At 61.2% G+C, this 44,920-nt stretch carries 41 protein-coding genes and 3 tRNA genes (1 of these 44 only partly in view); 21 read left to right on the top strand and 23 right to left on the bottom strand.

Translation table 11 applies throughout. The features are described 5' to 3' along the window. Window positions 1-136: 136 nt before the first annotated feature. Together M5J06_RS09125 and M5J06_RS09120 are read left to right on the top strand one after the other, a co-directional pair. A complete protein-coding gene (locus M5J06_RS09125; protein ID WP_250224471.1) occupies window positions 137-976 on the top strand; it encodes a histidine kinase in 840 nt (279 codons plus the stop codon). Next, window positions 973-1,611, top strand: a complete 639-nt coding sequence (locus tag M5J06_RS09120; RefSeq protein WP_071406946.1) for a response regulator — start codon at window positions 973-975, stop codon at window positions 1,609-1,611. The genes M5J06_RS09125 and M5J06_RS09120 overlap by 4 nt, the downstream gene beginning before the upstream one ends. A 310-nt stretch (window positions 1,612-1,921) precedes the next feature. Here M5J06_RS09120 and M5J06_RS09115 read toward each other — a convergent pair whose 3' ends face one another. Then, entirely contained in the window at window positions 1,922-2,566 is a 645-nt protein-coding gene (locus M5J06_RS09115; protein WP_070684516.1) for a rhomboid family intramembrane serine protease, read from the bottom strand. Between the two features lie 71 nt (window positions 2,567-2,637). Then, window positions 2,638-3,168 (bottom strand): peptidylprolyl isomerase, encoded by a 531-nt coding sequence (locus M5J06_RS09110; protein ID WP_039672975.1) that lies wholly within the window; start codon window positions 3,166-3,168, stop codon window positions 2,638-2,640. A 69-nt stretch (window positions 3,169-3,237) separates the two neighbouring features. Here M5J06_RS09110 and M5J06_RS09105 point away from each other — a divergent pair, with 69 nt between their 5' ends. After that, window positions 3,238-3,876, top strand: a complete 639-nt coding sequence (locus M5J06_RS09105; protein WP_250224470.1) for an HAD family hydrolase — start codon at window positions 3,238-3,240, stop codon at window positions 3,874-3,876. A gap of 23 nt (window positions 3,877-3,899) precedes the next feature. Here M5J06_RS09105 and metE read toward each other — a convergent pair whose 3' ends face one another. Both metE and M5J06_RS09095 read right to left on the bottom strand, forming a co-directional pair. Beyond that, window positions 3,900-6,164 carry a 5-methyltetrahydropteroyltriglutamate--homocysteine S-methyltransferase gene (metE, locus tag M5J06_RS09100; RefSeq protein ID WP_250224469.1) on the bottom strand — a complete coding sequence of 755 codons (2,265 nt, stop codon included), beginning with the start codon at window positions 6,162-6,164 and terminating at the stop codon, window positions 3,900-3,902. Further along, window positions 6,161-7,084, bottom strand: a complete 924-nt coding sequence (locus tag M5J06_RS09095) for a methylenetetrahydrofolate reductase (RefSeq protein WP_070562153.1) — start codon at window positions 7,082-7,084, stop codon at window positions 6,161-6,163. Before M5J06_RS09095 ends, metE begins: the two co-directional genes overlap by 4 nt. Before the next feature lie 374 nt (window positions 7,085-7,458). On the opposite strand from M5J06_RS09095, the gene M5J06_RS09090 reads away from it, so the two are divergent. From M5J06_RS09090 to M5J06_RS09070, 5 genes are all read left to right on the top strand, one after another. Next, window positions 7,459-8,334 (top strand): hypothetical protein, encoded by an 876-nt coding sequence (locus M5J06_RS09090; RefSeq protein ID WP_070562156.1) that lies wholly within the window; start codon window positions 7,459-7,461, stop codon window positions 8,332-8,334. A 168-nt stretch (window positions 8,335-8,502) separates the two neighbouring features. Then, window positions 8,503-8,706 carry a hypothetical protein gene (locus tag M5J06_RS09085; protein WP_070533568.1) on the top strand — a complete coding sequence of 68 codons (204 nt, stop codon included), beginning with the start codon at window positions 8,503-8,505 and terminating at the stop codon, window positions 8,704-8,706. Window positions 8,707-8,778: 72 nt separating this feature from the next. Continuing rightward, window positions 8,779-10,353 carry an ABC transporter transmembrane domain-containing protein gene (locus M5J06_RS09080; RefSeq protein ID WP_250224468.1) on the top strand — a complete coding sequence of 525 codons (1,575 nt, stop codon included), beginning with the start codon at window positions 8,779-8,781 and terminating at the stop codon, window positions 10,351-10,353. Beyond that, complete coding sequence (locus M5J06_RS09075) at window positions 10,350-12,143, top strand: ABC transporter ATP-binding protein (protein ID WP_250224467.1); 1,794 nt, start codon at window positions 10,350-10,352, stop codon at window positions 12,141-12,143. Before M5J06_RS09080 ends, M5J06_RS09075 begins: the two co-directional genes overlap by 4 nt. A 22-nt stretch (window positions 12,144-12,165) precedes the next feature. Continuing rightward, window positions 12,166-12,657, top strand: a complete 492-nt coding sequence (locus M5J06_RS09070) for a GNAT family N-acetyltransferase (protein WP_250224466.1) — start codon at window positions 12,166-12,168, stop codon at window positions 12,655-12,657. Window positions 12,658-12,700: 43 nt separating this feature from the next. On the opposite strand, the gene M5J06_RS09065 is transcribed toward M5J06_RS09070, so the two are convergent. Continuing rightward, window positions 12,701-12,773, bottom strand: a tRNA-Ala gene (locus M5J06_RS09065). 171 nt (window positions 12,774-12,944) lie between these two features. On the opposite strand from M5J06_RS09065, the gene M5J06_RS09060 reads away from it, so the two are divergent. Next, a complete protein-coding gene (locus M5J06_RS09060) occupies window positions 12,945-13,823 on the top strand; it encodes a polysaccharide deacetylase family protein (RefSeq protein ID WP_070562169.1) in 879 nt (292 codons plus the stop codon). Between the two features lie 194 nt (window positions 13,824-14,017). Here the strand turns inward: M5J06_RS09060 and M5J06_RS09055 are convergent. The 4 genes from M5J06_RS09055 to gyrA all read right to left on the bottom strand — a co-directional run bounded on the left by M5J06_RS09055 (window position 14,018) and on the right by gyrA (window position 17,203). Beyond that, window positions 14,018-14,090, bottom strand: a tRNA-Ala gene (locus M5J06_RS09055). Between the two features lie 9 nt (window positions 14,091-14,099). Continuing rightward, window positions 14,100-14,176 (bottom strand) — tRNA-Ile (locus tag M5J06_RS09050). Window positions 14,177-14,263: 87 nt separating this feature from the next. Then, complete coding sequence (locus M5J06_RS09045) at window positions 14,264-14,611, bottom strand: DUF3566 domain-containing protein (RefSeq protein WP_070521969.1); 348 nt, start codon at window positions 14,609-14,611, stop codon at window positions 14,264-14,266. A 3-nt stretch (window positions 14,612-14,614) separates the two neighbouring features. Then, a complete protein-coding gene (gyrA, locus tag M5J06_RS09040; protein ID WP_250224465.1) occupies window positions 14,615-17,203 on the bottom strand; it encodes a DNA gyrase subunit A in 2,589 nt (862 codons plus the stop codon). 79 nt (window positions 17,204-17,282) lie between these two features. Between gyrA and M5J06_RS09035 the strand changes: the two genes are divergently transcribed. From M5J06_RS09035 to M5J06_RS09020, 4 genes are read left to right on the top strand one after another with little or no spacing between them, the layout of a single operon-like run. After that, on the top strand, window positions 17,283-17,504 hold the full coding sequence (locus tag M5J06_RS09035; protein WP_070533755.1) for a CopG family transcriptional regulator: 222 nt from the start codon (window positions 17,283-17,285) through the stop codon (window positions 17,502-17,504). Next, a complete protein-coding gene (locus M5J06_RS09030; protein ID WP_239249571.1) occupies window positions 17,501-17,761 on the top strand; it encodes a cell filamentation protein Fic in 261 nt (86 codons plus the stop codon). The genes M5J06_RS09035 and M5J06_RS09030 overlap by 4 nt, the downstream gene beginning before the upstream one ends. A gap of 50 nt (window positions 17,762-17,811) precedes the next feature. Further along, a complete protein-coding gene (locus tag M5J06_RS09025; RefSeq protein ID WP_239249572.1) occupies window positions 17,812-18,258 on the top strand; it encodes a hypothetical protein in 447 nt (148 codons plus the stop codon). Window positions 18,259-18,268: 10 nt separating this feature from the next. Beyond that, window positions 18,269-18,715 (top strand): DUF6918 family protein, encoded by a 447-nt coding sequence (locus M5J06_RS09020; RefSeq protein WP_070533582.1) that lies wholly within the window; start codon window positions 18,269-18,271, stop codon window positions 18,713-18,715. Between the two features lie 73 nt (window positions 18,716-18,788). Here the strand turns inward: M5J06_RS09020 and gyrB are convergent, their stop codons facing one another. From gyrB to dnaA, 5 genes are all read right to left on the bottom strand, one after another. Continuing rightward, entirely contained in the window at window positions 18,789-20,840 is a 2,052-nt protein-coding gene (gyrB, locus tag M5J06_RS09015) for a DNA topoisomerase (ATP-hydrolyzing) subunit B (protein ID WP_070521954.1), read from the bottom strand. 130 nt (window positions 20,841-20,970) lie between these two features. After that, entirely contained in the window at window positions 20,971-21,513 is a 543-nt protein-coding gene (locus M5J06_RS09010) for a DciA family protein (protein WP_070563706.1), read from the bottom strand. Then, window positions 21,506-22,684, bottom strand: coding sequence for a DNA replication/repair protein RecF (gene recF / locus M5J06_RS09005; protein WP_250224464.1), 1,179 nt, complete (start codon window positions 22,682-22,684; stop codon window positions 21,506-21,508). The genes M5J06_RS09010 and recF overlap by 8 nt, the downstream gene beginning before the upstream one ends. Window positions 22,685-22,689: 5 nt before the next feature. Next, a complete protein-coding gene (gene dnaN / locus M5J06_RS09000; RefSeq protein WP_070533586.1) occupies window positions 22,690-23,871 on the bottom strand; it encodes a DNA polymerase III subunit beta in 1,182 nt (393 codons plus the stop codon). 576 nt (window positions 23,872-24,447) lie between these two features. Further along, on the bottom strand, window positions 24,448-26,079 hold the full coding sequence (gene dnaA / locus M5J06_RS08995) for a chromosomal replication initiator protein DnaA (RefSeq protein WP_250224463.1): 1,632 nt from the start codon (window positions 26,077-26,079) through the stop codon (window positions 24,448-24,450). A gap of 799 nt (window positions 26,080-26,878) precedes the next feature. On the opposite strand from dnaA, the gene rpmH reads away from it, so the two are divergent. Genes rpmH through M5J06_RS08955 form a run of 8 tightly spaced genes read left to right on the top strand, consistent with a single transcriptional unit; the run spans window position 26,879 to window position 31,812 of the window. Then, window positions 26,879-27,022, top strand: a complete 144-nt coding sequence (rpmH, locus tag M5J06_RS08990) for a 50S ribosomal protein L34 (protein ID WP_003847033.1) — start codon at window positions 26,879-26,881, stop codon at window positions 27,020-27,022. A 3-nt stretch (window positions 27,023-27,025) separates the two neighbouring features. Next, complete coding sequence (gene rnpA / locus M5J06_RS08985) at window positions 27,026-27,394, top strand: ribonuclease P protein component (RefSeq protein ID WP_154736172.1); 369 nt, start codon at window positions 27,026-27,028, stop codon at window positions 27,392-27,394. After that, window positions 27,382-27,660, top strand: coding sequence for a membrane protein insertion efficiency factor YidD (gene yidD, locus M5J06_RS08980; RefSeq protein WP_070444526.1), 279 nt, complete (start codon window positions 27,382-27,384; stop codon window positions 27,658-27,660). Before rnpA ends, yidD begins: the two co-directional genes overlap by 13 nt. Before the next feature lie 9 nt (window positions 27,661-27,669). Further along, window positions 27,670-28,656 (top strand): membrane protein insertase YidC, encoded by a 987-nt coding sequence (gene yidC / locus M5J06_RS08975; RefSeq protein WP_250224462.1) that lies wholly within the window; start codon window positions 27,670-27,672, stop codon window positions 28,654-28,656. A gap of 23 nt (window positions 28,657-28,679) precedes the next feature. Further along, entirely contained in the window at window positions 28,680-29,309 is a 630-nt protein-coding gene (gene rsmG, locus M5J06_RS08970; protein WP_070524939.1) for a 16S rRNA (guanine(527)-N(7))-methyltransferase RsmG, read from the top strand. 10 nt (window positions 29,310-29,319) lie between these two features. Then, the gene (locus M5J06_RS08965; RefSeq protein ID WP_070521927.1) at window positions 29,320-30,168 is read left to right on the top strand and encodes a ParA family protein; all 849 of its coding nucleotides are present in this window, start codon (window positions 29,320-29,322) and stop codon (window positions 30,166-30,168) included. 6 nt (window positions 30,169-30,174) lie between these two features. Beyond that, complete coding sequence (locus tag M5J06_RS08960) at window positions 30,175-31,230, top strand: ParB/RepB/Spo0J family partition protein (RefSeq protein WP_070521924.1); 1,056 nt, start codon at window positions 30,175-30,177, stop codon at window positions 31,228-31,230. A gap of 6 nt (window positions 31,231-31,236) precedes the next feature. Further along, the gene (locus M5J06_RS08955; RefSeq protein ID WP_154736171.1) at window positions 31,237-31,812 is read left to right on the top strand and encodes a hypothetical protein; all 576 of its coding nucleotides are present in this window, start codon (window positions 31,237-31,239) and stop codon (window positions 31,810-31,812) included. Between the two features lie 5 nt (window positions 31,813-31,817). On the opposite strand, the gene M5J06_RS08950 is transcribed toward M5J06_RS08955, so the two are convergent. The 9 genes from M5J06_RS08950 to M5J06_RS08910 all read right to left on the bottom strand — a co-directional run. Beyond that, a complete protein-coding gene (locus M5J06_RS08950) occupies window positions 31,818-33,002 on the bottom strand; it encodes an N-acetylmuramoyl-L-alanine amidase (protein WP_250224461.1) in 1,185 nt (394 codons plus the stop codon). A 65-nt stretch (window positions 33,003-33,067) separates the two neighbouring features. Beyond that, window positions 33,068-33,391 (bottom strand): thioredoxin, encoded by a 324-nt coding sequence (gene trxA / locus M5J06_RS08945; RefSeq protein WP_070533604.1) that lies wholly within the window; start codon window positions 33,389-33,391, stop codon window positions 33,068-33,070. A 7-nt stretch (window positions 33,392-33,398) separates the two neighbouring features. Further along, complete coding sequence (gene trxB, locus M5J06_RS08940; protein ID WP_250224460.1) at window positions 33,399-34,325, bottom strand: thioredoxin-disulfide reductase; 927 nt, start codon at window positions 34,323-34,325, stop codon at window positions 33,399-33,401. 89 nt (window positions 34,326-34,414) lie between these two features. Beyond that, the gene (locus M5J06_RS08935; protein WP_070533756.1) at window positions 34,415-34,957 is read right to left on the bottom strand and encodes an RNA polymerase sigma factor; all 543 of its coding nucleotides are present in this window, start codon (window positions 34,955-34,957) and stop codon (window positions 34,415-34,417) included. A gap of 152 nt (window positions 34,958-35,109) precedes the next feature. After that, on the bottom strand, window positions 35,110-37,620 hold the full coding sequence (gene pepN / locus M5J06_RS08930) for an aminopeptidase N (protein WP_250224459.1): 2,511 nt from the start codon (window positions 37,618-37,620) through the stop codon (window positions 35,110-35,112). Window positions 37,621-37,663: 43 nt separating this feature from the next. Next, complete coding sequence (locus M5J06_RS08925; RefSeq protein WP_250224458.1) at window positions 37,664-39,376, bottom strand: ATP-binding protein; 1,713 nt, start codon at window positions 39,374-39,376, stop codon at window positions 37,664-37,666. Window positions 39,377-39,642: 266 nt separating this feature from the next. After that, window positions 39,643-40,176 carry a YceI family protein gene (locus M5J06_RS08920; RefSeq protein ID WP_070521904.1) on the bottom strand — a complete coding sequence of 178 codons (534 nt, stop codon included), beginning with the start codon at window positions 40,174-40,176 and terminating at the stop codon, window positions 39,643-39,645. A gap of 220 nt (window positions 40,177-40,396) precedes the next feature. After that, window positions 40,397-43,639, bottom strand: a complete 3,243-nt coding sequence (gene murJ / locus M5J06_RS08915; protein WP_250224457.1) for a murein biosynthesis integral membrane protein MurJ — start codon at window positions 43,637-43,639, stop codon at window positions 40,397-40,399. An 8-nt stretch (window positions 43,640-43,647) separates the two neighbouring features. Next, window positions 43,648-44,920 carry the 3' portion of a hypothetical protein gene (locus M5J06_RS08910; RefSeq protein ID WP_250224456.1) on the bottom strand. Its footprint extends 881 nt past the window's final position, so only the last 1,273 of its 2,154 coding nucleotides appear in the window; its start codon lies off the right edge, out of view — the gene reads right to left on this strand; the stop codon is at window positions 43,648-43,650.

The following is a 44,920-nucleotide window of genomic DNA, read 5'->3' as shown; positions in this document are numbered from 1 at the left end:
AACATGCGCCTCACCACCAACACATAACCACCAACAACGCCTGAGTAAGACACCGCTACCGGATACTCACTCAGGCGCTACCAGATACTCACCACACCGCTACCATTTCAGTCTTCTGAACAGTATCGCTGCCTCGGTGGCCGCGTTTTCGCTAGCGCTGCACACGAAGTCAAAAACTCGCGACTCTATTTCCCTCATTATCTCGGGTCTCATTGTCGGCGTCCTCCGCGCCATTGCCATGCCACCGCTGGGAGGAATCGAGCCTCCACTTTTTACTCTGCTCACAGCCTTGGGCTGGCTGCTCCCCCTCATAGTGTTCTTTGCTATTGGACTCGCTGTCCGCAATAGCCGTGAGCTCACCGCATCCCTCGCCCGCCAAGCAGAACTCGCTGAGGAAAACGCCATTGTCGAGGAACGCGCCCGCATTGCGCGAGAGCTTCACGACACCACCGCCCATCACCTCTCAGCCATCGCCATCCAAGCTCAAGCCGCACAGGCATGCATCGATGTCAACCCCACCGCTGCCAAAGAGCATCTCCAACACGTGACCTCGTCGACGACGAAAGCACTCCAGGATGTCCGCGCGACCGTTAGCAAGCTTTCGGTTTCCGATGCCGAAATACACCGCATCCCTCAGCCGACAAATATGTCTGCGCTAATTTCGGAGGTTCGCGCTCTAGGGCAGGCAGTAACGTTTTCGGACACCTCCCACTTGTCGGAGGGCGAGTTGATCGCGGCTTATCGAATCACCCAAGAAGCTCTGACAAATGCCCGCAAGCATGCAACAGGCGCGCCTGTTGATGTCATGCTGAGCGATGATGAACTGCGGATAATCACCCGCGGCACTTTCACACATAGCCCCGCGGGCCGTGGCACCATCAGCATCCAAGAGCGCGCCCGAGCTGTCGGTGCAACCGCTTTCAATGAACCTACCGAAGATGGTTGGCTGGTGCTCATTACCTGGAGGAAGCCATGATTCGAGTCTTGTTAGTTGATGACCAACCTCTGATCAGACAGGGATTAAAAGCAATCTTCGAGGCCACCGGTGAGATCAAAGTTGTGGCTGAGGCAGCTTCCGGGAATGAGGCGATAGCAGCTGCAAAGGCTCGCGACATTGACGTGGTGTGCCTCGATATCCGCATGCCTGACGGGGACGGGATCTACGCAACCACGGAGATTAACAAACAAGACAATCCCCCAGCAGTCATCGTGATCACCACCTTTGACCTAGACGAATACGTCTTTGGTGCCCTCGAAGCCGGTGCCTGTGGCGTCATGCTGAAAGACTCCCCAATGACCGACCTCATCCAAGGAGTCAAACACGCGGCCTCAGGTGAAGGCATGGTCGACGCTGCGGTTACTAAAAGGGTGATTGCAGAATTTGGTCGGCGGAAAGCGCGGGCCACGGTAGATTCAGCCCTACTCACGCCGCGCGAACTCGAGTGTGTACGGGCCCTGGGCAAAGGATTAACCAACATCGAAATCGGGCGCGAGCTGTATTTGGAGCCCTCTACGGTCAAGACTCATTTGTCATCTGCGATGGCCAAAGTGGGAGCTCGTTCGCGAGTACAGCTCGTGATCTGGGCCTTTCGCGCAGGAGTGGTGAGCTAACTAGGGGGCGCAGTTCCCAACACCACCTCGCAACCGGAGCACTGTTAACACCTTGGGTACAAAGTTATCCACAGGGTGGGGATAACTCTGTGGAGAACGAATTCCACAGCCTTTCTCCACACCCTGTGGATAAGTGTTTTCACGCTTCCCACAGCCCGCACAAAAACTTCGAACACAACCTAATACGCTGCTGATCTGCGGTTATCTTGGCCCACACGTTCGGTAAATTACAAAAATGTAGTTATCCACAATGTGGATAACTTATGTGGAATTCTTTCGCACAGAGGTTTCGGTGGATAACACGCCCGAGTTATCCCCAAAGCCCAGCTCGCAGCGCCGCTGCAACAGCAGCTATCACCCCGATAAGCCATATCCCCAGCCAACGCAGCCACGCACGTTGGCGAAAGAGGAATGGCGCCAACAGCAGTCCTGTGAGCAAACCGCCCAAGTGCCCCCACACGGAGACGTTCTCCGCCACAAAGCTGTAGGCAACGTTTGCTACGACCAAGACGATGGGCGCGCGCAGATCAAGACCGCGGCTGCGGTACACGCCGATGAGTAGTCCCATGAGCGCAAAGAGGGCACCGGAGGCGCCCACCGTGGGTGTGCCGAAATCCATCCACAGCACTGCGGCGGAAGAGCCCACAATGGAGATGAGATAGGCCGCCGCGTACAGCGCGCTGCCCAGGGCGCGTTCTACTTCCCTACCCACAAAGAACAGCATCACCATGTTGACCAAGAGGTGCCCGGCGTCGAGGTGCATAAAGCCCGCGGTAATGACAGTTGTGGGGTGCTCAGACACTTCAGGGCCCCACAACGTCCAGTCTTGGGCCAGCATGCTGCGATAGTAAGGCGTAGAGAGGGTCTTGGCCTGGATGGACGTGACCAACCATGCCCCAATGCACAACACCATGAGCACCACGGTGACTGGCGCCGAACGAAGATGATTTTTCACGCAGACTCCTAAAACAACGAGCCCGCCACCACATCACGTGGCAGCGGGCTCAGATGAAAAGCTAAGAACGCTTAGGCGATCTCGATGGACTCGATGACAACGTCCTCAGCCGGACGGTCCATGCGGTCGGTGGAGACCTTCGCAATCTTGGACACGACTTCCTGGGAAGCCGCATCGGTGACCTCACCGAAGATGGTGTGGTGGTTGTTCAGGTGCGGGGTCGGCGCCACGGTGATGAAGAACTGGGAGCCGTTGGTGCCCGGGCCGGCATTCGCCATGGCCAGCAGGAACGGGCGGTCAAACTGCAGCTCCGGGTGGAACTCATCCTGGAACTGGTAGCCGGGGCCGCCACGGCCGGTGCCGGTCGGGTCGCCGCCCTGGATCATGAACTGGTCGATGACGCGGTGGAAAATAGCGCCATCGTAGAACGGGCCGGACTGCTCGCCCTTGGCGTTCTGGGTGGTGTAGTCCTTCTCGCCCTTAGCCAGGCCGATGAAGTTCTCAACGGTTACCGGTGCGTGGTTACCGAACAGGTCGATAACAATGTCACCGTAGTTGGTGTGCATCGTTGCAGTTGCGGTCTTCTGAGTCATGCCAGCCATTGTATGGAAATTTCCACCATTTCGTTGTTCCGCCGCGACGCTGTCAGCGATCTGCGTAGGGTTGCAAGCATGATTCGCGCCGTTCTCTTCGATCTCGATGACACCCTCATGGACCACACCGCCGCGATGCATGCGGCCGTTGAGGAGTGGCTGCCGGGCGGTCATTACGAGCGCTTCGCGGAGATCGAGCGCAAGTGGTTCGCCGCCTACGAGCGCGGCGAGGTCACCCACCAGGGCCAGCGCGTGGAGCGCTGCCGCGAATTCCTGGGCCGCCCAGAGATGACGGAGCAGGAGGCACTGGCGGAATATGCCAAGTATTTGGCCGCGTACGAAAAGCACTGGCAGGCGCTTGGCGACGCCCGCCCCACCCTCCAGCACGTCCTGTCCCGCGGCCTCAAAGTGGGCATTTTGACGAACGGAGCTCGCCAGATGCAAGAGGGCAAGCTAAAGGCGGGCGGGCTCGACCTGCCAGGCGTTGAGCTCTTTCCCACCGTGGAAATGGCTAAGCCAAAACCTCACCGAGAGGCCTACCTCGAGGCTTGTCGGCGCCTAGAGGTAGAGCCTGGCTCCACACTCATGATTGGTGATTCGGTGGCCAATGATGTCGAAGGCGCCCGGGCCGCAGGGCTCAAGGCGCTGCACTTCGATAGGGCCGGAAACGGAGACATCGCCGCGCTCAGTGAGCTGACGGCGATGAACTTCGTTTAAATCTCTGTAGACGAGATTTAAACCTAGAGGCTAGAGCGGACCTCGTCGCGGGCGAGGACCAGGTTGCGCAGGGAGGCCTCGGTCTCCTCGTAGCCGCGAGTCTTCAGGCCGCAGTCCGGGTTGACCCACAGGCGCTCGACCGGCACGTTCTTGAGCGCCGCGCGGATGAGCTCGGCCATCTCCGCCACGGACGGGATGCGCGGGGAGTGGATGTCGTAGATGCCCGGGCCGATTTCGGAGTGGAACTTCTCATCGATATCCTCGAGCAGCTCCATGCGGGAGCGGGCGGCCTCGATGGAGGTGACATCGGCATCCAAGCCAGCGACGGCGTCGATGATCTGGCCAAACTCCGAGTAGCAGAGGTGCGTGTGGATCTGGGTTTCAGGCTTCGCCTGCAAGGAAACCACTCGGAAGGAGCGCACGGCCCAGTCGAGGTAAGCCTTGCGGTCCTTCTCGCGCAGCGGCAACAGCTCACGCAGGGCGGGCTCATCGATCTGGATGATGTCGATGCCGGCCTCTTCGAGGTCGCGGACTTCGTCGGCCAGCGCCACGCCGAGCTGGTCGGCGGAGACGGACTGGTGGACATCATCGCGCACGAAGGACCAGGCCAGGATGGTCACCGGGCCGGTGAGCATACCCTTGACGTGCTTCTCGGATAGGGACTGCGCGAACTTCGCCCACTCGGTGGTCATGGCCTTCGGGCGGGAGATGTCGCCGACGACGATCGGCGGACGGGTGCAGCGGGAGCCGTAGGACTGGACCCAGCCGTTCTCGGTGACGACGAAGCCGTCGAGAAGCTCGGCGAAGTACTGCACCATGTCGTTGCGCTCCGGCTCGCCGTGGACCAGAACGTCGAGGCCCAGGCGCTCCTGCAGCTCAATGACGGACTTCACCTCGTTGCGCAAGGCCTCGGTGTAGTCGGCGTCGGAGAGCTCGCCCTTGCGGTGCGCGGCGCGGGCGGCGCGGATCTCAGAGGTCTGCGGGAAGGAACCGATGGTGGTGGTCGGCAGCTGCGGCAGGCCGAGGGCCTCCTGTGCCTTGTTGCGCTCAGCGAACTCCGGCTGGCGCTGGACCTGGCCCTCCGGCAGCTGCGCGGTGCGCTCCTGCACGGCCTGGTTGTGGATGCGTGAGGACTCGGCGCGGGTGCGCACGGCGCGGTCGGCCTGCGCGTAGGCCTCCGGGGCGTCGAGCGGGCCGGCGGCGAGTGCTACGACCTCGCGGATCTTCTCGTCGGCGAAGGCGAACCAGGTGGCAACGTCGACCGGCAGGGAGGTCTCCGCCTCGACGGTGTGCGGGACGTGCTGCAGGGACACGGAGGTGGTTACAGAAACGCCTTCGCCGAGGGTCTCGAGCTTCTCGCGCAGGTCGCGGAGGTTGGCGGCCCAGACATTGCGGCCGTCGACCAGGCCGGCGGAGAGGTGGGTGGCTTCGGCAAGCTTGGCGACGCGCTCGAGGTAGGAGTTGTCCAGCGCCAAGGTGCCCACTGAGAGATCCACCTGGACAGCTTCCGGCTTGAGCTCAGCGATGACGTCAAGGCCAGCATTGAGGGAACCATAGGGCGTGGTCAGGTAGACCTGCGGGCGCTTCTCCGCGCTAAGGATGCGGCCATAAGCGCTCTTGAGCGCGGCGGCGAGGGTGGCGTCGTCAGCCGCGGCGAGGTCAGCGACCAGGGCCGGCTCAACGAGCTGGAGCCACTCCACGTTGGCGTCGGCAAGCTGCTCCAGCACGGTGAGGTAGGAGTCCACGAGCTCATCGAGGCGGTCGAGCGGCTGTTTGGTAGCGCCCTCGGCCTGCTTGGACAGGGCCAGCAGGGTCACGGGGCCAACGAGGACCGGGCGCACGGTGTGGCCGGCGGCGCGAGCCTCCTCGACGATCTTCAACACGCGCTGGGGGCGGGCACTAAAGGTCTGGTCATCGCTGATTTCAGGAACAATGTAGTGGTAGTTGGTGTCGAACCACTTGGTCATCTCCAGCGGCGCGGTGTCCTTGTTACCGCGGGCCAGGGTGAACTCATCATCGAGGCTCTCGCCCTGAGCAGCGCCCACGGTCAGCGCTGTCTCGAGGACATGGTCGTAGTAGGCAACGTCCGCGGGGATGGCGTAATCCTCAGTGAGCCCCAGCTCCTTGAGACGGGCGTAGGTATCGAGGCACAGGGAGTGCGCGGCCGATTCAAAGGTCTCGGCGTCGATCTTGCCGGACCAGTAGGACTCCAGCGCGCGCTTAAGCTCACGATGGGCACCTACGCGGGGATAGCCCTCAATCGTTGCCTTGGGAAATGGTGCGGTCATGGGGTAACTCCAATTCGATGTAGCAGGTCAGTCGTAATGTCTGGATTGTTATGCGTGTAGATGTGCAGCCCGTCGGCGCCGGCGTTCATCACCGATTTCGCCAGGGAGGCCGTAAGCTGCATCCCGATTTCTTTCTCTTCCTCAGGGGAGGTCGCTGCCGCGAGCTGATCGAGCACCTGCGGTGGCCCGTCCAGCCCGGACAGCTGGCACATTCGCTCCACCCGAGCACGGCTAGTCATCGGCATGATCCCGGGGATGAGCGGAATGCGCACGCCCGCCAGCCGGGCGCGTTGGGCGAAGCGGACGTAATCCTCCGCGTCAAAGAAGAGCTGGGTGATGGCGAAGTCAGCGCCGAGGCGTTGCTTGGCCAGGAGAACGTCGATGTCCTCGTCCGCCGTGGCGGACTCGGCGTGGCCGTTGGGGTAGCAAGCCACGCCCACGGCCAAGCGCCCAGCGGCCAAGCGCGCCACGCGGGCAGATTCCCAGCGGCGAATGAGCCGGACGAGGGAGTCGGCGTGCGGCAGGTGGCCTTCGGGCATGCCGCCCTCTGGCAGGTCGCCGCGGAGCGCGAGAAGGCCGCGCACGCCGGCGTCGACGAGCGTGTCGATCCAGCCAACGAGCTCTTCCTCCGTGCCGGCAGTGCAGGCCAGGTGCGCCAGGGGACGCATCGCGGTATCTCGCGAAATCTTCTCAATGAAGGCCGCGGTTCCCTCCAGCCACCCGGAGCGCTGGGAGCTGGTGACGGCGATGTAATCGGGGTTATATGCGGCAAGCGTGTCGAGCAAGCGGTCAATCTTTTTGGCGTCCGCATCGTGGCGCGGTGGGATCACCTCGAAGGAGAGAGCGGTGCGCTGTGGGCGCTTAGGCGTATCTTCGCTGATTTGGTCTAGTGGCGCGGATGCGGAGAGTCGCGGGGACATGCTCACCTCCTCTGCAGGTTATCGTGGTCGGTCATCTGTGCTGTTGGTGGAAAACGTACCAAGCTGTCCATTTTGAGCGAAAGCATTTAGGCAATGGTCATACCTTTCCAACCCGGCCAGCTGCACCGTTACCCAAACCTGTACTGAATAAAAAGGCCACTGTTCCGTACAAAGCTGTCTATTTTCTTTGAACCGCTCCCTCCTTGCGGCCCGTGGTGGCAGGACGTGGCTGCCGCCACTACGCTGAAAGGGAGTATCCAGCGCTAACGCGGACACACATGTGCAGTGTCCCGTCCGGCGCAGACAACCACTCCATAAACAGTTACCCACCGAGCAATCGCCTCAAGCATTGACGTAAAGGAGCATCTCTCCCGATGAACCCCACCGCACTGTCCACAGCAATTAGCGCCACCTCCGCCCTGGTGGAGCGCCTCAAGGAACGCCGCGATGAAAAGGCTCGCGAGGCCTACTCCGTCCTGGAGACCGCCGCCGCCCGCATGGAAGAGCGCGATGACGAGTGGTTCCCGGAGGCACGCCGCGAAGCCGGTGCCGTGACCAAGGCCGCGCATGCCCGCCTCGAGCGCACCCTCGAACAGCTCAAGGAGCGCAGCGAGGAAGCAACCGAGAAGCTCTCCGCTGCCGCCGCAGACGCCCAGGACAAGGCCACCAAGAAGTGGGAGAAGACCCAGAGGCAGGCTGAAAAGAAGGCCACCAAGGCCCGCAAGCAGGCCAAGAAGAAGGCTTCCAAGGCTGAGAAGAAGGCACAGAAGCAAAGCGCCCAGCTGCAGAAGAAGGCCCGCGCCATCAGCGGCAAGGATAAGAAGAAGGGCTCGAAGATCTGGCTGATCTCCGCGCTGGTTGCCGCCATTGCTGCCATCGGCGGTGGCATCTACTACTTCTTCACCCAGAAGAAGGAGAAGGAATCCGCCGTCCCGCCGCGCGTTGAGGACTTCTCTTCCCCGTCCGCACCGCAGGGTTCCACCTTGGTCTACACCTCCACCACCGAGGATGACGCCAAGAAGGAGTCCGACTTGGCCGAGGAAGGCGTCGTCGAGCGCGATGAAGAGCTGCTGGGTTCCCTCGATGAGCAGCTGGCCAAGCACCGCGAGGAAGAAACCGCCATCCAGGACGCCGTCGAGACCGAGATCGAGGTCAGCAACGCCGACAAGAAGGATGCCGACACCTCCCGCATCACCGATGATCACGAGTCCGAGGGCAAGCACCGCCTCCAGACCGAGGACGAGAACTAACCCCCCCAACCTTGGGGGTGCGCATTTCGTTGCCTTGATCTCACTGCGTTGCCCCCGCGCGCCCGACCTGCTTGAATTGAAGGCTAATCGGCATCGATCCTCAAAGATCGGTGCCCGCGCGCTGTTTTGCGCGGGAAGCCCTATCAACAGCAGGCAAGGAGATCAGGCATGAGCTTTGAGTCGCTCGTAGTCAAGCTCAAGAGCGGGGAGACCTTTTATTTCCCCGCAGGTGCCGTGAGCGGCGATCCGTCCACCCGCGTGGATAACCTGCGCTTTGCCATTGAAAACGGCACGCAGTTTAGCTCCGTCGATGATTATGGAGTCGACCGCGAGTTCAACGGCTATGACGTGGAAAATTACCACTTGGCTTAATTCCCCACAGTGAGTCACCGATCGTAATCTGAATCACTCATCCATCCTTTTTGCGCTATAGGATGAGTCTTTATGACTCACTATCCACGCATGCGGACGTGGTCGTGGTATCTCCCCGATGAGCCACCTTCCGGCGAGGTTTCCCTCACCGAGACCACCAACTTCTCCCGCCCAGCTAAAGCCACGTGGCGTCTGCTCGGCGCCCAGCGCACCGGCGTTATCGGCATCTTCGTTGCCACCCTCATCAACGCTCCGCTGGGTGCGTTGGTCTCCGTCATCATCGGCCAGACCACGCAGTATGCCTTCTCCGAGCCTTCCTGGCGCACCGTAGCGCTGCCGCTTGCGGCCACGGCGATCCTCCTCTTCATCGCCTATATCTGCGAGGCCACGGCGGATGCTTTCACAGACTTATCCCAAGCCCGCATCACCCATACGCTGCGCCTTAACCTGCTGGATAAGTTGCTGAGCGCTTCCACTGCAGGCATTAGCCCCGGCCGGCTGCTCAACACGATGGATGAGGATTCGCACTACATCGGCCAACTCAAGCAGATCCTCAACTTCCCACTGGTCATGGTGGGCTACCTCTTGGGCGCGGTGGTCAGCCTGGCCCCGATTTCCTGGCAGGTCTCAGCTGTGCTGCTGGTTGGCGCACTCGCCACCGCGCTGGCCTCCTGGGCCACCACGAAGCCGCTGACGAGGATCGCCGCGCGCCGCCGCCAGTTGGAGAACACCGCGCTTTCACTCGCCACGGACTTTGCTCAAGGCTCCCGGGTCATCAAAGGCCTCGGCGCCAAGGACATCGCGCGCCAACGTTTTTCTGACGCCGCCCAGAACTCCTTGGGTGCCATGCTCCGCGAGGCCAAGCTGTCCTCCCTCATGGCCTGGCTGCGCCAGATGGTTCCCGCGTCCTTTGCCGTGGGCATTCTTGCCTGGACCTCCTGGGAAACCTTCGAGGGCCGCATCGCCCCCGGCGGGATGATGGCGATCACCATGCTCGTCCCGCCCGCGCTCACCGCGCTGGGTGTGTCTCTCGGCCTGCTCACGGAGAACTGGGCGCGGGCGCGTGCCTCCGTGGAGCGCGTCGGCGAGCTGCTCGGACAGCTTTCTTCCAACACCACCGAGGCCGCCGGCACGCCGATTGACCTCTCCCCCGGCTTGCACGTGTGGATGCCTATCAGCACAGAGGGGCGCAGCACCGTGGACTCTTGGGTGCGCTACCTCCATGAGCACGGCGCCTTGTGCCCGCCACACCGCATCTCCGTGTTGGAGGGCACCCTGCTGGACAACGTCGATCCGCTCCGCAGTGCTAGCGCTACGCAGCTTCACGACGCCCTCCACGCCTCCGCCTGCGAGGATATTGTTATCCGCCTCGGTGGGCTTGGTCCCAACGGCGAGCTACCCACCGCGCCCATCGGTGAGGCCGGCCTCAACCTCTCCGGCGGCCAGCGCCAGCGCGTCGCGCTTGCCCGCGCGCTCGCCCTCGACCCCGATGTCCTCGTGCTGGACAACCCCACGACGGGACTGGATTCGTTGACCCTGGCGGACGTCGCCAAGCGCGTGCGTGAACTGCGCGCCGGCAAGACCACCGTGATCATTACATCCGCCTCCACGTGGGCCGCCAACGCCGATGAGGTGGTGGAGCTATGAGCCAGCAGGATCGCGCGGATGCCCTTGCACCTGCCTCCCCGCGGGAGTGTCTCCGTTTTCTGAAGACCCTGCCCAGTGCGCCCAGTCGGCTTGGCATCGCCCTTTTCTTCGGACTGTTTACCGTTACGGTCATCATGATGAACCTGGTCTCCCAGGTGCTTGGCCGCGTCGTGGACATCATCCAGGGCGTGGAGATCCCCATCCTTGGCACGGGGCGCGCAGCCATGGTGGGCGCGCTCGTTGTTATCGCGGTGGGCTTCCTCGTGGAGGTCACCGGCCGCACAGTGGGCCGCTTGTTGGTTACCTCCACTACCTGCCGTCTCTCGGTAGATCTGCGCACCTCAGCGCTGGATTCCACCCTCGGCGCCCCCGTGCCCGCCGTCATGGAATTGGGCACCGGCAACATCATCACGCGCCTGTCCAAGGACATCGACACCGTCGTCATGACCATCTCCATGATGGGTGACCGCCTCGTGCTCACGCTCTTCATGCTGCCGCTGACCGCGCTCATGATGATCTTCATCCACCCCGCTTATGCGCTGCTCTTCATAGCGGTGAGTTGTCTGCTCTACCCCTTCATCCGCGGCACCATGCGGGATATCCCCGCCGTGGCCAACGAGGTGTCCTCGGTGGAGGCCTACCGCAACAACGTGCTGCTGGACACCATTCGCGCCCTGGAGACCCTCCGCCAGTTCTCCCTGAAAGACTGGGCGCATGCACGCATGGAGCGCTATTCCTGGGACACGGTACAGGCCTGGGGTGACAAGGTTCCGCTCATCAACCGCATCTTGGGCCAAGGCGCCCTGGCCTTCGCGGTGTTGCTGCTGGGCTCCGTCCTTATGTCCGTGCCCATGGTGATGTGGGAATGGTTGACCCCCGGTGAGGCCACCGCCGCGGTGCTGCTGGTCATGCGGTTGGAGATCCACGTCTTCAACATCCTCTTCTTCGCCGGCGAGATCCAGCATTCCGTGACGTCTCTCGGCCGCGCGGTAGCGCTGGCGACCCTGGAGAACAACGCTGGTACGAAGGAGCCCAAGGACACGCCCCGGCTACACGACGCCCCCACCATCACCATCGAGCATCTTTCCTACGCCTACCCCGGCGGGGCACGCGTGCTTGACGACGTCTCCCTGACCCTCACCGCCGGCACCACCACCGCCCTGGTGGGTACCTCCGGTGCGGGTAAGTCCACGCTCGCCGCCCTCGTGGCGGGCCTGCAGTACCCTTCGGCGGGGAGCATTAGCCTCGATGGCATCGATACCGCCACCGTGCCGAACACGTGGATTACCGAGCACGTCGCGCTCATTACCCAAGAGGTCCATCTCTTCTCCGGCACCTTGCGCGAGGACCTGCTCCTGGCCAAACCCGACGCCAGCGATGAGGAGCTGTGGCATGCGCTCAACACGGTGGGCTTGGATGAGCAATCGCGGTGGCTGCCTCAAGGCCTGGATACGAAGATCGGCGCCGGCAACGAGGAGATCGGTGCGGAGGCCGAGCAACAGCTTTCCCTGGCTCGCATGATCCTGCGCCAGCCGCCGGTGCTCATTATGGATGAGGCCACCTCCGAAGCCGGCTCCGAGCACGCCAAGGTACTCGAAAGCGCCGCCAAGGCAGTCACCAAGGGGCGCACCGCGCTCGTCGTTGCCCACCGCCTGGACCAGGCCCGCGAGGCCGACCGCATCATCGTGATGGAACAGGGTCAGATCGTTGAGGATGGCACCCACGCCGAGCTGATGGACCTCGGCGGGCGCTATGCCTCGGCTTATTCCCAATGGGAGCACGGCTCATAGGTGGTGCACGCCGCGTCCTACCATGGAAGCTATGCATCTTCTTTCCCTCACCGAAGCTGACCGCACCTACCTCGCCCGTATTAACTTTCTTGCCGATACCTTCGGCGATGAGCACAAGGAACTCCCCGCGGGCTTCGAGGAAGGTTTTGATTATTACCTCGGCGGTTGGGAGCCTTCCCGCGGAGGTTTCATCGCCTGGGAGGGCCACGTCCCTGCCGGTGGCGTGTGGCTAAATTGGGGCACAGCTGAGCGCCATGGTTTCGGCCACGTTATTGAAGGCATCCCAGAGCTTGCTCTAGCTGTGGAACCTCGCTTCCGCAGCCAGGGAGTGGGCACCATGCTTATCGACGCCGCCACCGAACTCGCCCGCGAGATGGGCGCCCCAGGTATCTCGCTGTCAGTGGCTAAAGACAACGACCGCGCCCACCGCCTTTACCTGCACCTTGGCTTTGCGCCGGTGAGCGAGAGAAGCGGGCACATCGTCCTGGTCAAGCGCTTCAAGGATGTCGACTAAGTTAAGCGAAAAGCTAAAGGGCGCTCACTGTGTGAGCGCCCTGTGGAGCATAGGGGAATCGAACCCCTGACCTTTGCATTGCGAACGCAACGCTCTACCAACTGAGCTAATGCCCCAATACCTGTAGAGCGTACTCCTCTCGGTAAAAGCAACGAAATCACCCCTATTACGGGCCTAGCGAAACCTCAGGAGTTAACTTCTTTCACTCTAGTTGCGTGTCACTAGGGATAATCCACCTTCACCGGACAGACAATAAAGCGTCTTAAGAAAGTCTGTGGAAGGTTGTCATGCGCCGAAAAAGTGTTCTTGTCCGCTCCCTCATCGCCCTTGCAGCAGCCACGGCCCTGCCTGGCGCCGCTGCTGCCGTGGAGCTTCCCCAGCCGGTGATTCAACAGCCGACGTTGCCACAGCTCCCCGACGTCCAGAAGGACATCCAACAACTAGAGCACGACGCCTACGATGCTCTTCCCAAGGAGCTTCAAAATAGTCCTGTCTTTGCCGGCTCCTCGCGGCCGGCTGCGAAGCCCGCGCCGACCGGCAAACAGCAGTCGCAGTCGGTTGCTGATGCCACCTGCTCCAACTGCGTGGCCATCACCTATGACGATGGCCCCGGCGAGTTGACCGCTCAGCTCCTCGACACCCTGAAGGCCAAGGACGCCCACGCCAGCTTCATGGTCTTGGCTCCCAGTGCCACCGCGCACCCGGATCTGCTGCGCCGTATGAAGGCTGAGGGCCACACCGTGGGAAACCACACCGCATCCCACCGCGAGCTCAACAAGCTCTCCCCCAGCGACGTGGACGGCGAGATCAAGGCCGGGGCCGCGGCAATCAAGGCAGCAACGGGTGAGAACCCGCGGTGGATGCGTCCCCCGTACGGTGCCACCAACGGCACCGTGGACGCCGCTGCGAAGGCTAATGGCCAGGCACAGGCCCTGTGGTCCGTCGACACCGTGGATTGGAAGGACCGCAATTCCGAGCACGTCTGTGAGGCCGCAGTCAGCGGGGCGCAGCCCGGCTCCATCGTCCTCATGCACGACATTCACGCCACAACCGTAGGGGCCGCAGACTGCGTCATCGACGGCCTGCGCGCGAAGGGCCTGGAACCGGTGAGCCTCGACCGCCTCATCCCCAATCCGCAGGCGGGAAAGCAATACCTCACCCGCTAGCGCACAGCAGCCTGTTCTGGGACCAAACTAAAGGCACCTTATGCAGATTTCCGTATCCATCTACCTGGTGTTTTCGGGTCGGAGGTCTCCATATGGTGCCTTTAGTTTGGTCCTTTAACCCGCCCCTGTGTGACCAGTTTGGCCGAACGCGAAAAGCGCCCAGCGTTTCCGCCGGGCGCCTTCCACTTATGCTGTGGAGCATAGGAGAATCGAACTCCTGACCTTCTGCTTGCAAAGCAGATGCTCTACCAATTGAGCTAATGCCCCATTGTTCCGTGGTGGGCCTAGCTGGAATCGAACCAGCGACCTCATCGTTATCAGCGATGCGCTCTAACCGACTGAGCTATAGGCCCTTGACCGGAACGAGTAGTTACTCTACATAGGACCGGCGATCTATTACAAATCGCCTGGTCATATGTAGTTTTTCTCGGTGATATTCGCTAGTTATGCGGTTCGTCTTGGAGGCGAATCTTGAATCCACCGAAGACGTCCACGATGGCGTTGTAGATCACCGCCAGAAGCGGCGCCAGGATGGTCATCAGCACAGCGATGATGGCACCAAACAGTGCGGCCGCGGAGACGACCAACCCGAAAGAGACCTCAAAGCCGCCGCCAACACCGCCGACGAGGCTATTGAAGGAATCCCAGATGCCCGCCTGGTCAAGGCCGAGATACAACAGGCACACGGCGATGATCCAGGCGACGAGGCCGACGAGGGACATGGCCAAGCCAACGCGGAACGCCGACATGGGCGAAATCCGGGCTAGGTGAAGCTCTCGTCCAATCATGGGTTACTCCTCGTCCTTATCGGCATCCTTGCTGTCAGCTTCGTCCTGCTTGGAGTCTTCCCCAAGCTTGAGGTGCTCAGGCTTGACGTCCTCCACGGACTTCTCACCCTTGGCCACTGCCTGGGCATTCTCCTCGCCATCATCCTCCACATTGCGGTCGATGGCCAGCAGTTCGACGTCGTCAGCCAGGTTAACCAAACGCACGCCCATGGTGGCGCGGGAGCTCGGGCGAATCTGGTTGACCTCAGTGCGCACCACGCCGCCGGCGGAGGTGATGGCGAAGATCTCGTCGTCCTCGTCCACAGCGATAGCCGCAATGAGCTTGCCGCGCTTCGGGGTGTACTTGAAGGTCATCACGCCGAGGCCGCCGCGGCCCTGCGGGGTGTACTCTTCGATGGCCGTGCGCTTGCCGTAGCCGCCGGAGGTGGCAACCAGGAGGAACTGACCGTCGTTGACCACAGACATGGACAACAGCTGGTCGTCGCCGCGGAAGCGCATGCCCTTCACGCCGGCGGTAGCGCGGCCCATTGGGCGGAGCTGGTCGTCGTCGGCAGTAAAGCGGATGGCCTGGCCCTGCTCAGAGGTGAGCAGGATGTCATCGCCCTCGTTGACCAGCTGGGCACCGATCAGCGCATCGCCCTCGTTGAGGTTGATGGCGATGAGCCCAGCGGAGCGTGCGGATTCGTAGTCGGTGAGGCGGGACTTCTTCACGCGGCCCTGCTGGGTAGCAAGGACGAGGTAAGGAGCGTCCTCATAGGACTGAATCTGGATGACCTGGGCGATCTTCTCCTCCGGCTGGAACTCCAGCAGGTTGGCCACGTGCTGGCCGCGGGCGGTGCGGCCTGCCTCCGGAAGCTCGTAGGCCTTGAGGCGGTAGACGCGGCCGAAGTTGGTGAAGAACAGGATCCAGTCGTGCGTGGAGCAGACGAAGAAGTTCTTGACAATATCGTCCTGCTTGAGCTCCGCGCCGCGCACGCCCTTACCACCGCGCTTCTGTGCCTTGTAGGAATCCACTTTGGTGCGCTTGGCGTAACCGGTAGCGGTGATGGTGACAACGACATTCTCGCGGGCAATGAGGTCTTCATCGGACACGTCACCGGAAGCGGCGACGATCTGGGTACGGCGCTCATCGCCGTACTTTTCGACGATCTCCTCCAGCTCATCGTGGACGATCTGACGCTGGCGCTCCTCGCGGGCCAGGATGTCCTTGAGGTCCGCGATGATCTCCTCGATCTCCGCCAACTCATCAATGATCTTTTGACGTTCCAGGGCAGCCAGGCGGCGCAAACGCATGGCCAGGATGGCATCGGCCTGGATCTCGTCGACGCCGAGAAGCTGCATCAGGCCGTCACGTGCCTCCTCCACCGTCGGGGAACGGCGGATCAGCGCGATGACCTCATCGAGCATGTCGAGCGCCTTAACCAAGCCGCGCAAGATGTGGGCGCGCTTCTCCGCCTCATCCAGGCGGAACTGGGTACGGCGGACGATGACCTCGATCTGGTGAGCAACGTAGTAGCCCAGCATCTGATCGAGGCGCAGGGTGCGCGGCACGCCATCGACGATGGAGAGCATGTTCGCGCCGAAGGAGGTCTGCAGCTGAGAGTGCTTGTACAGGTTATTGAGCACCACGCGAGCCACGGCGTCACGCTTCAGGGTGACCACGATGCGCATACCCACGCGGTCAGAGGACTCGTCCTCGATCTTGGCAATACCGGCAATCTTGCCGTTGACCACGGACTCCGCGATGTTGGAGATCATGTTATCCGGGTTGACCTGGTAGGGCAGCTCAGTGATCACGATGGTCTGGCGGTTGCCCACCTCCTCAATGGAGGTCACACCACGCATACGGATGGAGCCGCGGCCGGTGGTGTAGGCATCCTTGATACCTTGGTCGCCCACAATGAGGCCCGCAGTCGGGAAATCTGGGCCCTTGACGCGCTCCATGCACGCAGCCAAGGCTTCTTCCTCAGAAGCATTCGGGTTATCCAGCAGCCAGTAGATGGCCTCCGCCAACTCGTTGAGGTTGTGCGGCGGGATATTGGTGGCCATACCGACGGCGATACCGCCGGAGCCGTTCATCAACAGGTTCGGAACGCGGGAGGGCAGGATAGTCGGTTCCTGCGTCTTGCCGTCATAGTTCGGCGCGAAGTCGACGGTATTCTCGCGAATATCGCGTACCATCTCCATCGCCAGCGGCGTCATACGGCACTCGGTATAACGCATAGCTGCCGGGCCGTCATTACCGCGGGAGCCGAAGTTACCTTGGCCGTCGACCAGCGGGTAGCGCATGTTCCACGGCTGGGCTAGGCGCACGAGGGTGTCGTAGATAGCGACGTCACCGTGCGGGTGGAACTGGCCCATCGTGTCCGAAACCGGGCGGGCGGACTTTACGTAGCCGCGATCCGGTCGGTAGCCGGAGTCATACATGGCGTAGAGGATGCGGCGGTGGACAGGCTTAAGACCGTCACGCACCTCTGGCAGGGCGCGGCCGACAATGACGGACATGGCGTAGTCGATGTAGCTCGACTCCATCTCCTCATTGATGTCAATTGGTTGGATGCGATCGAAAAGATCACCGTTATTGTCGCTCATAACGCCCTATCCTACCTTCTAGGGCCGTCTAAGGCCGTTTGTGGCACAGCTGTAGTATCACGGTGATACCATGTCCTCTATGGCTATGACGCTGCGCCTGACCCCGGACCAAGACCATGCGCTGACCTTGTTGGCTTCCGCGCAAGGAACCTCCAAGCACGAGGCGGTGGTCCGCGCCGTTGTTGCGGCGGCCGCGCGAACCCTCACCGATGCCGCCGTACAGGACACCGCGCGCCGGCTGCTGCCTGGGCGTTCAGAATTAGAAGCGGAGATCCGCCAGGCCCGAGGCGCACGCCAGTGAACGTAGAACAACTGCTCCTCGTCGCCCGTGAGTTTTGCCGGGCCCATCGGGTACGGATTAGTAATTTCGCCGCACTAGCCGCCGCGGCCGCCGCGAGTACAGCCACCATTGAGGGAATTGCCGTTCATGGCAACCGCGATGCGGCGGCGGAGTCACTGGAGACGGTCTTGCGTTCTGTCCCCGCGCTCAGCGGAAAGAATGAAGATTTCGCACGATTTTGCGCCGAGGTCTATCTTTCTGTTGCAGAAGTTATGTAAGTTAAACATGATAAAGAAGTCTCTATTCCCTTGTAGGAAGGAATCCCCCTATGCCCTCGAAGTCTTTGAAGAAGTTCCTCGCCGCCGGTGTCGTGGCCACCACCCTCGCCACCGCCGCAACGCCAGCTGCGAGCGCTAAGACCGCCGACAATGACTGGCAGAAAAACCTCAACCCCGACTTCGAGCAGGGCGAAGGCGGCTCTTCCCTCACCGGCTCCACGCCGATCGACATGACGCTCATCATCGGCGGTAGCATCGCCGCCGCAGCGGCACTGCTCAAGCTAGTAGTGGATAACGTCCCGGCACTGCGCGCCCAGGTAGACGAGTTTGCCGCCCAGATCGGGATGGCCGGCTCCTCCGGTTCTTCTGAGAACAGCCGCCTCTACGAAGGTGGCCTCGACTTCGACCTCGAGCGCCTGGCCCGCACCAATGGCTTCCCGGAGATTGCTGACCAGCTCGCCGCGCTCAAGGCGGGATCCACCGCACCGGCACAGTAAGCTCGCCTGTATGACAAACCTCACCCAGCTTCTCCAATCCCCTACCCGCAACGCCGTAGTGGCGGACTTGGCCACGGCCGCCGATGACACCGTCTCTTCGCTCTCCGGCATTTCCGGAATGGCCTTCAAAGGCGCTTTAGGCGCTGCCAAGAAGGCAGATTCTAAGGTCTTGTCCAAGGGAATCAACCACATGCTTCCGGAACTACTCAATAGCCTGGATTCCTACTGGAAGGAATTCGAAGGCTCTGAGCAGTCCGACTTCGGCACCTACCTGGAAGGGCGCAGCGCTGAGATTACCGCCGCCATCATGGCAACCGCGGACAAGGCCGCGGAGAATGTGAACGCGCCTGGCATCGCCCGCACCTACAAGTCCCTGCGTGGCAAGGCCTCCTCGATTCTGGAGCCCAACGTCGCGACCATCGGCAGCGTTCTGCAGCGCCATATGACTACTGTTTAAGCGCCTGCTTAACGACGAAATAAGACCAGCACCTCATATGAGGTGCTGGTCTTTGCGGGTTTTGACCTAGCGTTTAGACGTCGAGGAAGCGTACGTCCTTCGCGCGGCGGGTAATGAAGGAGCGGCGAGCAGACACGTCATCACCCATGAGGATGGAGAAGAGCTCGTCGGCGCGCTGGGCGTCCTCCAAATCCACACGGCGAAGCACGCGGGTGGTCGGATCCAGGGTGGTCTCCCACAACTCGGAGGCGTTCATCTCACCCAGACCCTTGTAGCGCTGGATGCCGTCATCCTTGTTGATCTTGCGTCCCTGCTCCAGGCCCTCAGCAAGCAGCTTGTCACGCTCGGCGTCGGAGAAGGCGTAGCCCGGCTGGCCCTTGCCCCACTTCAGCTTGTACAGCGGCGGGTTAGCCAGGAAGACGTGGCCATCCTCAACCAGCTGCGGCATGAAACGGAAGAGCAGGGTCAGCAGCAGCGTAGCGATGTGTTGGCCGTCCACGTCAGCATCGGCCATGAGCACGATCTTGTCATAGCGCAGCTTGGAAATGTCGAATTCTTCGTGGATGCCGGTGCCCAGGGCCGTGATGATGGCCTGAACCTCAGCGTTCTTGAGCACCTTGTCCATGCGGGCCTTTTCCACGTTGAGGATCTTGCCGCGCAGCGGCAGGATGGCCTGGAACATGGAATCGCGGCCGCCCTTGGCGGAACCACCTGCGGAGTCACCCTCCACGATGTAGAGCTCAGAAAGCTTCGAGTCCTTGGAACGGCAATCCGCCAACTTACCCGGAAGGCCACCGAGGTCACCGGCGGACTTGCGGCGTACCAATTCGCGCGCCTTTCGTGCCGCCACGCGGGCGTGCGCAGAGGACACGGCCTTGTTGATGATGACCTTGGCCTCAGCCGGGTTGGCATCGAACCAATCGTTGAGGTGCTCGTTAACGGAGCGCTGGACAAATCCTCGAATCTCCGAGTTACCCAGCTTCGTCTTGGTCTGGCCTTCGAACTGCGGATCACCAACCTTGACGGAAATGACGGCAGCAAGGCCTTCGCGGCAGTCTTCGCCGGAAAGGTTGCCATCCTTTTCCTTGAGGAGCTTGTGCTCCTTGGCATAGCGGTTCATCAGGGAGGTCAGCGCCGCGCGGAAGCCTTCCTCGTGCGTGCCGCCCTCGTGAGTGTTAATGGTGTTGGCGAAGGTGTGGACGGACTGCTTGTAGCCCTGGTTCCACTGCAGCGCGATTTCCACCTCATGGTCCTCACCCTTAACGTCGAAGGCAACGATGGTGGGGTGGATGGCGGTCTTGTTCTTGTTGAGGTGCTCAACATAGTCCTGCAGACCGTTTGGGTAGTGGTAGGTGACTTCCTTCTTCTTTTTCTTGGACGCCTGGTCTTCGTCACCGTCGGCAGCCTCAGTGGACTCCCCCTTCTCATCCAGGCTGCTCAGGCTCACTGGGGCATCGCCAGCCTCGGCGATCTCCTCTAGTTCGGCCTGCTCCTTAGAGATGGCGCGCTCATCGCGCAGCACGATGGTCAGGCCCTTGTTCAGGAAGGCCATCTCCTGCAGGCGGCGAGCGATCGTGTCGTAATTAAACTCGACGGTCTCAAAGATCTCCGGGTCCGGCCAGAAGCGGATGGTGGTTCCGGTACCGCGAGCATTATCGCCTTCCACGAGTTCATCCGGGATGGCATTGTTGAAGTTCTGGTACCAGTGCTTGCCGTCGCGCTTGATATCTGCCTCGACGCGGGTGGACAAAGCATTGACCACAGAGATACCCACGCCGTGGAGGCCGCCGGAAACGGCATAGGATTCGGAGTCGAACTTACCGCCGGCATGCAGCTGGGTCATGACCACCTGGACGGTGGGAACGCCAGAGGCGTGCATCTCCACCGGGATACCACGGCCGTTATCGATAACTTCGATGCCGCCGTCTTCGCGGAGGGTGACGATGACCTTGTCGGCAAAGCCCGCCATCGCCTCATCGACGGAGTTGTCAACGATCTCCCAGATCAGGTGGTGCAGGCCACGGGCACCGGTGGAACCGATGTACATGCCGGGGCGCTTACGGACGGCTTCGAGGCCCTCCAGAATTGTGATTGACCCCGCATCATATGCGTGTTGTTCAGCCACGGATTCGTGTTCTCCTTTTGGCTAGAGCTAAATCTAAGACTCTAGCCATTCTACACTGTGTCCCCCCACGCAAGGGCACTGCACGCCCGTGAGAGCCCCAAATTTGCGTGAATTTCGCGGTCGCCCAAAATCAGCCGTACGTATCTTGCGAACCTTGCGGCTTGACCCATTGACGGCCCTCATAGTTGCGGTGCTGCTTGGGGCCCTGAATGTGCAGCTTAACCACCACGTCCGGGCCGAGGCGATCTGCAATCTTCTGCAAAATGGGGCGCTGCAGGTAGCGCAACTCGGTGGCCCAGCTGGAAGAATCGCACGCCACGTAGACAACCTGGTCCTTGATGGTGAGCGGTTGCGTGTGCGCGGCGATGCGCTCGCCGACGAGGTTTTCCCAATTACCCATGACCCAACCATGAGCCAATTCGTGTTCCCAGCCGCGTTTGCCAATCTCTCGTTGAATCTGTGCGCCGAGGCTAGGGATCTCGAGGCTGCGGCGCCGGCGGCGGCCATCGGGTCCGCTCGGCCGGCCACGCCGATACGGCGTTGGCTGTTGCTCCGAAGGAGTCGGCGTCAGGTTCATCTTGGGAGCCGGCTTGTTGAGCTTCGGCGGGTTCTTGGAATTACTTCGCGTGCGCTCGAAAAGCGCCTTGACCGGATCGAAGTCCTGCTCAGTCATCCTCGTCACCGCCCGCCGTATACGGAGCGATCTCGGAGATTCGGCCCTCGTCGGTATCTCGCACTGTGACCGTAAAGCGTTCAATGGGCTGCAAGTTTCCGGGCAAATCCTCATCCACCGCCGCAGTAATGAGCACCTGCTCCGCACCCGCGGCGAGGTGAACGAGCTTTTCGCGCCTTTTCGCATCGAGCTCGGCGAAGACATCATCGAGGATGAGAATCGGATCAGTGCCGTCTTGGCGCAGCAGGTTGAACTCCGCCAGCCGCAAGGAGATGGCATAGGACCAGGTCTCGCCGTGGCTGGCAAAGCCCTTGGCGGGGCTCGTGCCAAGGTTAAGCACCAGATCGTCGCGGTGCGGGCCAACGAGCGAGATGCCGCGTTCGATCTCTCGTTCGCGCTTCGTGGCAAGCTCGGTGAGCATCATGGCCTCGATAACCTCGCGGTCTGAGATGTCCACGGTGGACTTGTAGTCAATGGCGGCCGGTCGCGACTCCGGGGCGAGCCCGGCATAAGCGGCGGGAATGTGCTCGCAGAGTTCGTCGACAAGCGCCAGGCGTGCCTGAATCACCTGCGCGCCGAGGGAAGACAGCTGCGTATCCCATACGTCGAGAGTGGCCAGCGCCGAGGCACCGTCACTGTCGCTGTAGCCCCGGCGCAAGCTTGGCGACGCCGACTTCAACAACGCATTGCGCTGCTTCAGGACCTTGTCATAATCAGCTTTCACTCCCGCCAAGCGTGGCGTGCGGGAGGCAATGATGTCATCCAAATACTGGCGGCGCGCTGCAGGTTCGCCGCGCACGAGGGACAAATCCTCCGGGGAAAACAACACGGTTTTCACCACTCCAAGTAGCTCGCGCGGGGACTTCAGGCGCGTGCGGTTGATCTGCGCCTGGTTGGCCGCGTGGGGTTTGATGAGCAAGTGCGCGGTGAGCTCTCTGCCCTGGTTCACCGCGGTGGCGGAGATGCGGGCATTGTGCGCGCCGTGGCGCACGAGGGGGGCATCGTGGGCCACACGGTGCGAAGAAAGATGCGCGGTATACCCGATGGCCTCGACGATATTGGTTTTCCCAAAACCATTGCGGCCGACGAATAGGGTAATCCCCGGCTTCAGCTGAAGGGTGAGCTCGGGCCAGGAACGGAAGTCCCTGACATCGAGATCGCGGATATACATACGGCCTAGCCTGGCAAGCGCACTGGCATCAGCAGGTAGGTGAAATGAGTCTCCGGAGTCGGGAACGAGCCGTCCTCGTTGGCCGCTGGTAGCTCCTCCGGCTCCGGAATCATGATCGCAGGCCGCGAAGGCTCGGTAAAGCCAAAGACCACGCGGTCCGTGTGAACCACAGCCAAACCATCCTTGAGGTAGGACGGGTTGAAGGCGATGACGAAGTCCTCACGGCCATTGAAAGCACAGGGCAGAGATTCGCTGGCGCGGCCAGAATCGGCGCCTGCTGCCAAGGTCACCTCGCCCTCGCGGAATTCCATGCGGATCTGCGCATTGCGATCCGTCAACAACGAGACGCGGCGAATGGCTTCCTGGAGCGGAGCAACCTCAATGCTGGCCATAGCGCTGTGGGTCTTGGGCAGCAAGGGTGCAACGTTGGGGAAATCCGCGTCCAGCATGCGGGTGGTGGTCTCGCGGTTATCCGCATGCAGGCCGAACAGGCCTTCCGCAGCGATGTTCTCACCAGTGCCCACGGCGATTTCAACCGGGATGTTGAGGTGCGTGTCCAAGGAACGGCCGGTCTCCTGCAACGTCTTGGCCGGGACGAGGAGCTTGGCCTGGACGTCAGGAGATACCGGCTCCCACTCGAAGGTGCGCATGGCCAGGCGGAAGCGGTCCGTTGCCGTCATTTCCACGTGAGAACCATTGATGTCAATGTGCACGCCGGTGAGCATCGGCAGCGTGTCATCCTTGCCGGCCGCGGCAACGACCTGGCTGATGGCTTCGACGAAGAGCTGCGGGTTAATGGTGCCGGTGACCTCCGGCAGGACAGGGAGTTGGGGGTAATCATCCAGCGGGATGAGCGGCAGCTCGAAGCGCGAAGAACCACAGGTCAACAGAACCTTGTTATCCTCCTGCGTCATCTCGATTTCCTTGTTGGGCAAGGAAGCAACGATGTCAGAGAGCAACTTACCGGCCACTGCGATGCGTCCCGGCTCATCCACCATGCCGGCGATGCGCACGCGGGTGGAAACCTCGTAGTCGAAGCCGGTGAATTCCAAACCATTGTCATCCGCGGTGATCAGCATGGCGCGCAGTACTGGTTGGGTGACCTTCGAAGGAAGGCTGCGCGCGACCCACGCTACGGCGTTAGCGAGATCATCTTTGGCAACGCGAAATGACACGGACTGCTCCATGATGGTGAGACGCTCCTCTAGTTGCGGATGGAAGATTCTTGCAAGCTCACTCCAACTTACAGGATCGGTGCCGAAGCACAGGATTTTGTCATTCACCTTCCGTGCTTTGCGATTCAAGCGCGCGACCGTGCAGGGCGCCGACGAATCACACACATCCTTTTTCTTCTTGGTTAGGGAGAAAACAAAATAGGAGTAGTAATAAGCGCTGTGGGATCTGTGGACAACCCGCTAAAAGCCAAGCTCTTCACGGTGAAACGATCTGTGAGTCAGGGTGTGGGATCACTGTGATCAAATGACAAGAAATGTGAGTAACTGGGTCGGGGTCAAAGTTATCCACAATTCATCCCCAGATCTGTCTGCGCTGATCACAGAGTTAATCACAAGGGCGATGACCCTTCTGATCTGCTGTGGAAGAAGAAAACGTGATAAGGATCTACAAATTACAACAATGAAATTACACAGCTGTGAATAACGGTGTGGATAACTTTTGGGTGGATAGCAAAGACGCCCCTACCCACGCCCGCGGGGAGGAAATTGCGGGAGGTGGGCAGGGGCGTCGCCAAGCGCTGCGTGGTGCTAGCGCTGGTTGTGGTTCTTCACGCGTTGGGTTAGGGCCTGGATCTCGTCGTACGTGTTGCGGTTCTCAGTCATCTCCTTACGGATCTTGCGGTCCGCATAGATGACGGTGGTGTGGTCCTTGCCGCCGAATTGATCACCAATCTTCGGCAGGGAAAGCTCTGTGAGCTCGCGGCACAGATACATGGCCAGCTGGCGGGCGTGGGCGACGGCGCGCTTCTTACCAGAACCGCGCAGGGTATCCACGTCGATGTCGAAGTAATCCGCTGTGACCTCGATGATGGCCGCCGCGGTGATCTGGCGATCCGCAGAGTCCGGGGCTAGATCATGCAGGGCAATCTCCGCCATCTCCAAACTGATCGGTTCATTGACCAGGGAAGAATACGCAGAAACACGGATGAGCGCGCCCTCCAGCTCGCGGATCGAGGATTCGAAGCGAGAGGCGATGAGCTCGAGGACCGAGCGATCGACGTCGGTGCCGTCCGCGGAGGCCTTCTTCATGAGGATGGCGATGCGCGTTTCCAGGTCTGGCGGCTGAATATCCGTAATCAGTCCTCCCTCGAAGCGTGTGCGCAGGCGATCCTCCAGCGTGGTCAGCTGTTTCGGAGGGCGATCGGAGGACAAAATGATCTGTTTATTGGCCTGGTGCAGCGCATTGAAGGTGTGGAAGAACTCCTCCTGCGTGGACTCCTTGCCCTCTAGAAACTGGATGTCATCGACCATGAGGATGTCCAGGTTGCGGTAGCGGCGCTTGAAGGATTCCTGGCGGTCATCACGCAGGGAATTGATGTAGTCGTTGGTAAATTCCTCCGAGGAAACGTACTTCACGCGCAGGCCCGGATGCAGGACCTGGGCGTAATTACCGGCCGCGTGCAGAAGGTGGGTTTTGCCCAAGCCGGAGCCGCCCCAAATGAAGAGAGGGTTATAGGCGCGGGCGGGGTTTTCGGCCACGGCCACGGCGGCGCCGTTGGCAAAACGGTTGGAGGACCCGATGACGAAGTTTTCAAAAGTGTGCTTCGGGTTGAGGGACTTTTCGCGGTTTGGGTTGTGCGCCGGTTCCTCGCGCGGGATGCGCGGCCCGGTTGCCTCGGGGTAGCCGCTCGGAACGCTGCTTTGCTGATCGCTGTAGTGCTGCGCCAACTCATCCAAGCTGGCCGGAGAATGCGCAGTGTCCCAGGAGCGCGGTTGATGGTGGCTTGGCGTCTCTGGCTGAGTAGGTGGCGTGGGCGGCATGGGCTGCTGGAAAGCCTGTGCCTGGTGCCCCATGCCGTGCTCGGGGGCCTCTGTTTGGATGGGGCGCTGGGGTGCGGGCGCTTCTGGCGCTTCTTCGTGAGCCGGCTGCGGCGGCGCCGCAATGGTCACGGCCAAAGAACAAGGGCGCCCCATATGCTGCGACAAGGTGCGGGTGATGTACTCCCCCAACTCGGCCTCGATGACATTCTTGGCGTTCTCGTGCGGAGCGGCGATCAGCGCATAGCCATCACCGATCATGATGGGCTCTACAAGTTGAAGATTGAGGCGCTGGCTATGGGAGAAATTAGGTACGTCCGAACTTGGTTGTTCGGACTGAGCCAGTAAATCACTGACCACAGCTTTCCAGCTGGCCCGGAGGGCTGCTTGCGGATCAGACAAAACGCCTACCTTCTGTGTAGTTACAGTTCACGCGGTGTCATCGGCCGGGGCCGGCCACACCTACTCGGTTCCCTGAAGAAGAGGCCTAGGGAGCTGAGTATTTACTGCGTGACTGTGGGTTGGGGATCGGGGATGGACGGATGGATGAGGAGAGATACAGGATGAGAAATCACATGAAGTTGTAATTTCCACCGAAGATTCCACACGATGTTTTGGTGCGTAACCTCGGAATCCACAAAGTTATCCACAAGTGTGGATAGGTGGTTTATCCACAGCCTATCTCATAGCTGTGGATAACTGTACATCGGCTCCTCAATGCAGTTAACCTGCATAAACAGCAAAAGTCTCAAGTCTTCATTGAGAGTTATCCACACCCTGTGGGTGACTGTGGAATTCGATTCCTCAGTTGTACCGCGTTATGGGGGCGCTGTCTAACGCACTTTTATGCGCGCTCGGCACGGTGGCGCCAAGCGCGGCGCAAGAACGGCGAGAGGGGGCGCTTGCCGCGCAGCATGTGGGCAAAAAGTGGCGTTCTAGCTGCGGATAAAAACATCTTTGTAATTTCGGGGACACCCAGTGTGTCGATTTGTTTCGCGCACTATCTGTCACGTAACCTGTGATGGTCTATCGCAACAGTGCATGGTGCACATGTTGCATGTGGGAATGCCTCGCCACGCCTCACGGCGCTTCACGTGCGAAGCCACATCCCCACGTACACCATTCATCAGTGGATGTTTATGCCCACCGCCCTCACCGGCGTGTGGCTGTGTCATCCACCAACAACTTCAAGGAGTTAATCGTGGCAAAGGGTAAGCGTACCTTCCAGCCGAACAACCGTCGTCGCGCTCGTAAGCACGGCTTCCGTACCCGCATGAGCACCCGCGCCGGCCGCGCCATCGTCGCCGCTCGTCGCAAGAAGGGTCGCGCTAAGCTCACCGCTTAATTCATGCTTCCAGCCCAGCACAAGCTCACGTCCCCGAGGCAATTTCGGAGGACCATCAAGGGCGGGCGCCGGGCGGGCACGCGCACTGTCGTCGTGCACTTGCGCTTTAACGACGGTGAAGACGACATCGCGGCCACTGGGCCGCGGTTCGGCCTCATCGTGTCGAAGGCCGTCGGGAATGCCGTGGTACGCCACCGCACCTCCCGGCGGCTTCGTCATGTGTGCATGTCCCTCATGCGCGAAGGCGTCAACGGGACAGTAGTGCCCGCCAATGTTGACATTGTTATCCGCGCCTTGCCCGCTAGCGGTAGTGCCACCAGTGAGCGCCTTGAGCGTGATATCTGCAAAGCGCTAAGCACATGGGATATCTGAACTCTCAAGGAGAGGAAATTCCTGAAGCCCGCGGGTTCGGGAGAGTTCTAGTTCACGGGGTGCGCTTCTACCAAAAGCACTTGTCAGGCCTTAAGATGGTCTCCACCTGTCGTTTTGAACCGACGTGCAGTGCCTATGCCCTCGAAGCCATTTCCATCCATGGAGCCTTCAAGGGGACGGGCATGGCCCTCGCCAGGTTATGCAAGTGCGGTCCCTGGCACCCGGGCGGGTTTGATCCGGTACCGACCAAACAACAACTGAGGTAAACAACTCTCGTGCTTAATTTCATTTATTGGCCAATTTCAGCCGTCCTGTGGTTCTGGCATTGGCTCTTGAGCTTCGTCCTTGATTCCGCATGGGGCGGAACTTGGATCATCGCCATCGTTCTTCTGACGTGGACGCTCAAGGCCATCATGGTCAAGCCGACGATCACGCAGCTGCGCTCTTCACGCAAGATGCAGGAGATCCAGCCGCAAATTCAGGAACTGCGCACCAAGTACGCCAATGACCAGACCAAGGCTGCCCAAGAGATGCAGCGCATCTACAAGGAAGCCGGCGTTCGTCCGGTGGCGGGCTGCCTGCCGATGTTCGCGCAGATCCCCATGTTCATTGGTCTGTTCCACGTGCTGCGCTCCTTTGACCGCACCGTAGCCGTCGCCGGTGGCATTGGGCACCCGGCGGGTGAAGCCATGTCAGAGGAGATGAACGCCTCCATTGCGAACTACATCTTCAAACCTGAGCTGGTGAAGCAGTTCGTAGACGCCAAGATCTTCGGTGTCCCGCTCGTGGCCAACCTGCGCCTCAACTCCGGTCTGGAGATTGTTAAGGAAATCACCACCGCACAGGCGGCCTTCATCATCGTGCCGCTCATCGCCATCATTGCGACGCTGACCCACTTCAACGCCCGCATGACGTTGAACCGCCAGGAGGCTCGCCGTGCCGCCGGCAAGACCGCTACCCCGCAGGGCCAAAATGCGGAGATGATGCAGCAGCAGATGGCCATGATGAACAAGATGATGCTGTGGTTTATGCCGGCAATGCTGGTGTTCTCCGGCTTCATCTGGCCCATCGGCCTGCTCTTCTACATGCTGGCCAACACCGTGTGGACCTTCTTCCAAACCCGCATTGTCTACGCCAAGATGGACCGGGAGGAAGAAGAAGAGGCAGCCGCCAAGGCTGAGCTCAAGCGCACTTCTGCCCCGAAGCCGGGCGCACGCAAGAAGGATCACCGCTCTAAGAAGCAGCGCCGCAAGAACAACTAGAACGTAACCCAGGAGTTTTCACAGTGACTGAATCTGTGTCCGACACTGTGCCACTGGACCCGTCTGACGTCTTCGGATCGCGTCTGCCGCTCGCGCAGAAATACCACGATTCGCTGGCTACGGACGGGTCCACCCGTGGTTTTATAGGCCCCCGCGAGGTCCCGCGCCTGTGGGAGCGCCACCTCATCAACTGCGCCGTGGTCGCGGAGGTAATGCCGCAGGGCGCCACGCTTATCGACGTCGGCAGTGGCGCAGGCTTGCCCGGCATCCCGCTCGCCATCGCGCGCCCTGACCTGAAGATCACTCTCATCGAGCCGCTACTGAAGCGCTCCACTTACCTCAACGAGGTCGTCGACCTGCTGGGCCTCGATAACGTCACCGTCATCCGCGGCCGCGCCGAGGAAGGCCCGGTGAAAAAGGCCGTTAAGGGTGCCGACATCGTGACCTCCCGCGCGGTGGCCCCGTTGGGCAAGCTGGCCAAGTGGTCCCTGCCGCTGGTTCGCAAGGGCGGAGAGATGATCGCTCTCAAGGGTTCCTCGGTGCACGAGGAGCTGGAGCGCGACGCTGCCGACATCAAGCGCGCCGGTGGCGGAAAAGCCGAGGTCATGACCATCCACGGCACCACCATTATCCGTGTCCCGCGCGTGAACTAAAGTAGACGGCATGACTCATCCTCGTCTTATCACCATCGCGAACCAGAAGGGTGGCGTGGGTAAAACCACCTCCGCCGTCAACCTTGCCGCCGCGCTCGCTGAGGCCGGCAAGAAGGTCCTGGTGATCGACTTGGACCCGCAGGGCAATGCCTCCACCGCGGTGGGCGCGGAGCACACCTCCGGCACCAAATCCAGCTATGAGGTTTTGTTGGGTGACTGCAGCGCGGAGGATGCGATGCAGCACTCCCCCGACGATGAAAACCTCTACTGCATCCCCGCCACCATCGACCTCGCCGGCGCGGAGATTGAAATGGTCTCCCTGGTTCGCCGCGAGTTTCGCCTGTATGACGCCCTGCACAACGGCTTCCTCGAAGAGCATGGCTTTGAGTACGTTTTTATTGACTGCCCACCGTCTCTAGGCTTGCTCACCATCAATGCGATGACGTGCGCAGAAGAGGTCATTATTCCCATCCAGTGTGAGTACTACGCCCTGGAGGGCGTGGGCCAGCTGCTGGGAAATATCTCCATGATCCGTGAGCACCTCAACGAGGATCTGCACATCTCCGGCGTGCTGCTCACCATGTTCGACGCCCGCACCAAGCTGGCAGAGCAGGTGGCCAATGAAGTGCGCGAGCAGTTCGGCGCCGTCGTCTTAGGCAACGTCATCCCGCGCTCCGTTCGCGTTTCGGAGGCGCCGGGTTATGGTAAGACGGTTATCGCTTATGACCCGTCGTCGACAGGCGCCCGCGCCTACGCCGCCGCCGCACGCGAGTTGGATAAGCGCGGGGACTACACGCCGCACCCCACCACGGGTGCCATTGGCGTGAGCCCAGAGATTTTCGCGGAATTGGAAGGATAGGACACCGTGGCAGATAAGAAGGCAGACCACAAGCCGGAGCAGCGCCAGGGCGGTTTGGGCAAGGGCTTGGCCGCGCTCATCCCGTCCGGCCCGGGTGCGCCCTCCCGCAAGCCACGCTTGGGAGATTCCGCCGCAGATATCATTCTCGGTGCGTCCACCGGCGCTCCTAAGGATGCCGGCACGAAAAGGGTGCAGGGTGCGCCCACTATCCAGCAATCCTCGGGTTCGAAGAAGCGTCAGGCCAAGCCTTCGGTGATTGGTGCGACTTACCGCGAGATTTCCGTCGGTGACATCATGCCCAACCCGAAGCAGCCGCGTACTGTCTTCGATGAGGATGACTTGGCCGAGCTGGTCCACTCCATCAAGGAATTCGGTCTGTTGCAGCCGGTCGTGGTCCGGCCTTCCGAGGAGGGCGGCTTCGAGCTCATCATGGGTGAGCGCCGCTGGCGCGCCTCCTCCAAGGCGGGCCTGGCCACCATCCCGGCTATCGTCCGCGATACCAAGGATGATGATCTGCTGCGGGACGCTCTGCTGGAGAATATCCACCGCGTGCAGCTCAACCCGTTGGAAGAAGCACACGCTTATCAGCAGCTTCTTGAAGAATTTGGGGTTACCCAAAACGAGTTGGCTGATCGCATCGGTCGCTCGCGCCCGCAGGTGACCAACATGATCCGCTTGCTCAAGCTGCCGGTGGACGTGCAGAAGCGCGTTGCCGCGGGCACGCTATCAGGCGGTCACGCCCGCGCGTTGCTGGGCCTGCCGGATGCAGAGGCCATGGAGCTCATTGCCAACCGCGTCGTGGCCGAGGGACTGTCTGTGCGAGCCACGGAGGAAGCCGTCACACTGTACAAGCGCGATGGCAAGCCAGCCGAGCCAACCAAGAAGCCCGCTGCCCCGCAGCCGCAGTTCTTTACGGACTCCGCCGAGCGCTTGGCTGATCGCTTCGACACCAAGGTCACCGTCACCATGGGCAAGCGCAAGGGCAAGATGGTCGTCGAATTCGGAGACCAAGAGGACTTCGAGCGCATCCTAGCGCTTATTGAGGGCAAAGAAGGAAGCTAGCTCGCCATGCTCGTTCAGGCTGTCAAGGAAGGTGTTGCTATCAACCCCTTGGCGGCCCGATCTATTTTTTGGGAGATGAAAACCACGGTCGCTGACCCTGCATTTGAAAAGGAAGCGTGGATCAGCGCCACCCTGCTGCGCTGCGGCGACTGCGGTTTTACCGTGGGCGATGAGGCCACGCTCCTCTTCTGTCCGCCTGAGCTTGCCCCCGGTGTGGCCAAGCTGCCCACTTCCCCCGTCTCGGAGGATGCGGTCCTGGTGACTTCGCTATTTGTAAAGCCGCACCGCGCGGCGAAGGGCTTGGAAGCAGTGCTTCTCGACGCCACCATCATGCACCTCACCTCCCGCGAGGCAAGCGCCGTTGAGGCCTTTGGCTTTCGTGATGCCCACCAGGCCGAAGAGCTCCTTCGCGAGAAACCCGCTCGCATTGGCCTGTTACCTGTGGAGACGCTGGAGTCCGCCGGTTTCATGGTGGTGCGCGATCATCCTATTACCCCGCGCCTGCGCCTCGAGCTTCCACCGGCTTTCGACCTGCTGACCGCAGCCGCGGTGGAGGACCTCCTCGCCCGCGCTTTGGCCTAAGCCCCTTAGGAAGAGCGCTCGGCGCGCAGCAGCTCGTCGAAGCGGTAGGTGCCGGTCACGGCGGTGTCATCGTCCAAGAGGTAGAGGCGCTTGACGGAGACGACGATGGCCTCGGCGATGTCATCGCGGCGGTCCGGGTTGGTAAGAATAGCCACGTCCTTGGGGCTGGTCAGGTAACCCAGCACGACCTGAACCACCGGCATCTGCGTCAGGCGCAACAACGCCCACGTGCGGCCGTGGTTGCGGCAGTTACCCAGCTCGGTACGGGCAACGATCTCACGCTGGATGAAGCCGGAGAGCGTCTCACCGATGAGGGAAGAGTTGCCGGATTCCGACCCAAAGTAGAAGGTGGCTACGCCGTTGGCCTTCTCCGTGGGGTATTCATCGCAGGCCAGTGAAATAACCAGGTCGGCGTCGAATGCATTGGCCATGTCTGCGCGGTCACGGATCGATGGGTCATCGTTGCGCGGGCGGGAGATGATGGTCTCCATGCCGGCGGCGATCATGCGCCCGGCAACACGCTCGGCCAAGTCCCAGAGGATCTCCTCTTCCGTGATGTTGCCGAAGCGTCCCCTGACCGTGCGGCCCTTGTTGAGGCCACCCAGGCTGGGGTCGATCACAACGCGCTTGCCGGCCAGCTTCGGCCCGGCATTGCGCACGCGTTCGCGTTCCTGGATATTGTGCGCCGAGCCGCCAGTGATACGCCGACCCAGCAGGTTGAGGGCGTTAATGGTGGCAGGGCCACAGATCCCGTCACTGCGCAGGCCAGAGTTGAGTTGGTATTCCGCCAGCGCCGCGTAGGTGCGGGCACCGAAATGGCCATCGATGCGTTCTTGGTAGAAGCCAAGCTCCTGCAATTGTTCTTGGAGCTGTGCTACGTCATCGCCCACCTGCACGTTGCCCGGTTCATAGGCCAGAACGCGGGCGCCCAGCGTGTAGGAAGCCTGGCGCAGCTCGCGCAGAGTGAGGTCATCAATATCGCCGCTAGGCACGATGCCGCGGGATTGCTGAAAGGCCTTGAGGACCTCGGCTAAATTGTTATCAAAGTGCTTATCGGCTTCGGAGTACTTTTGCTTCTTCCAGTCGGACAACGTCCCCTGGTAGTCAGTCATCAGGCCGAGGCGGGCAAGGGTTGCGCGTGCTTCGGCGACCCGAACGCTCTGGTCACCTACACGTAAAACGCGGTTCACACCTACCCCTTTCGTGATCAAGGAGGCGCACCGCAGTGCGCCATCAACGAGTTAAAGAATACCAGTTAGAGCTGTTTCTTTATCTGCGCCACGATGTCGGCCTTGGAACGCAGGCCGACGAACTCATCGACCTTCTCACCGTTCTTGAAAATCAGCACGGATGGGATGGACATGATCTGGAACATGGCACCCAGGGTGCGCTCCTCGTCCACGTTGACCTTGACTACGGAGACGTCGTCACCGAGTTCTTCGGCCACCTCTTCGAGAATCGGGGACAACTTCTTGCACGGCCCACACCATTCAGCCCAGAAATCCACGACGACGGGCTTGCCTGCCTCCACGACGTCCGCGCGGAAGGAATCAGTAGTGACGTTCTTAATGTTGCTCATGTGACTACTAACGGTTATCGGCGAGGAAATGTTCCGCATCAATGGCCGCGCGGCAGCCGGAGCCAGCCGCGGTGATGGCCTGCTGGTAGTGGTCATCCACCAAGTCGCCGCAGGCAAAGACACCGGGCAGCGAGGTCTTGGTCGAAGGCTGCTCCACTACGACGTAGCCAGCCTCATTAGTGTCCACCTGGCCTTCGAGGAAGCTGGAGCGCGGATCATGGCCAATCGCCACAAACATGGCGGTGACATCGAGTTCGCTGGTTTCGCCGGTTAGGGCGTTCTTGACCTCCAGGCCGCCAACCTTGCCGTCCTTATCCAGGACGCGCTCAACGGTGGTATTGGTCAGCCACTTGATCTGTGGGTTCTCCTTGGCGCGCTCCAGCATGATCTTGGAGGCACGGAAGTTCTCGGAGCGGTGGATGATCGTTACGGTTTCGGCGAACTTGGTGAGGAAGGTGGCCTCCTCCATGGCGGAATCGCCGCCGCCGACGACGGCAATGTTGTGGCCCTTGAAGAAGAAGCCATCGCAGGTGGCGCAGGCGGACACGCCGCGTCCAGCGAGCTCGGATTCACCCGGAATGCCCAGGTAGCGCGGCGCTGCACCGGTGGCGAGGACGACGGTGCGGGCCTCGAAGACCTCGTCACCGACGTGCAGCTTCTTTACCTCGCCCTCGAGTTCGACAGAATCGACAACCTCCATGCGCAGGTCCGCACCGAAGCGGATGGCCTGGGCGCGCATTTCTTCCATGAGCTCCGGGCCCATGATGCCCTTCTGGAAGCCCGGGTAGTTCTCCACCTCGGTGGTGTTCATGAGTTCGCCGCCGTATTCAAAGCCCTCGAAGACGATGGGATTGAGCTCGGCACGTGCTGCGTAGAGTGCTGCGGTGTAGCCGGCGGGGCCGGAGCCGACGATGGCGACATCGTGGATGGTCACAAAAAACTCCCTTGAGACGACAATTCTTGGACAGAATCTGATTCATGTTCGCGCACATCGCGCGAAAGATAGTGTGATTCTACTCGGCCTCAGTCTATCGCCGCACGCAACACTTGCCGAGCCCGGGCTCGGCGCGATTTCACCGTGCCTGGCGCAACGCCCTGCACTTTGGCCACCGCATCGATGGGATAGCCTGCTACGTCGGTCAGGTACAGCGCTTCTCGCTGGTCCTCGCGCAACGTCTCCATCGCTTGGGCCACCGTGATGCGTTCCGCCAAGTTCTCGCTGGGATTGTGCGCGAGTGCGTAGTTGCGGTCATCCTCAATGATCTCCGCATCCAGGGAGGCGTTCTCTCGATTGGAGCGATGGTTGAGGAAGTCATAGCCGGAGTTCATCACCAGCCTGTGCAGCCATGTGCTCAGCGTGGCATCGTGCCGGTAGGAGGCCATGTTGCAGCTGGCCTTGAGCAGTGCCTCCTGCACAATGTCCTGCGCATCATCATCGTTGCGCGTGTAGCGCCGTGCCATGGCCGTCAGGCGCGCACGGTGCTTCTCGACGATTGCCGAAAAGGCCTTAGTATCTCCGCCAATGAAGGCGTCGACGAGTTCACGATCGGTCGGCTGAGCTGACAAGAAGAATCCCCCCGGAAACTTGAGCAATGACACATGGGTCAACACAGTCCCTTGGCCGAAGCCGATGGTGTGTGATTGTCCCCCGTTAATGTGTCTGCGAGTTTACGGGAAGATTCTGCAGTCCGCTACGCGACGTGTCTAACGTGCCGCGCTCACTGCGCGGCACGCACGCGGTGCGCGCGACGCAGCGCATCCTGGCATTCCAGCAGCACGCGGCGAAGTGCGCGGGGACGTTCGCTGCTCAGGAATTCGCTGGTGGCGGCGTCGGCCATCGCGAGATCCGGGTAAAGCCCGCGCACGAGGCGGTTAGCAATCTCGATGGGGTGCTCCTCCCAGAGCTTCGCCAGAGAGTCGAAATACTCCTGGGCAAAGGCCTCGGTGAGGTGGGCCGAGCGCGGGGCATTAAACGCCGCGAGCAGGGAATCCACCTCCGCGTTGGAGTACTTACCCGGCGTGCGCACGAGATCGAAGACTTCGCGCTTGAGCTCGGCAGATGGGAAAGCGTGGGAGGCGCCCAGGTAGGCGGCGGCACCGGTGAGCGTGTTATCGTGCTCCTTCTCCGCCTCCAGCTCCTCGGCGCTGACGGCATCGCGGGCGGCCAAGGCGCGGAGGATGGCCCAGCGGATGTCCGGGTCGAGGGCGAGGCCGTCGAGGGAGCCGTCGAAAAGCGCGCGCAGGCACTGTGTGCCGGACTTCTCCGGGGTGGCGGCCAGCGCCTGGATGGCGGCGCGGGCGACGGTGAGCTGCGCATCGGAGCCTGCCGGTGCCTGCTGCAGTACCTCCCAGAGGCGCTCGGCGTAGTCGGCGCGGATCTCCTCGCGCGCTTCCTCGCTCACGAAGTGGTCGATGGCATAGCGGGCATTGGCAAAGGCCGTGGTCAGAAGCGTGGGGTTGGACTCCGCCGGGGCGTGGTTGAGCACCGTGTCCAGGTAGGAGCGCACGGGCCACTCGCCATCGCGGGTGAGGTTCCACAGGGAGGTCCAGATGACCGCGCGGGAAAGCTCATCCGGAACGTCAGACAGGCGCGTGCGGATGGTCTCCAGGGAGGTCTCGTCGAAGCGGACCTTGGCGTAGGTGTGGTCGCCGTCGTTAAGCAGCAGCAACGCAGGTGCCTGAAGTCCCGATGCCTCATCGAGGATGGTGCGCTCGGCCTCCAGATCGATGTCGAGAGTGGCGTATTTCTTCAGGGAGGCATCGAAGAGTGCCACGTTGAGGCGGTGCGGTCGCGTGGTGTCCTCGGCCTCGACAGCGATGGCGAGCTCGTGGATCTTATCGCCGTCCGTGTGCAGCTCCGGGGTGAGCGTGTCCGGGCCCCACGTGCGAAGCCAAGCTGTGGACCAGGCGTCCAGGTCGCGGTCGGTGTGCTTCTTCAGGGCCTTGAGCAGGTCCTCGAAGGTGGCGGCAGCAAAGGCGTGCTCCTGGAAGTAGTCGCGCGCGCCGGCGTAGAAGTTCTCCCGGCCCACGTAGTGCACCAGCTGCTTGAGCACCGCCGCACCCTTGGCATAAGTAATGCCGTCGAAGTTCTGGCGCGCGGCATCCACGTCCGGGATCTCGGCCTTGATGGGATGCGTGGTGGGCAGCTGATCCTGCAGGTAGGCCCAGTTCTTTCGTTGCCCGGCGAAGTTGACCCATGCCTCGGTGTACTCGGTGGCATGCACCGAGGAATCCGCGCCCATGAACTCCGCGAAGGACTCCTTGAGCCACAGGTCATCCCACCACTGCGGGGTGACCAGGTCACCGAACCACATGTGCGACATCTCGTGGAGGATGGTGTTCGTGCGCCCGGCATGCTGCGCGCGGGTGGCAGCGGAACGGAAGAGGTAATGCTCCGTAAAGGTCACGAGGCCGGGGTTCTCCATGGCACCCAGGTTGTACTCCGGAACGAAGATGGAATCGTACTTGCCCCACGGGTACGGGTAGCCATAGTTGCTGTGGAAGAAGTCCATGCCTTGTGCTGTGACCTGCAGGATTTCATCATCCAGGTAGTCAGCCATGGAGGCGCGGGCAAAGGCGCGCAGCTCCACTTCCAAGGAGCCATCGGGTGCGGTCCAGGTGCTGTGCTTCTCGACGTACGGCCCAGCCGCAAACGCCGTCAAATACGTCGACAGCAGCGGGGTCGGCGCGAAGTGCGCTACTTCCCCGCTATCCGTCTTCTCGCGGCCAACCTCCGGCTGGTTGCTGAGCAGCTGCCAGCCTTCCGGGCCGGTGAGGTGCACCTCGTAGCTGGCCTTGAGATCCGGCTGGTCAAAGCAGGGGAAGATGCGGCGGGCATCGGATGGCTCGAGGTGCGAGTAGAGGTAGGTGGTGTCATCGGCCTGGTCGTGCATGCGGTGCAGGCCCTGGCCGGTGCGGGAGTAATAGGAGGAGCCGGTGATCTCCACGGTGAGTTCCTCCCCCACTGGAAGGTTGCTCAGGTAGACCCGTCCACCGTCGAAGGTGTTCTCCACCTCCTCGCCGTTGACGCGCACTGCGTGCACGGCCTTGCCCAAGTAATCCACGAAGGTCTCGGGCTTAGTGGTGGTGAAGCTAATGCGCGAGGTGACCTCGTAAGAGTCGGCGTCGGTTGGCGCGCTCGTGACGTCGAGGTGCAGCTCGTAGGTGCTCAAACGCAGCGCGGTGCTGCGGGCGGTGGCTTCTGCATGAGTGAGGTTTGCGGTAGTCATGCGCTACATCTTAAACGTCGCTGCGGTGCGTATCACAGGGCGGTCAAGATAGAACCCACCGCGTGTTGGGCCCGCGCTGTGGGCCATCAGGATCGATGCGCGCTTGGCCTATAGTCCGCAGGTGGCGCAGTATTCCCGTGACAGTTGCCCGGTCTACTCCCAGTTCTTCGGCGACTTCACGCGTAGTCAGTGCAGCTCCTTCTTTGAGTTGAGCCAGGATCCAGTCCTGAACGGAGGTCGCTGCGATGTGTCCTTCTATGTGAAGCCCCATCAGTGATCGGGCCTTGGTGGTAAGTATCCACTCTCGCGCTTCCCGTAGTTGTTCTACGAAACCGAGGCTCTCATACCACCGAAGGGTATCCGCAGCCTGATCTTCGCTGACTTGCATGAGTTGGGCAGCAGTGTGGCACAGCAGGATCTGGTTGTCCATAAGGTGACGGGCAATGATGAGACCATTGACGCTGTCGAAAGGCTCAGCGCCGAAAGCACCTTTGAGTTCGGTCAAGGCCTTAACAAACGCGGTGTCAACGCGGCCAGAGGACAAAATAACTTCGACGAAGGATTCCTCGGCGCGAAGTTCCGGAATATGGCGACCACTCGACAGCATCGATGCCCACATGCGGTCGAATCCACGGGAGGATTCCTCTGCTAACCCCAGCATCCTTAACGCCGTCATAAGGCGGGGATTTCGGGGAATTGATTGTGTTGTGAGAACTCGATTGCGTTGTACACCTGTGGGAAGACCACCGGGTGACCATACAGAGAAGGCTATGGGAGATTGGTCGATGACTACTGCAGCCGATGCGTCCCAGTCGCGATGGGCTAAGGCGTTGGAGACGAGTTCGTCGACAGCGGTGTCTGGGAAAGCCTTGATCGATACTTCTTGACCTGTGGCAAGTGCGATGCGCTCCACTTCTTGCTGGGCATTGACTCGAATTAGCTCTTTCAACCGCAAGTATGCGGTGATGAGGGGCGCAGAGATTTCCGTTGTTCTCGGCTCACCGCCAGGTACAAGACGGAGGAAGTGTCGAATTGTAACCTGCTGGGATACCGGAGGCATGAAGAGGATTTCGGCCGCGTATGTGGGGTTTTGTGAGCCATCCAGCAGCCCTAATTCTCCCAAAAGTTCGCGGGTCGTCGCGGGAACAGGCTCCTGGGAACCGGACATCGCTCTAGCTTGAGCTAGCAGGTGCCGCGCCTGATCGACGGCTGTCATATCGAGTTCCTCAAGTCCTCGCCGGGAGGGGTGAGCGGTGTAATCCGGGTTGGCGCGTTCAAAAAAGAGTGCGCGGCGTTGGTGCTCGGTGAGGGGTACGCAGCGAGTACCAACCCGTTTGCTTGCCTGTCCCTTCGGGCGCTGATACAGCGTGATGCCACGGGGAACGCGCAAGACGATGAGCCGGGCTCCGCACCACTCCAGCTCCTCTGCTTCGACGTGGATGTTGGGCTGTGTTCCTTCGAAGATTTTTCTTATGAGCCAGTCCAGTTCCCTCTGGGTGCCTGTAAATGCCGCTGGTCCTGATTTCTTGTCTGCGACTCCAAGCACGATGAAAGCGTTCCCGTTATCGGCATTGGAAAAGCACACGGCTTCATCGATGAGGAATTCAACAAGGGTTGCGTCTGGATTGCGATTTCTCGGGTGGACTGCAGGGTCCTCTTTGAAATCGAGAATCTCGGATTCCAGGCTATCGGCGGTTGCGCCGGTTTCAATCGAGCGCAGTGCCTGGATGATGAAGTCGAGTTCGTCCTCTCTCATGGCCTGTAGTATAGCGGAGTTGTTTCAAACAACTCCGCAACAACTAATAAACAACTATTGACTAATATGACAGCTTCTGACGCAGATTTATTCTTAAAAGTGCAGGCCACAGTGTTGCGCGAGTTGTTGAGGAGTTGTTTTAGAGTTGTTTATTACTCGGTTGTGGCGCCTTAGTTGTCAAAAAGTTGTTGCCCGCAGTACCGAAATGGGCACTACGGGCAACAACTAAAAACTACTTCTCAAGGCGAGGTATCGCGCTTGAGGGCTTACTGCTTGATGGCAGAGACCTCGAGCTCGATCTTGATCTCCTCGGAGACGAGCACGCCGCCGGTCTTCAGCGGAGCGTTGAAGTCGATGCCGAAGTCGGTGCGGTTAATGGAGGTCTTAGCCTCGAAGCCAAGGCGGGTGTTGCCGAAGGGATCCTCGGCCACGCCGGTCTCTTCTACCTTGAAATCGACGGACTTGGTGGTGCCCTTGATGGTGAGGTCACCGGTGACGGTGCCCTCGCCCTCGTCGTTAACGTCGAACTTGGTCGCGGTGAAGGTCATCTCCGGGAACTTCTCTACGTCGAAGAAGTCCTCATTCTTTACGTGTGCATCGCGATCAGCGTTCTTGGTATCGATGGACGCCGTCTTCACCGTGGCGGTGGCGGCGGAGTCAGTAATGTTCTCCCCTACGGTCAGGGTGCCTTCGAACTCGTTGAAGTTGCCGCGCACCTTGGTGATCATGGCGTGGCGAGCTACAAAGCCGATAGTGGTGTGTGCCGGGTCCAGTGCGTACGTTCCTGCGGTGATAGTCATGGGTTCCTCGTTTCTTCTAGGCTTCTCTAGGTTGTTGACGGGACAACAATAATTATACGCTCCTTCACTCAGCTGTCAAGGGAAGAAATCGCAAGAACACTAAAGCCCCAGACCTGCAACCCGAAACCTGCAGGTGGGCGTCGTCAAGCGCGTGGCGCGTCTGAGACAGCACGCAGGGAGTTTCGGGATCGAGGTCTGGGGAAATGCGTGAAGTGTTGGGTTAGTTGGTCGGGATGCCCACCAGGGTGGCCTCCTTCAGTGTCACGGAGCCGGATTTGGGCATGTCGGTGAAGACGATGAGGGCGCCGTCGAAGGCCACGGGCTTCTCCTTGAGCTCGATGTCTTGGCGCGCGTTGGTTAGCGTGCCGTGTGCGAGCTCGGTGAGCTTGCCGGAGTCAGGATCCGTGGGGTCAAAATCCTTGGTATTAACGCCATAGACTTCGTACTTGGCGCCGGTGGACTTGCTCTGCTGAAGCGGTAGCGCGCGGAGTTGCGTGGGCTTGTCAATGCTGAGCAGGAGTCCAGTGTCTGCCTTCTTCGTGGACCATGAACCAGAAACTTCCTTGCCCTCCGGAACGGAGGTGGTCTTGACGTCCTTCAGGAGCACCGGCGGCACGTTGGGGAATGAGGTTTCAGTCGTCGATTCGCTCTTCGTCACCACGGGGGAAGTCTTTTCATTACCCACATGGGATAGGATCCACACGCTGAGCGCGGCCATCGCCACGACGAAGAGGGTGGCCAGCGCGCCTAGGATGATGATGCCGGAGCCAGAGTAACCGCGGCCGCCGAAGCCCGGTGCGGGGCTCGGGTCCTCCTTGCGCGGGGTCTCCTCCACTGGAATCTGGAGGGTCTCCTCGCCGTCGTCGCCATCGCCGGCGAAGGCTGCCAAGCGGTTGGCGATGTCCTCGAGATCGGAGTCTTGGCCCTCCTCGGCGTCGGCAGCAATCTCCTGTAGCACCTCCGGTGTCGGACTGGTGGACTCCACGAGGAGCGAGATGGCGGAGGCCAGCGCCGAGCGGTCAGTCTCCTCATCGTTGCTGTGCAGCACCGCGGGGAAGGCCAGGGTGGCAATGCCCTCGGTGGAAATGCGGATGCGGTTGCGGTTCTCAATTCCCAGCACGAGGCCCGCCGCGTGGGCGGCAGCCGTGGTGCGCACCAGCGGGACCAAGGCGTGGGCGACGGCGCGCGGATCGAGGTCCTCATCCTCCGACACCGTCTTCAGGGAGGTGCCCTCCACCCAGTCCGCCACGACGAGGCAGCCCTGGCGGTAGGACAGGATGTCGATGTTCTCCGCCATGGCATCCAGCTCCATCTCCGCCAGGCGGCGCGTGGCGCGGGAGACCTCCGCGGAGCGGCGGGCGGCTACCGCCGGGGTGGCGGGAGCCATCGGAGCCTCGCCCGTGGTGTCCACGAATGTCAGCGATACAAGGCGGCCGGTGGCCTGCTCGCGGGCCTTCCAGAAGCGGGTACCCGCGGCAGAGCCGTAGTCCTTGAGGAGGCGGAAGCGGCCATCGGATACCGGTGCGCCCGGCACCAAGCGCGGCCCGCGGACAATACCGGCGGACATCGGCGGCGGTACCGGCGAGGAGTTGAAGGCATCCACGCTGAAGATCGGCTGGATCTCCAGCTGCTCTGGGGCCTCGACCTCGATGGCCTCGGCATGCTCGATCTTGATGATGCGGGACATGCCGGGGATGCGCTGCAGCTGGCGGCCAAGGTTGATGACTTCCGGCAAGCCCGAGCGCGAGAGCACGATGCCGGTAACAGCCACGAAGATGAGGCCCGCCACGGCAAGCTTCAGCAGGTACACGAACGGTGGCACCTGCTCCGGGAGCACGAGGTTGATGACGTAATTGATGGCGAAGGCCACCACGAGGCCCACGAGGGAGGCCAACACTGACCAGATAGTCGTCGCGATAACCGCGCGGCCGCCCAGGCTGCCCAGCTTTCGCTTGAGCAGGAAGCCGCCGATCACCGCGCCGGCCACGAAGCCGAAGCCATTGGCAGTGCCCAGAAGGACGACCACGCGGTCGGGGGAATCCGCCACGTGTGGGGCAAGCAGGGAGAGCACCGACTTGGTGAGCGTGATGCCGGCGATGATAAACGTCGGCGTCCACGCTTCTTCGCGGGCGTAGAAGACGCGCAGGTGCAGCAGCACGAGGGCGTATGGGATGAGGGTAAAGGCAGAGAAGCTCAGCGTGAGGCCGAGTACCTCGGCCGCCTTGGCGTTGAAGGCGCCGTACTGGAAAAGGCCGCGGGCGATCGGGATGCCGAATCCCGTCATGAAGATGACGATCGGAATCAGGGCGATAAACGTCAGCTTCGTGCCCAGCGTGAGATCCCGGACCACGGCCTTGACGTCACCGTCCGCGGCGTTGCGGGACAGGCGCGGCATAATTGCGGTGAGCAGCGTGACGCCAATGACGCCATAGGGTACCTGCAGGAGAAGCCATGCCTGCTGGTAGATAAACGGCGCTTCTTTGTCCGCATGGGCCGCCACGCGGGAAGTGATGACGTAACCCAGCTGGGAAACCGCCACGTAGGCCACGATGGCCATGGCCATGCCGCCGAATTGCTTGAGGCGGTCATCCAGGCCCCACAGCGGCTTGAGGTTAATGCCCGCCTTCTTGAGATAAGGGAAAAGGATGAGGCATTGCACCACCACACCGGCCGTGGTGCCTAGGGCTAGGAGCAGCACGTGCCGGTCCGTGATCGGCGAAGGCGCATCGGGATGCAGACTGCCCGGCAGCAGCTGGTAGGCCACGAGCACCGTAATCGAGATGATGTTATTGACCACCGGTGCCCACGCGCCTGGCCCGAAGATATTCTTGGTGTTGAGCACCGCTTGGAAGAGCGCGAAAAGCCCGTAGAAGAAGATTTGCGGCAGCAGCAAGTAGGCAAAGGAGGTGGCCTGCACGGCATTGACCTCGCCGTCCTCCGGCAACATCATGCGCGTTAACTGCGGGGCAAAAATACAGGAAAGCACCGTGATCGTGGCCAGCAGGGAGAAGGCCAGCGTGAAGAGGCGCCGGACAAAGTCCTCGCCACGGTCAGCGTCTTCCTTTTCCGCGCGCACCAACACGGGCACGACGAGCGAAGTCAGCACCGCGCCCAGCACGATCTCCGTGATGAGGTTGGGCAGCTGGTTCGCCGTGGTGAAGGCAGAGGAAATAGCCGGGCCGAGCGACGAGCCGATGAGCACGTTGCGGATGAACCCCGTGATGCGGGAAATCATCGTTGCAATGGCCATGGAGCCGGTCGCGCGGACGACGGCGCCGTCGGAGTTCTTTTCGCCGGAGGGCTCACTCGAGGCAGTGGCGGCCTTGCCCTTCAGTCCCGAGCGGTCCTCGAGTTCGTCGTTGACAGCAACGACGCCACTCGGCGCGCGCTTTTCCGGGACCGGTGCCGGTGGCGAGGGCGTGACAATGCGTCGGCGGGCACCAGACTTAGGTTCATGTGTCATTGAGAAAACTATCCGTGAGACTTCTTTTTCTTCCACTTACCCAGCCGGAACAATGCGGCAAGGACGAGGGCGAGCGCGGCGATCGCGCCGACTCCATAGACGCTAACGATACCGGCACGCGTCTGCACCGTGATATCGATTGGATCCGAAATGAGGTGCTCAGATGGTGTTGCAAGCCACAGGCGCAGCGACATCTGGTCAACGTTGCTGGGCAGGTCAGCGGTCATGGACACGGTAATAGATCCCTTGGCTGGGATGTGAATCAAGTCCTGCGTGTTCAACGTGGCGCCGTCGGGGGCGTCGTAGGCTAGGTGGGCGTCGACAGGCAGCGGCAGGCCGTTCTCCGCCACGATGAGCAGCGGTGATGACTCCGAAACGCGGGTAAAGACGTTCCCCGGCGGGATGAGCGCCACCGAGGCGCGAAGCTCGCGGAGCATATCCGCGTTTTTCTCCAGCCGGGAGCGGCTCTGCTCCACCGAGAATGGAAAACCGTGGAGGCTAGAGCGGTCGGTAGCGCTGAGCGCCGTGAGGAGATCGCGGCGCAGGGGGGCCGTGAAGTTATAGCGCGTCATGGCGATACCGGGATCGTTGACCATGATGGACATCAGCTCATCGGTATAGCGCGCCTGCTGCGTCACCTGTGTGATCTCGGCGTCGTGGAAAGCTGCGGGATCTGGGTAGGGACTTCCGGGGTTGCCGTTGCCGGGCTCGATGGGCAGCGCGGAAACGGGACGGGGGTCGAGGCGCCCGGAATTGAGCAGGCGCTGCGCTGCTTCCATCACCGCGCGCGCGGCGGCAGGGTCCTGGAAGTTCGGCAGCTTGGCCACGGTCTCCTCTTGCGCGGACGCCACGCTTATCGACGCCCCCGCCGTCAGCGCCCTCGCCTGCTCTGAATCCATCGAAAAGTCGTAGCGCAGCTCCGGGTTAGAGTACCCAGTGGTCTGCGGCTTAGAACCGGTCTGGGCCAACAGTGCTCCGAGGGAGGCATCAAAGGTGGCGGCCTTGCCGGCCCACTCGGAATTATCCGCCACCAGCAGCGGGACGGGCATCGCGTGCTCGCTTGTCCCTGAGGCAGGCGCGGTCAGTGGCGTGCTGAGCGGGGCGCCGAGGACGCGCTCGATGGTGTCAGCGCCCTGCTCGACGGCCTCGTGGGTGAGCCACTCGTTTCCTACCTGGGCCACGGCATCGGTGTCTGCGTTAGCCCACGGCATGAGCATGCGGCAGTCCACCTTCTTCAGTTTCTCCAGCCACGCGGCGGCGTCTTGGGCACCCGCGCCCGGC

This window comes from Corynebacterium intestinale, from assembly GCF_023574125.1.
Taxonomy (GTDB): domain Bacteria; phylum Actinomycetota; class Actinomycetes; order Mycobacteriales; family Mycobacteriaceae; genus Corynebacterium; species Corynebacterium hesseae.
Note: the sequence above shows the minus strand (reverse complement) of the source record. Positions and strands in the feature narration are given on the sequence as shown.

Excerpts from the sequence above, each read along its gene's own strand:
- M5J06_RS09090 (WP_070562156.1), top strand. The coding sequence starts at position 7,459 with ATGAACCCCACCGCACTGTCCACAGCAATTAGCGCCACCTCCGCCCTG.
- M5J06_RS08925 (WP_250224458.1), bottom strand. The coding sequence starts at position 39,376 with ATGAGAGAGGACGAACTCGACTTCATCATCCAGGCACTGCGCTCGATT.
- M5J06_RS08965 (WP_070521927.1), top strand. The coding sequence starts at position 29,320 with ATGACTCATCCTCGTCTTATCACCATCGCGAACCAGAAGGGTGGCGTG.
- metE (WP_250224469.1), bottom strand. The coding sequence starts at position 6,164 with ATGACCGCACCATTTCCCAAGGCAACGATTGAGGGCTATCCCCGCGTA.
- pepN (WP_250224459.1), bottom strand. The coding sequence starts at position 37,620 with ATGACTACCGCAAACCTCACTCATGCAGAAGCCACCGCCCGCAGCACC.
- M5J06_RS09110 (WP_039672975.1), bottom strand. The coding sequence starts at position 3,168 with ATGGCTGGCATGACTCAGAAGACCGCAACTGCAACGATGCACACCAAC.
- trxA (WP_070533604.1), bottom strand. The coding sequence starts at position 33,391 with ATGAGCAACATTAAGAACGTCACTACTGATTCCTTCCGCGCGGACGTC.
- M5J06_RS08920 (WP_070521904.1), bottom strand. The coding sequence starts at position 40,176 with ATGACTATCACCGCAGGAACGTACGCACTGGACCCGGCACACACCACT.
- M5J06_RS09035 (WP_070533755.1), top strand. The coding sequence starts at position 17,283 with ATGGCTATGACGCTGCGCCTGACCCCGGACCAAGACCATGCGCTGACC.
- rnpA (WP_154736172.1), top strand. The coding sequence starts at position 27,026 with ATGCTTCCAGCCCAGCACAAGCTCACGTCCCCGAGGCAATTTCGGAGG.
- M5J06_RS08955 (WP_154736171.1), top strand. The coding sequence starts at position 31,237 with ATGCTCGTTCAGGCTGTCAAGGAAGGTGTTGCTATCAACCCCTTGGCG.
- gyrA (WP_250224465.1), bottom strand. The coding sequence starts at position 17,203 with ATGAGCGACAATAACGGTGATCTTTTCGATCGCATCCAACCAATTGAC.
- M5J06_RS09025 (WP_239249572.1), top strand. The coding sequence starts at position 17,812 with ATGCCCTCGAAGTCTTTGAAGAAGTTCCTCGCCGCCGGTGTCGTGGCC.
- murJ (WP_250224457.1), bottom strand. The coding sequence starts at position 43,639 with ATGACACATGAACCTAAGTCTGGTGCCCGCCGACGCATTGTCACGCCC.
- M5J06_RS09070 (WP_250224466.1), top strand. The coding sequence starts at position 12,166 with ATGGAAGCTATGCATCTTCTTTCCCTCACCGAAGCTGACCGCACCTAC.
- M5J06_RS09075 (WP_250224467.1), top strand. The coding sequence starts at position 10,350 with ATGAGCCAGCAGGATCGCGCGGATGCCCTTGCACCTGCCTCCCCGCGG.
- M5J06_RS09080 (WP_250224468.1), top strand. The coding sequence starts at position 8,779 with ATGACTCACTATCCACGCATGCGGACGTGGTCGTGGTATCTCCCCGAT.
- recF (WP_250224464.1), bottom strand. The coding sequence starts at position 22,684 with ATGTATATCCGCGATCTCGATGTCAGGGACTTCCGTTCCTGGCCCGAG.
- yidD (WP_070444526.1), top strand. The coding sequence starts at position 27,382 with ATGGGATATCTGAACTCTCAAGGAGAGGAAATTCCTGAAGCCCGCGGG.
- M5J06_RS09020 (WP_070533582.1), top strand. The coding sequence starts at position 18,269 with ATGACAAACCTCACCCAGCTTCTCCAATCCCCTACCCGCAACGCCGTA.
- M5J06_RS09085 (WP_070533568.1), top strand. The coding sequence starts at position 8,503 with ATGAGCTTTGAGTCGCTCGTAGTCAAGCTCAAGAGCGGGGAGACCTTT.
- M5J06_RS09105 (WP_250224470.1), top strand. The coding sequence starts at position 3,238 with ATGATTCGCGCCGTTCTCTTCGATCTCGATGACACCCTCATGGACCAC.
- M5J06_RS09045 (WP_070521969.1), bottom strand. The coding sequence starts at position 14,611 with ATGATTGGACGAGAGCTTCACCTAGCCCGGATTTCGCCCATGTCGGCG.
- M5J06_RS09120 (WP_071406946.1), top strand. The coding sequence starts at position 973 with ATGATTCGAGTCTTGTTAGTTGATGACCAACCTCTGATCAGACAGGGA.
- dnaN (WP_070533586.1), bottom strand. The coding sequence starts at position 23,871 with ATGGAGCAGTCCGTGTCATTTCGCGTTGCCAAAGATGATCTCGCTAAC.
- M5J06_RS09010 (WP_070563706.1), bottom strand. The coding sequence starts at position 21,513 with ATGACTGAGCAGGACTTCGATCCGGTCAAGGCGCTTTTCGAGCGCACG.
- M5J06_RS09060 (WP_070562169.1), top strand. The coding sequence starts at position 12,945 with ATGCGCCGAAAAAGTGTTCTTGTCCGCTCCCTCATCGCCCTTGCAGCA.
- M5J06_RS09095 (WP_070562153.1), bottom strand. The coding sequence starts at position 7,084 with ATGTCCCCGCGACTCTCCGCATCCGCGCCACTAGACCAAATCAGCGAA.